Genomic DNA, 57,671 nt, shown 5'->3' with positions numbered 1-57,671 from the left:
GCCAGCGGTTTGGCGCCGACGATCGAGCGGATCGAGCCGATGACCTGGGTCGCGGTGAAGGCCAGGCTGAAGGTTTCGGCCACCTGGCTGCGGTCGCCGCCGTGCACCGCGATCTTGGACAGGTCCAGGAGCTGCTTGATCTCCGAGTCCAGGGTGGTGGCCAGGCGCTGGATCGATCGGGCGCGGTTGACCGTCCCCGCATCGACGGCCTCCACTTCCAGCAGCTGGGCGTCGGCGACGATGCCGGTCAGCGGCGTGCGCAGCTCGTGGCTGACCTTGGCCAGCAGCTGCGACTTCGCGCGGCTGTCGAACTCGGCCGCCTCGCGCGCGGCGTTGATGCGCCGGACCAGGCTGGCCGCGTACAGCGGCACCACCAGCAGCAGCAGCGCGTGCGAAGCCGCGAACAGCAGGTTGCCCTGCCAGGTCGGCGAGGTCATCACCACCACGCCGAAGCCGAACAGCGAGAACGCCTGGCAGATGTGCATGGCCATGGTGCCCACGCGGAAGCCGAAGCCGAGCGTGGTGAACAGGTAGAAGGCCACGAAGACCATCGACGAGCCGCCGGCGAAGTACATCCACGCCGACAGGATCAGAGGGTCGATCACCGCGGTGATCACCACCAGGTCGCGCGAGGCCAGCCACTGCGGGTGCGCCGCCAGCCAGCGCGCGAGCGCGGCATAGGCGATGTAGCCCGAGAGCATGCCCAGCACCAGCCCGTCGCCGGTGGCCGGGCGCGAGGCGCCGAACCAGTGCACGCAGGCGATCGTGACGGCGACCAGCACGCCGAAGCTGAGCCGGAAATTCGCCTGCGCGATGACGCTCCTGTTCGCCTCGTGGCTGCCCGCCGGGTCCATTACAATGCCCTCAACGTCCCATTGCTGTTGTTCGTTCCGGTCGGAAGTCCTGATTTCCGGCACGCAGGAACCGGGCCAGCGAGGACATGACAGGTGTCCCGCATGGAAAACTCCGCCATTCTGCGTCGTCTGACCGAAATGCTTCAAGAACGGGTCGGATCGACCGAAGTTCCCATTAGCGCACAGACGCGGCTCCAGGAACTGGGCATCGATTCCATCATCCAGGTCGACATCATGCTCGACCTCGAAAGCGAGCTGGACTTCACGTTCAAGAACATGTCCCTGCCCAAGGACCCGACGGTCGAGCAGATCGTCGCCCTGATCCAGGACAGCATGGGTCGCGGCCAGCAGACGTAGGCGAACGTCGCGCGGTCCAGGACCGGCGGCGGGGGATGCACGAGGCAGGGGTGAAGGCCTGCCCCGGCGGTCCTGGTCACGGAGGAAACGAACGGGACGCAAACGCCTGGCCCCGGGACGAGGCGACGACGGATTCGTTCGGTGCCGGGAATGGGCCGACCGGCGTTCATTATGAGAGTTTGGTCGCTAGACCACCTCAATTTCCACCAATCTGAAATGGAGCTTGGATGTCTTTGCATGGAAAATGGAAAAAGTCTTTAGAAACAAACATCTTGGATCCTGCAAGCGTCTAACGGAACTTCCGCTCAGGTCTTGGCGGGCATAGCCTTCTGGTGGATTAGGTGGATTGCCGTCGTTAGATAGCTGTCACGAGCATTGCGCGCGGGACGACCCTAGCACTACCCTGCGCTATGCCTGCCGCCGCTATCGCCGCCTCTCCGGTCGACTTGATAGACGGCGCGGAGGTTCCGAGATCGCTGCAGCGTCCTGTTGCGGTGGCGATCAACGACTTATGGGGCCAGCTCACGATTCAGGATCGGGCGCTCCTCGAGCCTCTCAGGCACTTTCTCAGTGTCGAGCGAGGACGACTCGAAGAGATACGGAGGCGCCCAACGGCTGCGCTCGCAAGCCCCCGGGGCTTTGCTACAACGCATCCGATCTGCTCGGCCCTGCTCAAGTTCCACAGCAGCCCGGACCGGTTCGACGGGCTCGGGAGGCTCTTGTGCATAGCTGTGGCGGCGGCCTTGGAACTAAGGGGAGCGGATAGGCGCCACCTCGCGACGCTCGCCCAGAACATCCGCGGAGCCTTGGACAGTCAAACAGCGCCCCTGCGGCTCTTCTTGCAGGACGCCGATTCAGTCGCCTCGATGCTGACGGTGGTGGACGGGGAGGTCGGGGAAGAGAGTGCGCGCAACCTCCAGAAAGGCTTCGTGGACCTCTGGCAAGGCTGGCTACGCCATCTCCTCCTTCGGTGGATCCATCGAAATCCCAACGCTCTGCGTTTGGGGCTCCGGCCCGGGTACATCGTCCCCAGGCTGGAGGGGCCCACCGTCCAGGTTTCGCTCGGGGAAGTGGGAGAGCCGGAGGGGTCGGTTTCCGTCGTTTCGGGCATTGCCCAGCCAGAGGATGGAGTCGAAGGCGCGGGCCCGGTCATCCAAGCGGCCAAAGCCCGCGCTAGCACCCTGGTGAGGGCCAGCGATGGCGACTTGTTCATCTCCACCGATCAGTCGGCTCCCGACGAGGTCGTCCGAGAAGTTGTGAAGATGGCTCTGGCTCGCATGCGGGCTGACAGTGCTCACCAAGTCTCGTGGGACGAACCCACGGTCGCGCTACTCACAGCGCTGGCTACAGGCATCCGGGAGTCCGACCTCACTCTTGTCGTCTGGGATCATATGGCCGGCGCCAACTTGGCCGCCGTCGATCCGGTTGAGCCAGTGCTGCATCGTCGCGTCGTACGGCCCGCCAACGGTATACGGCCGCCAGCCCAGCTGAAAGAGTGGCTGCATCCGAGTGCGGACGAAGTTCAATGGCCACTGCCTGCAGAGGTGCACCGGCTCCTGCTCTCAATGGCCGGCCCTGCTGGCCCGGCTCTGGGCGCGCCAGTGCTTCCCCATCTTGCAGCGAGTGCCGGATCCCTCTACTCGCTCTGGTCAGCATCTAATGACGTAGCACCGCACCTGGCCCTTCCGGCGGGGCAGGCCAGGCTAGCCATGGCTGCAGAACTAGCCCATTCCCACGGGCCTGAGGCCGCCCAGATGCTATTCGGCGATACGTTCTGCTTGTCTGCAGCACCCGCCTACTATGCAGCGGTGCCAGCGCAAGAGATTGCCGACCGCGTCGCACGGATTCACGAGCGGTGGTTCGGGAGCGCATCTCACGTAGCGCAGCAGGCAGCAGTGTTTGGCTCCCGTCTCGTCCTCACCTCCCAAGGAGCCCAGGCTTGGCCGGCCGCCCTCCGCGCAGGTGTCAAGAAGGCCACAACGGCCTCGCATGGAACCCTGACGACTGCGTACTGGAGAGCGCGTAGGGATCACCTGATGGGCGCTTTGGTGGCAGTAACGGGAGCCAGACCGGGGGGGTGGATCGGCGATTTCGACCTTGATCAGGTGATCGCGGATTATGGTCTGGTGCTCATCAAAGACAAGGCGACCGACCCGCTGCGAGAAATTCGGGTCGCGGCAACAGGACGTCGTTGGCTGGCGGGCCTGCGCAAGTACCTGGACATGCTTATTCGCATCGAACGGGGCGCGCTGGGCGAGCAAATGGCTCTGCTGGCTGGAGACATCCTTCGAGCCAAGGCGCCCCTGTTCGCAGTGATGACGGAACAGGGCGATCAAGAGGTGCCGAGCGCCCGCTACTGGCGCTCCCTTCTCCCGGAGGAACTCCAGGTAGTACCGAACTACACACGGCATCGACTCAATCAGCAGCTCACGTGCAGGAGAGTCGATGCGGAACTCAGGCATGCGCAGCTCGGTTGGGTGGTCTCGCCAGCCTTCACGCTGTCTGACCTTTCCCATTGGTCAGCACGCCATATGGCAGAGGCCCTCGCCAGCACGCTGGACGAAATCCTTGTGGAAGATGGCTGGTTTCCCGCATCTCAGCGCACCTCGCCATGGCGCTGGGATGGCGTGCCGAATCGTTCGCTATCCGACTGGAATGCGGTGGACGCAGGGGAGAGGGCGCGTAGCCAAACTGAGTTGCGCCGTGTCAAGGCGGAACTGCGCGCGCGCTGGAAAGAGACCGAGCCTGTCGTCCTTGCTGGTATCGCTGAAGCTTTTCGCAGGTTCATTCCAGCTCTGGCCGTAGACGTGAATGCGCGGAAGATCGTCGCCGGATCCGGACTCGGGGAAGCCCCGGCAGCCGTGTCCCTCACATTTGATCACCACGCGCTTATCTATGACGCCGTTCGGTCAGAGGAAAAGTGGCCAAATGACGCCGCAAGCGAGGTTGCGATGCGGATCTGGTTGTACCGTCTGGTGCGTCGCGCCAATGCGCAGGGGCTGATCGATGGGCCCCTGCCGCGCCGGCCCTTCCTGAGCGCTACAGCACAGTCGTCACCATTCCTCCCAGGACTAGGGTTAGCGGTCCGGCATGCTGAGGCACTAAGAGAGCGACTTGTCAGCCGGGCAGACGAGCAGCGAGCTAATGACGGAAAGGCCATGACGGCATGGCTGGTAGCCGCATTCTCGAGTATACGCACGCCAGAGTTAGTGAGGGGAGTTGTCGCAGCGGCAAGCAAAGCTGTGCGTCCTGCCAAGCGCGGAGATCTGCTGCGTGTCCCGGCAATGATTGATGGCAAGCCCAGGCCGGTCGTGATTGGAGGGCTGGCCGCCGTGGCCTTGGCGCAGCGGGCGAAGGCCGCGCCCACCGGGCCTCCGCCCCCTGAGGCGCGCTTAGGCGCATGGCTCAAATCGCTTGGTCTCGACGGGCTACCTTCTGCGCCGCTGGAGGCATGCAGTCGCATGTTTGCAACACTTAGAGCAGCTGGGTCTGTGGAGCTCTCCGGTCCCGAGCGAATCATGTTGAATGAGCCACAGACGGCCGCGGCCCGGGTTGAACGTAGTCTCGCCCGCGATGACGACTGGCCGGTAAACAACCTCGCCGATGCGCTTGAGGCTGCGATAGCCAAGCCATCGCTATATGAGCGCTGGCCGGGCATCGACAGAGGTTTGCCGGAGGACAGCGGAGACCAGATGGACGGCTACAGGCACCTGGTCGCCTTGCTAAACCCCGAAGGATTCGGGCGATCGCGACGAGGCAGCTCGGACGGCAAGAGGGGCTGGCGGCCTGAGCTGGGCCGGCGTTTGCAGGAGCTGCGTGAACGCTACGGAGATCGAAGTAACGTAGGCCTACTCATGGGCTATGTGGCCCACATGCACCGACATGGCGGCAGGCGGAAGTCGCAACTGGCCCATGCGACGTTAGGGACGCAGCTGACCCGATTCGGGTCCGACCTGCTCCGGATGGCTGGAAGCCAGCTCATTGCCGAATGGGACGTGACAGACTTCGAAACGGGCTACCTGGCCGTCTTGTACTGCAAGTCGGACGAGGCCAGGCGGCAGGCATTCGATGCGCTTATGGACTTCCACGGGTACCTGATCAACCTGCACCAGGTGCCGGAGATCAGCGAGGCGGCCCTGCGGAAACTTGCGGGAGAGCGGATTGTCGCCCCCCGTCCTGGGATGGTCACCCGCATGGAGGTGGAGCAGGTCTTCGACGCATTGCAGGCGGACATCGCTGCCGAGCAGGTCCGGCCCGACGCACTCCCAGAGGCTGTTCGATTGCTTCTGCTTCGGAAATTGATGTTTGCCTTGCTAGAGGCGAGTGGCATTCGACCCTCGTCAGTCTATGGCCTAACGTTGGGTGATCTCTTGCTGGCAGGTCCAGGCCGAGACTTTGTTCGTGTCAGAACCACGGGCGATTACGGGCAGGCAAAAAGCAAGGCGTCCCTTGGCTACGTCGGCCTGGAGGGACCCCTGTGGGCGCGCGCCCGTCAGGAAGTCCTGACGTGGGTGGACCAAGAGATATCCCAAGTTGGTCAGGACCGGTGGTGGAACCTGCCCCTGTTTGCGTCCGCCCCGGGTGCCAGGCGGCGATTCGGTCGGTCTTTGCTCACCGGTCGAATCGACCGGCTCCTGAAATGGGCGGTGGGCGACCCACGGGCAGGTGCCTACTGGCTACGCAAGAATAAAGTAACCGCCCGGCATGAGCGCATCTGCTCCACCTTCCAAACGCAGGCAGTGCCACCGACCGCTCGCGCTACCTACGCGGTGCTCAGGGAGTCTGGCCACACGTCAATGGATGTGCCGCTGTTTCACTACATCTCCGACCCCGCGGTGGCGCAAGCCCGGGAGCTGGCAGATGGTTGCCGGCACCCTCGACGCGCCTTTCTCAGCCTGACGGGAATCAGTGGGCCCGTGATGGACATGGCTTGGCAACGCGCGGGTGGGGCAAAATCACGTGCCAGCGTCGGTGTCGTGCTTGGCCGCGTAGGCATGATGCCGGCGGCGGCCCACGTAGAGAATGTGACGCCTGCGCCGCCGCTCAAACGACAAGGACAGCTCATGCCTCGGCATGTTGCAGCCTATGCAACCGCCATGGCAAAAGAAGACAGTAGGACGGATGCGCTGCTGCGGTGCGGCCTGTCGGAGGGACAGGCATCCAACTTGGATCTTCACGCTCGAGAACTGTGGCGACGCACGGGCTACTTGATGTGGCAGCTGCCGGAGACGCAAGGCTCAAGCGCAGTGACGGCCCTGCCCCGACGGTTGCTCGGAACTGACAGGTTGTACGCCCTGCTCGATCGGCCGGCAACCCCTGAACTCCTGCAGCTAGCGGATGCTTGGAGCACGCAGGGGTTCGTGAAGCGGGTTCAGGAAGGGCCGGTGCTGATGGAAGTCGACGATGGGCTGGCGCCCACAATCTCCACGTGGATATCGGGCCTCGACCTACAGCTTGAGGTGGAGCGCAGAACGACAGCTTGGGTTCTGCGAGGTGCCATGAATGTTCCACCGTCCAGGAGTCATGCCGCCGCCTTTAGGTGGGTCCTCGCGGTAGTGTGGATCTATACGCAGTTCACGGACAGCAGAGACCTGCCCGCCTAACTACACGATGCGGTACACGGACTTGCGAAGTCGAAACCAGATTGCAAGTGCAACGTGGCATCGCGGCCAGGGGACCAGTCGGTTGAGCCGCCTGCCCGGATTATCGTTCCCGAAAAGTGAGTGACAGCCTCCAAGCTCGCCCGCACGCGCGCCCACGACCATTCTGGATTCTCATCAGGAAGCATAACGCGGAAGAAGTCCGGACCAAGAAGAAGCGCAGTGAGGCCGCGGGACCGGTTCCGAATTAAGCCCGTGATAGGCAGATGAACCTTTCTGCTCAAGTCTTCGCGTGGCTTGGGTTCCACGAACACAGATGGCGGGAGTACCGGAACCTCGACTTGGCCATCCGCGGTACGCAGGAGCACTGGTGTACCCGCATCAACCCCGTTGGTCGACAAGACTTTCAGAACCTGACCGATCTTCGGGTTAGTGAGAGCTTCTGCGTGCAGAAGCGGCTCGTCCCTGTCTGCATTCGCAATAAGCTCTGCTGCGGTGCACGCTAGGTCTGCCGCGAGTTGAGAGGCGGTATAGCCGAGCAAAGATTTCTCGTCCTGGATGACGATGTGTACTTCGGTTCCGACCAGGAAAACCTTAGTGCTGTCACTTCCGACCGCCAGCGCTAACGAGCGAAACATCTTACTGACGCGCTCAAGCGCGCCAAGGTCCTCGTTCGTAATGCCAACCGATTCACCTTGCACGGGTCCAGACGCGATTCTGATGCTAAGTCCTTCGAGTTTCTGAGTCATTCGATGCCTGCTGAGCTGGTTGAGCTGGTTGAGCTGTGAGTTGCTCCTCTTGGGGGCGAGGAGCAAGTGGGTGTGTAGCTCAGGCCAGACTATCTCGCTCTTCGGCGGGCATGGCGCCGCAACCCACGCCGGTGCGAGGGGGGTTGCGAGTCCTTCGCCTCCGTAAGCTTTCCCTGATCTGGGGCACCCCAGAAGCGACGTCCCCCCATTCTTGAGTAGCACAGCGATCAGGAGTCCAATTCCCCAGAGCAAGGAGATTGGACGTGAAGAAGCGCTTGTCCGGACACCACCTGTCCATCAGACTGCCTGGGACTGGCGCTCGAAAATTAGAGCCAACCATCCGGAGCCGGCCGAATGCACCAGGTGCGCGTCTTCCTGAGTTCGACCTTCCTCGACTTCCAGTGGGAGCGCGACCACCTCAACACCTGCGTGCTACCGGAGGTCAACGCCGCGCTGTGCGAACGCGGGTTGCGCATCGACCTGATCGATCTGCGCTGGGGCGTGTCCGACGAGGCCGGGCTGGACCATGCTGCGGTCGAGGTTTGCCTCGGCGAGATCGAGCGCTGCTGCGCCGGCGACGCGGCGCCGGCCTTCATTCTGATGCTTGGCGAGCGCGAGGGCTGGCAGCCGCTGCCGACACTGATTGAGGCTGGGCGGTTCGCGCAGTTGCTTGAGGCGCTGCCGGCCGGCACGCCCGGCGGACAGGTGCTGCGCGCCTGGTACCGCCGAGACGACAACCACCTGCCGCCGTCGTGGGCGCTGCGCTCGCGCCGCGGTACGCCGGAGGCCGATCCCGCGCGCTGGTCGGCGATCGAGCACGGCCTGATCGAGGCGGTCGTGGCCCAGGCCGGCACGCTCGCGCCGGAGCTGGTGGCGCTGTTCACCACCCCGGTGACGCGGATGGAAGCCGACCGGGCGCTGGCCTTGGTCGGCCGCCATCCCGGGCGGGTGTCGGCGATGCGCCGGTACGGCGGGGCGGGTGCGAGAGCGGGCCTGCTTCGGCGCCTGTTCGGCAGCCGTGCGCGGCCGGCGGATGACCCGGGCCGGCCGCGGCTCGACGCGTACTGGGACACGCTCTCGCAGCAGTTGGGCGACGCGGCGATGGAGCTGGTGTCGCGGGATGGGAGCGACGAGAACTATCGCGCCTGCTTTGACGCTTGGGCCCGCGACTGCCTGCTGCGCGCGGTGCCGTCCGGCGCCGGGGCCGATCCGTCGCCGGAGGTATCAGTCGTGGCGAGCGCGCCGACGGTGCCGCGCCGGATCGAACGCCGCCTGCTGGACTGGCTTGCGGCGCCCGGTCCCGGGGTGGTGCTGGTTCACGGCCGCAGCGGCAGCGGCAAGAGCGTGCTGGCGCGCCGCTTCCGCCAGCTGGCTAGCGAACGGACGCGGGCGCGTGGGGTGCACCTGGCTGAGGACAGCGTGGCCTACGACACCGCCGGGTTCTTGGAGCGTCTCGGCGCGTGCCTGTCGCTGCCGGTCGTCGCGCAGGAGGAGGCCGGGGCGCGGATCGCCCGGTTGCATGCGGCACTGGGTGCGGCCGGGCAGGGGGTGCTGGTCGTCGACGCCCTCGAGTCGGTGGCCTGGCGCGACGCCTCCGAGGCCTTGGCCTGGCTGCCGGACCAAGTCGGTGCCGGCACCCGGGTGCTACTGACCACCTCGAGCGACGCGATCCGTCAGGCCTTCCTCGGCCTGTACCCTGAGCAGGCCCTGGCCGTACTGGACGAGATGGACGACGAGGAAAGTGCGGCCCAGATTGAGGCCGTGCTCGCCGCCGCTCGGCGCCGCGTGACGCCGGCGCAGGCGACGGCCCTGGTCGAGGGAACCCGCGGCCTGCCCGGCCGCGCGCTGGCCAACCGCATCGCCGCGGTGTTCGCGCGCCGGCTGGCCGCGGACGCGCCGGCGCCCGCACGCCCCGAAGGCCTGCAGGGCTGGGTGCGACTGTGGATGGAAGACCTCGCTGAGGCCCGCGGCCACGGCCGACCGCTGGTAGCGTCGACCCTGGCTCTGGTCTTCGTCGCCCGCCACCGCGTGTCCGAGCTCGACCTGTTCGCCACCCTCGCGCACAGCGGCGAGGTGCGGGCCTGGTTCGTCGCCGCCTTCCCGTTCGCGCCGCCTCCGCCCGAGGGCCTACCGCGCACCACTTTCAGCCGGCTGATGACCGACCTGAGCGACATGTTCGACGAGGACGGCGGCGCCGGCGAACTTTACTACCGCCTCTCTCATGCCCTGCTGCGCGATGCGCTGGCGGCCGAACTGGGGGCAGAGCGGCTGGCCTGGGCCCATCGCGAGTTGGCTGCACGGGGCATGGAGGACACGGCCACCGGAGTCGCCGGCGACGCGCCCTCGCCTTACCGCCTGGGCGAGACCCTGTACCAGCTGGTCCGCTCCGGCCCCGGGGCTCGCGCGACCTTGGAATCGCTGTACGCCGATGTCGGCGTCTTGGCCGCGAAGACGGCGCCGGCGGGCCTGGCCGACACCCTGGAGGAGGTGGACCTGCTGCATGCCGACCGCGGCTGGGACTCGCCGTTGCTGCAAGCGGCCGGCGAACTGCTTCGGCAGCTGGGCGCGCAACTGCGGCGCCTGCCCGAGCACGCCGAACGCGCCGACCTGCTGCGCCAGGCGATCGACGTCGACCTCGCCTCGAACCCGCTGCGCCAGGCGCTGCACGCACGCGACGACGGGCCGCGCATTCGCCAGTGTCTGGTGATGCCGCGGTTGCCGGGCCTGGTGCGGATCGACGCCGACCCCAGCCGCGCGCTCGTGCGCAGCCTCGCCTTCGACGACGAGCTGGCGATGGTGCAGGAGGACGGATCGATCGCGATCGTCGGCGCGCTCCACGGCGAGGTGCGGCGGCAGCTGCCCGGCCATCCCGGCGGCGACGCCGCCGGCTCGGGGATAGAGCTGGTGCCGGTACCCGGGCGCCGGCTGCTGAGCTGCGGCCGAGACGGCGAGGTCGCGCTGTCGAGCGTCCCGGCCGGGCGCGACCTGCTGCGGCTGGCGACCGGCGGCGGGCCGGTGGTGCGCGTCGACCGGCTCACCGACGGCACCCTTATGGCCTTCGGCCGCGGCCGCGACGATCAGGGCGGGATCCTCTACCGCTGGTCCGCCGACGGCACCCCCAGCGGGCGCATCGAGGTGGCCGGCAGCAGCCTGCCCGGCCAGGCGATCGCAGCGGACGGCGCGCACGTGGACACCACCGTGGCCACGGACCTCGCCCTGCCCCGGCTCAACAGCGCCGGCAACCGCCTGTTCGCCGCCTTCCAGTCGCATTTCGCCGCCATCGACCATGACCACGTACTGACCACGGGCATGGGCGCGACCGCGATCTGGTCGTTTCGCAGCGGCGGCGCCGTGCTCTCGCTCTCCAGCCTGTTCCACGGCCACAGTCACGCGCCGAAGCTGGTCCTGCCCTCGCGGGGGAACGCGCTGCTGGCGACGGGCGGCGGTGGCCTGCTGCGGCTCGATCCGCATGAGGGCCGGATCGAGGTGCTACAGCGGGGCACCGAGTCCGGCGGCGCCGACCAGCTGGATGACGCCAGGCTGTTCTCATGGACCACCGACCCGGACGGCCGGCTGTGCATCACGCTGCTCGACATCGCCAGCGGCGAGGTGCTCGCCCGCTTTCGTACCGATCCGCCGGAGGAGCCATCGTCGTCCTATTTCCGCGGCGCCGCCTCCAACGTCTTCCGCGGCGTGCTGCCGATGGACGGCCACTTGCTGGCTTGGTCGGGCTACGGCTGCGAGCGCGTGGATCTAGACGAGGGCCGGTTGCGATCGCTGGCGCGTTGGGGCTTCGACCAATACACCACCCAGGCGCTGGCGATCGATGGGCGTCGCGCGCTGCTGCTGCAGGGCGGGCGTCCAGTGGTCTTCGACTCGGTCCTCGGCGCGGCCATCTACGACCTGTCCGGTCGCACCGGCCAGATCGAGGAACTTGAGGCTCTAGGCGACGGCCGCATGCTCGCCAAGCCATGGCGCGGCCGCCCCTTCTACTGGGACGTGCAGGCCAGCCTGCGCTGGATCGACAGCCGCGATCTGTCCGAGCTGGGGGGGCAGCCGCAGGGCACCCGCGACGCCCTGTTGCTGCCGGGCCGCCACCTGCTGGCGCGACACAGGCCACGGCCAAGCGCGGTCACCCGCTTCGGCCTGTGGCAGGCCGGCGAGCGCCAGCTGGAGCAAGCGGCCGAGATCGTCGGCGTCGAGATCGTCGACGAAAAGGGCGAGGGCGGCAGCTGCGCCAACCGCTTCGGCCCGCTGCTGTTGCTCCACGGCGGCGGTCCGGGCGCGTTCCGGCTGGTGGCGCTCCCCGACCAGGGCGTGTTTGAGTTCCGCGGCCGCACCGCCGCGCCGCTGCGCCACGTCCTGCCGCTGTTCGACGAAGACGGCTCGTCGCGGCTGGCGGTGGCCTGCGTGCTGGTCTCCGACGGCGATGGGCTCGAGGTGGTGGCGATCGAAAACGGGCTGTCGTGGGCACTTCCGCGACCCGACGCACAGCCGGTGCTCGGCTTCGTCCGGCTCGACGAGGGCGTAGTGCTGGTCGCCACCGCGCGTGCGCTGTGGCGGATCGACTTCGCCACGCTGCTGCCGCGCGAGCCCCGCTACATTCGCCTGGCCGGTGTCGACGATGACGACGGCGAGGACGCCGAAGTGCTCGGCCTGGTCCACGGCGAGGCCGATCCGGCGGGTCTGCTGTTGGCCCGGTGCCGGCAGGTGCCCGGCGACAAGGACTCACCCTTCGAGACCCTGGTCCTGGCCTACGACCTCGCCCGCGGCACGCTTGACCGCCAGGTCCTGCCGCACGCATCGCAATGGACCGTGGTCGACGGCGGCCTCGTGCTGCATCCGGTCTCCGGTGCCGCCATCGACCTCCGCTTCGACCCCGCGACCAGGACCATGGCGCCGCAGCCGCATCGGGTTGGCCAAGTCCACGCCTGGCCGCGGCGCCCGCTGCAGCGGATTGTCCGCTCCCTCTTCGAAGGCAGCGGTGTTGAGCGGCGACCGCTGTTCGAGTCGCACCCTGGCCTGGTTCTGGAGTGGCAGGATGACGCCGGCCGCCTCCGCTTCCTCGGCGACCGGATCGAATCCGACACAAGCCGCGGTGTGGTGCGCTGGTTCGCCGACGGAGGCTACGACGTGCTCGACTTCGACCCTGGCGAGCGACGCATCGTCGTGCGCACGCGGCACGACCAGACGATCCAGCTGCTCGATGCCAGCCCCGATCCGGTCGCGCCGGACCCGCGGCAGGCCTCGGTGGTCGAGCGGGCGAAGGCGCAGGTCGACCCGGCGCTGGCGCGCTTGCTCCGGCGCTGCGGACAGCCGGCGCTGGCGGCGGCCATGGCGCGGCACTGGATCGGCGAGGTCGAGCAGGGGGCGTCCGCGGGTAAGGCCGAGCGCCTGGCCTTGGTGCTACTAGAGCTGGCCGAGGCGGCGATCGCCACGGGTGACATCGAGCTCACCAGCCGCGCACTGCAGGAACAGGTCGGGCTGCTGCCTGCGATCCGGGCCGAATCCGGCGCCCATGCAGTCGGCTGGCTGTCGGTGGCGATGGCCGAAACCGCGGCGAAGCACGCGATCATCTCCGGTCGCCCCGAAGACGCCCACGCCTCCCTGCTGCCGCCACTTGGACAGCCGCTCGACCCCGCCCTGCTGCGCTACCGCCTCGCGGTCTACTTGCACGCGGCCCTGCCCCTGCTGCGCCCCGACCCCGTCCGCCACGCCCGGGTCCTGGCTGCGCGCGAGGCCCTGGGCGAGGCGCTGGACGCGCTCGGCGACGAGGCGGCGGCCGCGGGCGCGGGGGTGCTAGGCGACCTCGACTGGCTGCTCGCGCGCTGCGCCCCGCCGCCGACACCGGATCCGGCGGGCGTCGACTGGGCCGTCGCCGCCGGCGACGCACATGCCGCGAGCCTGCAGCGTGCCCTGGCCGGCGACGGCGACGCCTGCAATACCCTGGGCGCCGCCTTTGGCCGCGGCCAATCGGTCGAGCGCAACCCGGCGTTCGCCGCCTACTGGTACCAGCGCGGCGTCCACGCCGGCCACAGCCCGAGCGCCTTCAACCTCTCGCAGATGTACCGCCACGGCGAGGGTGTGGCCAAGGACTTGGTGCGCAGCTTCGAACTGCTCCGGCGCGCCGCCGAGGGCGGGATAACGATGGCCAAATCCAACCTCGGCAACCAGCTGATCCGCGGCGAAGGCTGCGCGCCCGATCCCGTCGAGGCGCGGCTCTGGCTGCAGCAGGCCTGCGCCGAGGGCGACACCCTCGCCCCGGTCTCGCTCGCCCTGCTGCTGGCTACTGGCGAGGGAGGCCCCCGCGATCTTGCCGGCGCGCGCGAGCTGCTGCAGCCGTTGGCACGGCTGGGCAATCCCAACGCGATCACGCTGCTAGCGCGGCTGGAGGGCGCCGCGCCCTGACCGCGTCAGTGGCGCTCGGTGGCGTATGGCCGGGTCGGTGGCTGTCGGCAGCTGCTCTTTGGTAATGCGCGACACACCTACAATCCGGGAATGACTTCCTACATCAAGAAGCCCATACCCGTGCAGGTCGAGTTCGCGACATCCGCCGGGAACCTGCCCACCCCGGAAGGCCGCGTGGCCTATGAGTCCGGGGATGCTCTGGTCACCGGTGTGGCGGGAGAGCGGTGGCCCATCCGCCGCGAGCGGTTCGAACGCACATACCGTGCTTGCGATGCCGATGGCGCAATGGGACGGAATGGGCGCTTCATGAGACAACCTGCCCTTGTTCATGCACGGCAAACAGTAAACTCGATCCGCATTCCACTGGAAAGGAACCTTGGCATCCTTTTAGCGAAAGTGGGGGACTGGATCGTGACCGGCCCGGATGGGGAAATCTGGCCCGTTGCCAATGGCATCTTCCAGGAAAGCTACGAACCTGCAGGTGCACCGGAGTATTCGGAATAACACGCCAGTTGCACGGGGACATGCGCATGAAGGGGCTGCCACAACGTTTCTGGGTACTAATACTGCTGGCGACCGGCACCGTGGTGCTGGGCACCCTAGGTCTGCTGGGGCGCGGCCTTTCCGGCAGCAGCCCGGATCCGGGACCCGGCCACTTCTTCGATGCCGTTCTGGAAGCCATTTCCTACCTGACCCTCAACGGCTTCAATCCCATTGATCCCGACACGGACGGCTGGGGCAACCTGGCCACATGGAGCATCCGTGCTGCCCGCGTGCTGGCGCTGGTTTTCGTGATCACCGGTATTAGCGTGCTCGTCGACGCCCTGCTGGGCGAATTCGGCAGCTGGCGTTTCCGCTGGCGTGCGCAGGGTCCTTTCAGCCCGCGCCGCCTAGATCTGGTCTGCGGGCTGGCTGGCCCCGGATTGTCATTCATTCACAACACCTGTCTTGGAGACCAAGGCGACAACAAACACACGTTGGCCATCGATGCGGGACCTTCCACGAAGGCCATCGACATATGCCAGCGCATGGGGGTTCCCTTGATGGTGGGGGATGCCGGCGATGCGTCGGTGTTGGCACGCCTTAAGCTGGAACGCATTGCGAGGGTCTTCGTCAGCACGGGATCGGATGACGCCAATCTGCGGATCGTCTTCCTGCTGGCCGAACATACCCGCAGCCGGAACGTCAGTAGCACGCAGTCCCGCATGCTTTGCGTCGTCCACCTGGACGATACAGTCCACCACGCCCCGCTGCTCAAGGCGCTTCCGCCCGACCACAACTTGGACCTGCGGATATTCAATACCGAATCAGTAACCGTACGCGAACTCTACCGCTTGCATCCGCTCGACCGGTTTCATGATCAATCTGCGCCACATCCCGGAAGCGGAGTGCCGCCAACGGGCATTCATCTGGTGGTGGTTGGTGATGGCGCGATGGCAGACGAACTGCTGTTGCAGGCGCAGCAACTGAACGTCTACGAGCCCTCCCTGTCGTTGCGAGTGGATGTGCTGTGCCGCCATCCCGGACAAGCAGCGGACCACTGGCAATCCCGGCATGTCTGTCATCCCCATCGAACGTACTTGGAGAGCGGCGGCATCCTGCTTTCACCCGAGGCGGTATGGAAGAGCGAGAATGTCCTTCCAAGCATCGGCTTCCATCCCTTGCCAGGCGCGGCACGCGCACAGATCGCGTGGTGCGAGACACACTGCGGCCAGCCAGGCTGGACCACCACATTCGTCATCGCATTGCAGGATCCGAACGCAGCCGCCGCCTCTGCGCTTGGTCTGGTCGAAACCCTGCGCACCATGCGCGGGCAAGGAGTGGAGCTCTGGATCTATCTGCGTAATGGCAATCTGGAGAATGTCCGCCGGCTGTTCGACGCCGCCGATATCGCCAACGGGGGAGAGGGCTGGATCCGGCTCTTTGGCGATTATCTTGGTGAGTGTAGCCGCGACCTGGCCGTTGCCTCTCAGATCGAGGCCGCCGCGCAGCGGGTCAACCTGATCTACAACCTTCCCCCGGAAGCAAGGGGCGCGGAATTCTTGGCCGATCAAGCCGCCGCCACGGACTTTTGGCACGCATGCGACGAAGCCCACCGCGACTCCAGCCGGCAGGCCGCCGCACATGCATGGATCAAGCAACGCATCGCAGCCCGGTTGGACCTGCAAAGGGAGCTGGACCATGCAGTGCCATCGTTGCGCGAGTACGTGGGCAACGATCCGGTGAAGCTCCTGGCCACCGTCGAGCACCGGCGCTGGTGCGCCCAGCAACTACTGGCTGGAATGACACCGCTGCTCACCCATCCCACAGCCGCCACGACCGGGCAATGGAATGCCGATGACCTGGATATCGCCAGGGCGTGGTTCGGCTCAAGCGAAGTAAAAAAATCATGGCAACGACGCAACAGGCATGCCGACCTGATGCCCTTTGCCTCACTGGCCCACTTCAATGCACTGGATATCCACGAAGCCATGGGCGCCACCATGAGCCTCGGTGACAGGGAGCAAGCGAAAGACGTTGACCTGGCCCGATTGACGCATTACATAACAGGTGGCCGGGCTGCCGCCGCCGAGTGATCGCCAATAAGGAACGCAACTGCGATCGACCAAACCGGCCGTCGGCGGATATGCCCGGCCGGCCAACCCTAGGCCGCGCCTTCACCCGCAACCAGCAGCTCCGCCAACAGCGTGTCATCGGCCGGTGCCGCCCAAGCCGCCACACCAGACAGGATGGACACGGGCAACAGTTCCGGTGCCGGTTGCGGACGCTCGTACAACCGTTGCGGGGTACCGGAACCGGGGAGGATGGAACGATTGCGCTCATGCAGCGGATTCGAATCGAACTGCTCAGCGAAAGCAGCATCACGTAAATAGTTGGGGACGCGCGCAACCACTGCCTGGTCACCGGCAATCTGCAACACCATCTCGTCGCGGTCCAGGTCCAGCACGCCAATGCCATCGCCAAAGCCGGTCAGTTCGGACATCGCCCTGGCCGCGATCTGGTTCAATGCACCGAAGCACTGCAGCACTCTGCAATTGTTGACCATGGTTTGCCAGTCACGTGGATACAGCAGCTGCAGCTGGCTTACGTCTTGCCAGAAACTCCACGTCTGCATGCCATAGCCACGCAGTAGCGTGATGGCCTGCCGCAGCTGCGGCAGCTCGCCCAACTGGGCCGCCTCGTCTAGGATGAACAGTGTCGGCAACTCCGGCCGTGCACGGCGGCGGGTGATGAGGGACATCAACGTGCCTATCCACAACCGCAGCAATCGGCTGTGCGACTCAAGCATGTGTGGGGGCAACACCAGGTAGATGGACAGCGGCCCGCCACTGGTCACGTCGTCCAGGTCGAAGGACGTGCTGGCGACGTTCTCCTGGATGCGCGTTCCACGCAGGAAATCCAGCATGTCCTGGGCGAAAGAGAGAAAACCACCGATGGTCTCGGATGCGGCGATCTCCAGGATACGGGCGATCCGCCGCGCCTCCGGGTGCGGGGATTCGGCCATCATACGTGCCAGTTCGGCCGGGTTGCCCGCCGCCGCATTCACCAAGTCACGGGCATGCAGCAGGTTGGCGCTGCCTGGCGGCTCGGTGCACAGAACATGCAGCAACACGCCGATCACCAGATGCACGGCGCGATTGCTCCAGAATGCGTTCCGCGGATCCTGTGACTCCAGGCCCAGGGCCTCCGCCAGCACCGCCAGTTCGTCCACCGCCCCGGCCTGCATGATGTCGATGGCATCCAGTGGGTTGAGCGTGCCGCTGGGGAAGTCGGTAATACCCATCGGGTCGATGATGACCACACGCTGACCCATCTCGCGCCGCCGGCGGGCGGTAATGGCCACGTTCTCGCCCTTCGGATCGACCACGATCACCGGACCCTGGTGGCGCAGCAGGGCAGGAATGACACAACCGGTGCCCTTGCCTGCCCCGGTCGGGGCGATAGTCATAAGGTGCCCTTCGCCATTGAGTATGACCGGATCAAGGTATCCGGTCGCAGTGGTCTTGAGCGATTGCCCAAACGAGAACCCGAACGGCTGCCGTGCACGCTGCGCTTCGAGCGACCAGCCGACAAGGAGACCTTCGCCTTGGATGCTTTCGGGAAGCCTGAGTGGATGTGCGTTGATGAAAGGCATTGCTCAGGTCTCCGGATTTGCAATCGGGAAGGCATGCAGGTCGCGCACCGGTGACCGGTGGCGGCGGAGTGCTACCGCATCGGATGCGATCAGCTCGTCCTCCTCCATCTCAACCAGGCCTTGGACCACGCGAAAGCGGGCGGAAAACAGGTCCTGGCCGTAACTGACGGTGGTCCGGACAACCAGGTCCTCACCGTCGCGAACCGCGGTTAACGGCTGCAAGCGGCTATACCATCCCGGGTCCCGCGCATAGCCCCACAGCAAAGGGTGATGATCGTGCTCGATGATCGTAAAGGGACCTTCGCTACCCCATACCGCGCCACAGAACAAGCGCAGGTACTCAGGGCCGGTAACGATCTCGTCCAGAGCCGCCAGGGCAGGTGCAAGTGGCTGGGCTCCCGGCGCAGCGCGCCACCCACCCTGATTGAGCGAATGCAGGAGTTCGGAGCTGCCGTTGACGAGAACTAGCACGTTTGGACCGTAGAGCACGTCGATCGTGCCCACTTCACCCGGTGCCGTGATTACCTGTGCTTCAACCAGGACCCATCCCGGGTAGCAGCGCAACGGGAGATAGCCCGGCTCCCCCCACAAACCCTCCGCCAACCCTTGGGCTCCCTGCACTCCCTCATGTGATGCAGCCTCAAGACGCTGGCGGAAAAGTAAGGCTTGGGCAGGCGACATGCGCTTCCAGCCCCCAATCATCAACGGGACATGCGGCATGGCCTCGACCTCATGTTCGGGAAGTGTCGAGCCTATCGTTCATCCCCTCGCCACGTCCATCTGCCGACTTGCCCCCGGTAGCCGTACCACTCGTTACTGGGAGAGCCTGTGGTTGAAGGGTGCTGCGGTGGGGTGGCTTGGGTTCGGTGGCTGGCAGCAAGCTTGGCTGGAGGGATGCGCCCCTAGCTGCTGTGCGGTCGCACCCGATTGTAGTCACGGCGCCACTCGGCGATGACGTCGCGGGCTTGGACCAGCGACGCGACCCAGTGCTCGTTGAGGAACTTGTTCCGGAACTTGCCGTTGAAGCTCTCCATTTAGCCGTTTTGCATGGGCCAGCCGGGATCGACCAGCAGGTGTTGGATGCTGTTCTGCTGCGTCCAAGCGTGGTACGGCTCAGTGGGGGCAGGTCAATGGTAGGCCACGGAACGCTCCCATTGGGCAACCGCTGCGCTACGAACGGTCGACCGCGCGAAGCTTATCCAACCGGGCCACTTTGTTGGTCGCGCTCACCGAATTCCGTACGGCCGATGGGAGTAATCGACTTCCTCCGCCCTTCCGACGAATGGTCGTCCGGGTTCTTCAGGGCACCGCGTTGGCTCGCAGAGACGAGCGGGGATTCGCTCGTCCGGCCGGCACATCGTGTCCGTTCCCGACAACTGCCGCATCTGGATCTGCCCCCCCCCCCACCCCACCCCCGGAAACAGGGGCGTATCGAGCCAATGGGAATCAAAAGGAGTTGGCATCATGGGAATCAACCAAGGCAAGCCGCTACAGCAATCTCTCTCCGACTATCCGCGGCGCATCATCGTCCGGCTCAGCGAAGCCGCCGCATCGGCCCAACAGGCGAGAACGCTGGGCACCGCCTTCAAGGATTTGGACGGCATGCGGCTTCGACCCTACGTGCCGAGCGCCCATGCGCCGCCGCCGCCCTCACGTAAGCCGGGCGTCGGTGGCGGCGAAGCCCGCCGGCGGCTCCAGCGCTACCACGTCATTGACCTCGCGTCGTCTGACGACGCGGAGCGCGTCCTGAAAGAGCTGCTCGCGACGCCGGGCATTGAAACGGCCTATCTCGAACCCGAACCGCTACCGCCGCCGGTGGACCCGGACGACGACCCACGCAGCGCGAACCAACTCTATCTCGACGCGGCGCCGCGCGGCATCGATGCGCGCTGGGCTTGGAGCCGCAGCGACGGCGACGGAGTGACCGTCATCGACATGGAGCAGGGCTGGACACTCAACCACGAGGATCTCCAAGCGGCGGCGATTGACCTCATCTCGGGGCAGAACCGCGCCTGGCACGGGCATGGCACAGCCGTCCTCGGCGAACTGGCCGGCGTCGACAACACCATCGGCGTCGTCGGCATCGCCCCCGGCGCGCGGACACGCGTGGTCTCGGAATGGCGCACCATGACCGACTACAACAGCGCCGACGCGATCGTATCCGCGGCGTCGGTGATGGAGCCTGGCGACGTCCTGCTGCTCGAAGCACAGACCCGCTACGGTACCGTCCAGAACGTCCCGATTGAAGTTCACGACGCGATCTTCGACGCCATCCGCGATGCGGTCGACAACGGCATCGTCGTGGTCGAGGCCGCGGGAAACGGCAGCGTCGACCTCGACACCTTCCAGACCGCGGACGGACGGCGCATCCTCAATCGCGCCAGTTCAGATTTCCGCGACTCGGGGGCAATTCTCGTCGGTGCAGCGCGCTCGCCCGTGCCCCATATGCGCAGCGGTTTCTCAAACTTTGGCAGCCGCATTGACTGCTACGGCTGGGGCGACAGCATCGACACCTGCGGGGACGGCCAGACCGGCAGCCTGACCAACAGCTACACCACCGGCTTCGGCGGAACCTCAGGCGCGTCGCCGATGGTGACAGGCGCTGCCGCGCTGCTGCAGTCCTGGCACAAGCGCGTCTTTCGCAGGATCCTCACCCCCGACGAGATGCGGGAGCTGCTCAGCGATCCCGCACGTAACACCGCCAGCCAAGCCCCCGCGACCGACCGGATCGGAGTCATGCCGGACCTGCGGCGGCTCATCGAGTCGTTGGAAGTTCGCTACCCGATGCCGGAGCTCAACCGCTGGTCGATCGTCGTGCGCATCCTGTTTGGCGTCATCGACGACGCTGGCGGCGTCGTCATCGTTCCCGGTAAGGGTCCGGTGCCGATCGACCCATGGGTCGGGCGCCTGAGGCAGCCGTCCACGGAACTCGGCGACGTGCTCGCGTCGCTGGCGATGTACGAGCTGGCGTCGCTCATCAAGAACGACGCGCATCGCGAAAAGCTGAAAGCGGGCGCCGTGGAGGGGATTGCCGCAGCCGTCGGCAAGATGCAGTAGGCAATGATCGCTTCATCAACAAAGGAAGGGGAAATCGCCATGAAGACCATGTTGCTCGCGGCGAGCACCGCCGCGCTCGTCTGCTACGCCGGCGCCGGTCATGCGAACGACACGACGCTGAAACCATACACCGAGATTCGCGTTGCCCAGTTCCAGCCAGGGGATCATCTGATGGAGAAGGAACAGGCTACATGGATGGACAACACAATCGCGGCAGCCTGCACGCCCCAGGCTGCGGCGCCGCCGGCGGCGCCGCTGGTCGGGGCCATCGGCGGCATCATCATCGACTGGTTGTTCGAGCGCGGGTCGAAAGCAGTCAGTAAGCGGCTTCAAGAGAAGATTGACAAGTACACCACTACCTCAGCCAACAAGCAGGTCTACCGTGACATGTTCGATCCCGGACTGTGGGATGCTGACGAATCTTGCGTCCTCGTGCAGCGCGTCCATTGCAGCGCTCCGACCAGCGACATTGAATCCGGACGCGCGCACTGCAAGGCAGACGACAAAGCTGGGATGACCGTGGGGCTCCGGTTGAAGCGGGAAGCGGACCTCCTTCGTGTTCTGCCGTATGCCCAGGAAGTGACAAGTATCGATCCGAAGAAGCCAAGCCACGACGGCGGTGATGTGTCGATCGCAATCACTTTCAGGATCGACGCGTTCGGTCGGAACACCGACGGCTCTGGCTATCCGTGGAAGTCTCAGGACGTGCTAGTCGCATCAATGGACTGCGCCGTTAGAAAGGACAAGAAGGCGCGTGAAGGCCGTGATTCTGCCGGGCAGCTAGTCGAGGCTCGGAACGTGACCGGCACATGCAAAAAGAACCATTTTACAGGGCCGGACTGGACGGACGCATGGCAGTACGCCCATGTGTTGCCCAAGCCGCCGCCGAGCAAGCAAGCGTTCGTCTTCACCATGGCGGACGTCGGGAAACCGTCGCGCAGCCTCGAGATCTTTAAGGAGTTCTTCGACGCGACCGGCTCTGATCTGTCCGGAGCGTTGAGCGAAGCTCTGCAGAACAAGATCAAGCTGAAAGACGACTGATCGCTTCAGCTGTCGAAGCGTCGCTCTGCGCTGTCGCAGGGCCGTGTGGCCGGGTGCTACTCCGACTACCCGCGAGTTGCTCGTCAGTGGGCCGCTGCTGAACGTCTGGGGTTGAATGCGTCTTGGGGGTACTCGGAGCGGTGCAGCTAGAGGGCAAATGCAATACCGGTCAGGAGTTGGTACGGCGCATCGCTGTTCGCGCAACTGCGTCGATAGGAAAGCGGCAGCGAGACTGAGTCCTCCTCGTGAGGTCGTGGTTGCCGCGCCTATTGCGGTGGGGATGGTGGCAGTTGTAGTGATGCAACCGGCCATGAAGCGCGGCCCGACGCTGTGCTGAGGCTTCGGAGCTACTGGCGTAGGCACACTCGCGCTACTGCCAGTCGAATGTCGCCTGTCCGCGAGGAAGTGTCGCGTCCCGAGCGAGGAAGCCCACGTTGGAGGGTGGCGCGATAGGTCGCGACAAGGCATTAGAAGCCGACATCGTTGCCTTCTTCGATGTACTCCACTCGAGCGGCTTCAATCACCGCATCGGGATCCTGGTGGAGTACCTCAAAGGGCGCCTGGCCATCCAGCAGCACGTGCCCTGAGAGGAACCATTCCACCTCGCCCCAGCCGCTCGTTAGCCCTCGTTCGTCAAGATAGGGGCCATGCCCGCGCAGAACTTGCAGCACATCAGCGAAGCGCACGATCGGCTGATGCCTGTCGTCGAACTGCCATATCGGGAAGCGCCAATGATGCTCGGGGTCCACCATATAAACACCAAGCAGCCTTCCTTCGCGACGGTACTTGGTTACAGTCCGAGACGCGTCCTCCAGATCGAGTCCCATGGCTAGGCCGACTTGCTTAGCCGTGGGCCATTCCGCCGCGAGTTCTGCACGCCTGGCAGCTGACTGCTCCTCGAGGATGGACAGGAGGGGATCGGTGTTTGAAGTCATACGCATATACCATGAGGCTTCTGAGTAACCATGCCACGACGGTTCTATCTCTGTCCCCCGGCTCGGCCAAAGAGCCTTCCACACAGGGTAACGATTGCCGTGGTCAGGACCATCCAGGGTTCGCACAGATCCTGAAGGGCGTCGTGCCAGGTTTGTCGCTTGTCACCGACCATATCGGCATCCTCAGCTTTCCGGTGCCTGAGTTGACCCAGCCATGGCGCTGGGCTGATGAGCCGCGAATCTGTCTACTTCTCCGGCCATTCGAGCCGTGTAGAGCTGGTCAGGGGACCGTGCTGGAAGTCGGATGTCCAATCGTCACCCTCTTTGGGGCGAGCCAGATCTAGAGCTGTTTCATACCCGTGCTCGGTGAGCGACGCGGATAGGGCGACCTCACCGCAGGTGGGAAAGTGCCTGGCGATCCAGACCGCGCGTTGTCTGATGTGAAGTGGCAGGGATTGGTCGCGGGCGAGTTCAATCAGGAAGCCGCCGGCCCAGACTACGGCTCGGGCGCGTTCGTATGCGGTTGTCATGTGGGGTCTCCTTAGGAGCATCAAGGTTGCCTGTCCCGATATCAGGGAGTGCGACTGGATGGAAAAGGCGCTGGAGGCCCTTCCAGCGAACGCGAGGTAGGTGATTGCACGGTCCATCCCGGACGGCAGGATTGAATGCCGGAGCGGAACTGAACGCGAGAGGGGCGGCACAGTCGATCAACTCTGCATGTCGTCCCAGTTCTGCCGCGGGCGCTGGTGGCCCGCAAGTCAGCTTCACCATGAGGCGTGATCGACGATCAGCGGCCCGTCGTGCTCCGGCACTTCGCTGGCATAGCGCAACAGGATCTGCGCACGGCGATCTGTGATAGGGCGCGCCGGTGCCAGCAGAAGCTCGCGCAGGATCGGAGCGTACTCCGGGCAAGTCGACTTGAAGTGGGCGAGGGGTCCTTTCAGTTTCTGAAGCATCCCGGACAGAGCCTTCCTGCGGGTGTTGGGGGAGTCATCGCTGGTCTGATACCAGACATTGCCGATGTCACGCAGGACAGCGTAGGCGATGCCGAGGTCAAGGAGATCACGGGTCAGGAATGTCCTGTTGCGAAGGTGCTCGCCGAAGACAACGGCGTTCCGTACAAGGCTGCCAGCCTCGGCCAGCGGCCGGTGGGTTGCTGTCCAGTAGTTGAAGAAGACGTCCGGCTCAGTGAACACGTCGCTGAGCAACTGGCGGATTGCCGGGTGCTTCACCCAATCCATGAGTTCTCGCCCGCGGTATACATCTTCCGCATCAGTGCCGAAAGTGTCGGGGACGAGGTTAAAGGCCTCCATGTCTTCGAACCAGTCGAAACGGGTGACTACGTGATGGGTGCGGTTTTCGTCCCTGTCGTCCACTGGCACGAGGTAGGCCACCGCTTTGCGGAGGCGGCCGGGGAGTGCGGCAGGCAGGTCACCCCAGTACCAGGCGTCGACAACCCTCCGTTCGCTGTAGAGCTTCACTTGATGGGAGTGCTCGGGAAGCAGTTGTCCGGGCTGGACGACGACGTTGAGCGTGCGGGGGCGGAGGATTTGGGGATGCGGATTCATTGTTCTGGGTTCCTCTAGGCGTGTTGGGGCGTACTGCAGCGGGCGCAGGTGGAGGGCCGTTGATTGGCTTGGGTGAGGCAGGGCGGGCGGGAACGCCGGCTCTCCTCGTCACGGTGCAGCTACGGATCAGCTGCTGCTGGCGGCCGCTAGCTGGTCTTCAGCGTTTGCGAGACTGTCGGGAAGCTGTTCGACCGGAGAGATGGTGCTCTTGAAAGGATTCATTTCACTCATCGGAGTCCTGCGTTCCGGCGTCAGGACCGGGCGCGGCGCCCGGGCTCTTTGTTGGAGGCAATCTGGCGCTTAAGAAGCTCCCGCAGGTCTTCGGGATCGAGCTCGTCGATATCCTTGGCCGTGAGGCGCGGTTCGGACGGCGTAGCGGACTGTCGGCTGAGCAGGCCGGCAAACGCCAGTCCATCCTGCCGGGTCAGGTTGGGCACGAAGCGCGAGTACACGGTGAACAGCATCTGCGTATTGGTGTGCCCCATGAGCCGTGCAATCCACTCCGGGTTCTCGCCCGACGCCAGCATCAGCGTCGCGGTGGTGTGTCGGGTCTGGTAGGGCCGGCGCTTCTCCAGTTCGAGGTAGCGCAGCAGCGGGTACCAGATGCGGTTGGCGAAGTTGTGGGCGTCGATCGGGTTGCCTGCCCGGCTGCAGAACACGTATTCGACATCCGGATCTCGCTCTTCCCATTGCTGCCGTAGCGCCTCCTTGACCATGGGTAGCATCGGGATATCGCGGATGGAACTTTCCGTCTTGGCGTTCTCCTCCGCCTCGCCTGCCGAGAACACCTCGCGGACCTTGATCACTTCATGTTCGAAGTCCACGTACTTCCACTTCAGGCCGTTGATCTCCCCGGTGCGCATTCCGGTGAAGAACCGACAGGTGACGTAGTTCCGGTAATCCGGCCGAATGGTGGTCCGGACCTTCTCTACCTCTTCGAGCGAGAACGGCTTGACGTCGGGGCGCCGCCCCTTGAGCCGCCTTACGCCCTTGAAGGGGTCCGGAGTGCCGAAGCGTTCGCTGGCCTCGGTCAGGCACTGGCGCAGGAGCCCCATCGTGCGGTTGACGGTGGTCGGGGACAGCTTCTGGCTGGAGCGACCAGGCAGTTCCGCCAGCCTGGCGCGAAAGGTCAGCACGTCCGCCTTGGTGATCGAGCCGACCGGCCGGTCCCCGAACTCCGCTAGCAGGTGGGCATCGAACGTCGCGTCCACGCTGTCGCGGTGCTGGCGCCGCCACTGGGGGGCCATTTCCTTACGCCAGGTCACGGAGAAGTCCGAGAAGCTCGGCGTGTCGGGAATCGCCGGGGCCGCGGGTAGGAAATTGCCGCGTGCGGTGGTCAGGGCAACGTTGCCGACGGCCGCAGGTAGCCCGGCGAACTGGGCTGCCTTGGTGCTTCCCGGAAACGTCGCCGAGTAGTCGAACAGGCCCTGCTTGATCTCCTTGGAGATCCGGTTCATCAGGGTCTGCACCCGGCGGCGGTTCTCCGCGGTGTCGGGCAGGGTCGTCTGCTCCCGGCAGCGCACGCCGCGGTAGAAGAAGTCCAGGTACAGCATCCCGGACTCGGGGCGGGCGCGGACCTTAGCCATGGACGACGCCACCGCTGGCCATCGGGATGCCGCCGCCAATCGCGGCGTTGCCCATCGGTGCCCGGCCGGCGGAGAACTTGCCAATGTCCCGCTGGATCGCCTCCCAGATGAAGAGGAGCTTCCGCCCGCCGAAGGGGCGAATGTAGTGAACGCCCTCCAGCAGCACGGCGTCCTTCAGGCGGGTGCGAATGGTCCTTGCGTCGTAGTGGATGCGGGTGGCGAGTTCATCGGTGGTGATGTAAGTTTCCATCTGGCTGGTCCTGTCGAGTTTCGTCAACGGCTGTCGCGCATAGGCGACGCTTGTTGACGATCATAGACGACGAGCGGCGACTGTCAACGACGCATGTCGCCCATAGGCGACGATATTTATGAGTTATTCATGATTAGATTCCGTCTCGCCGAGCTGATCGCGGACAAGGCCTTCAAGGAGCGGCGTGTCGTGCCCCTGACAGAAGTGGCAGATGCGACGGGCATTCATCGGGCAACGCTGTCGAAGATGGCCAATCATCCCGGCGCGAACATCGGCACGGACATCATCGATAGGCTCTGCAAGTACTTCGGCTGTCAGCCAGGCGAGCTGCTGACATACGTTGATGAGGACATTGGGAGTCTGACCAGCGGGTGATGAGCTGAACTAGATCTCAAGTTGCGCCTGCCTCGAGCGCAGAGGTAAAGCCTCGGATCCTGCCGCTAAAGCCAGACAGATCGTGAGCGGAAGGAAGCACCATTCCGAGCTTCTAGAGGAGTTGCGGATGAGCTGGACCACCTATGCCGTCCGTTTAGCCATCGCGCAGACAATCAACACCCCGAACTCGTCTTCTAATTGCATCGTCTCGCGGCCGGAGGTGCGGTTCTCCGGGACGCGCTGCTCGCGCCAATAGGCGGTGAGGTAGACGTCCAACAACGGAGCGGCCGGCACGACTGCTGGCCCGCGGCCCATGCGGCGTCTGGCCTCGGTGAAGTTGTTGTACCCACAGCGCACCGCGGCCCGCTCGAGGGCCTGCAGGTGGGTGAGGGTGGAGTCGGCGCGCTCGATGCCCTTGGCGAGGCGCTTTAAGCCGTCCAGCGTGGACGGCAGCACAGAGTTGCTGGTCATGGCGTTTGCTGGTCATGGCGTTTCTCTCGGCCTTGTCCGCAGCGTCACCCGTTGCCGCCTAGGCCTAAAGAGAAGGCCATGGAATCAGGGACTACTGCCGCAGTACCGTTTCCAGCTTTGCCAAAACGGGTGCCATGCGCCAGCGAGCGCAAGGTCTGCGCTACGCCGACGGGGGCGGGTTGTCCATCCCGGTCCGGCTTCAGGTGCGAGTGCCGCTGGACTGGGTTCCCGCCAGCCTGTTGCTTCTTCACCAAGGCGGAGAGGAGTTGCGCCAGCGCACGGTGCGTCTGCTCGAAACCAACAGCACGTCACAGGGCTGGCCCCCGGGGTTATCCGCAAAGCGGAGTGAAACCGCCATCCGTCTTGACCGCCGCAATGCTTCCCCTCGGCCGGGACCGTCCACTGGTGATGCCTAACGAGCATCTTGCCCATCCCCAGATGGAACCTTGTGGCGGGATCAAGGCGCGTCGGAGTCTCCCTACAGCCCAGATCGATCTGACCCAACTGCCCCCGGGGCGGCGGTGGCGAGATGATCTTGGCCCGGCAGCACGGCCTTGCACCAGGAATGGACGCCGCTCTGTAACAAAATTGCCGGTCCCTCGGGCAAGGACTAAAGCTGTGCCGGGGCGCTCCTACTGCCGACAGCTGTCCCTTCGAGACCCCTCCCACCGGTTGCCTTGGGGATTCGCCCGTTGGCATGTCGTATGCTTCGCATCGGGGACGTGTGCCCTGCCGGGCGCGGGCCGCAAGAGCGGCCGGAGGTGGCGGAAATGGCGAAGCGGTCTGCCGGTGCCGGTTCTTGGCTCATCGTGGGCGTGATAGCGCTCATACTCGTGGTGCCCAAGGAAGTGTGGATCGGTCTTGGGATCCTGCTGGTTGTTGCGGGGGCGGGTTACGTCGCCGTCAAGCTTCTTGGGGCCAAGACCTCGCCGGGCACCTCGGAGGTCCCGCGGACCCCTGAGCCGTCAGCCTACGAGCCGACCTTGGCCGAGCTCATGGCGAACGCCAAACTCGATAAGCAAAGTTACCGCCCTGGTTCCGCCACGGCGAGACCTACAGCACCACGTGCGCCAGGTTCGGCCGGGTTGAGCGCTGCTCGGAGCGTGCCAGCTCAGGGCGTCCAGATAGATCCCGGCAACATTCACGACAAACTGCCCTCCATCAACCACGCTGCGCACGCCGGCGCGGCCGCAGTCGCTGGGCCTAGACCAGAAGCGTCACCCTGTGATGTTGATAATCAGTCTGTGCTCCATAGAGCGCCTTACCTAGTAGAGGATGCCAAGCACGAGAGATTCGAAGCTCAACCGACGTCGTGGACGACGGGACGAGACGCTCTCGCGAAGACGAATCGCGAGCGCGCCAGGTATCTGCGCGAAAAGCTTCCGCGCACGGATCAAGTCGCACTGCCTACTAACGATGCATCAGTTGCGAATGTTGGTGGCAGCATGCAGGTCGAAGCGGAAACGGAAACCGCATTGGGACGCGAGTCCGGGGTACTCGCAGTTGAAAGGGCGACTGCAGATGCTCAGCCAAACTCTTGGAAGTCGGAACGGGAGACGGTGGCCAAGAAGAATCGCGAGCGTGCGGACCATTTGCGCCAGAAGTATCCGGTGACGTCAAGGGCTGACATCGCACCGAAGTCAGCGTCCCAGAATTCACACCGCGAGAATGATCTTCACTCAGTATTGGCGGCTAAGTCTGCGGAGAGTTTCGATGCAGAGCGGTCTGCAGTCGCGCCTCAGCCCACGCCCGCAGCACCGAGTTCAAGTTGCGATCCACCTGCCGAGCCATCTTTCGCAGAGCGCACCCTCGGCGATTTTATGCGCTTGCTCCGAAGCGACCCGGAGAAAGAGGAGCGGTTCTTTGCCGCCAATCTGCTCGAGGCTCAGCACGACTGCTCAACGCATGTGCTGCCTCCGCCACCGCCCGGGCTCACGGCAACGCGCTGGGTCAGAGCAAGCGAAACAGTTCAAATTGGGGGCCTGACCATACCAGGCGGCATGCTCTATGTCGGCCCCCATCTGGCTGCGCTCAATGGCGATGATGAGCCGGCGCTGATCAATCCGCGCTTGCGAGTCGCAGCCCACGGTGATTATCGCGTGCAGCACACCAACTACTGGCCCAGCTACGGCGACATTACCCCTCACGCACGACGCGCATACCTTCAATGGCTGGCGGAGGGAAGATCGCACCCGGACTGCGACATCGGCCTCGTGTTCCTGTTCTTCTACGGCCTGGAGCGCCGGATCTTCGTCGACAGCAAGAACGAAGAAGAGGCACGCGGGGAATGGCCAGGCATCCTGGCGGAGATCCGCAGGCTCCTGAGGATCTATGGGGAGCGATCAGGATCCTTCAAGCGATATGCGGGCGAGTTGCTCAGCTGGATGGAGCTCGACGGTGGGTCGAGCAAGCTCTACGAGAAGCCGGTCCCTGACTTCCCGCGCACTTATGAGCTGCCGCCCTACCTGCGCCTCGCGCTTGGCCAAACCTCTGTCGACCGCCATCCTCTGCCGGCTGCTCTGGCTCTGGCCTGGGTCCGGCTGAGCCCGGAGATACGGTTGCGGAGTGCCGCGACCCGCTGTCCCGAGGAGTTCGGCCGACTCTTCATCCAGCGCTATCAAGAGGCGTTCGGGGCCGGGCTGGTGCTGCCCAAGAACAGGACCAAGTTGAAGTTCGTCTATCAAGCCGCTTCGTCCGGGCTGAGAGGCGCCAAGATCACGATGAGCTTCGGCGACGTGCCCGATGTCACGGCACTCACCGCCCCGATCAAGAAGCTGGGCGAGATTGCCCTGCAGTGCAATGCCGAGCTCGGTGCCTACAGCCGCATGGTGGGTAAGGATCCGACAGCGAGCGGCGGGCTGGAAGCAGCCTTGCTGCTGCCTGCCTCGCTGTGGCCGGAAGGCATGCGCGCCAGGCTTCAGGCCCTTACCATCCGCATGCGCGAAGGTAGGCTGTCCCTACCCCTAGGGGAGCTACTCTCCGCACTTGGAGGGCTGAAGCCTCCAATCAATCGGGAGCGAGTCCGCTCACTGGCGCGTGCCTTGGAGGGTGCCAGCATCGGGCTGGAGCCTCACGTGATGGCCGGCGCTCGCGCGCCAGGCGAACGGGACACTGTGGTGCTCTTTGCTCAGCCATTCATGGACTCCCAGGTCGGGTCGGGCGCGGAATACCAGACAGCCGCCCTAACGCTCCAGCTAGCGTCTGCCATGGCCAACTCTGACGGTGACTTCAATGACCAGGAAGTGGCGCACTTGCGAGCGGAGATCGAAGGCTGGGCGCATCTGACCCCGGCCGAGCGTCGCAGGCTACAAGCGCATCTCCAGTGGCTCACCACCTCCCCGCCGACGTTGGCCGGGATGAAGAAGAAGCTTGAGCCGCTACCCGCGGCTGCCAGGGAGACGCTGGCCGCCTTCATGGCCACGTTGGCGCAATCGGACGGGCTGGTGTCTCCGGACGAAGTGAAGTTCCTGGAGAAGGTCTACAAGGCTCTCGGAGTGGAGACCAAGCGCGTTTTCAGCGATGTCCATGCCCTCGGTGCTGGCGGCACGCCCGTCTCTGTGCGCAGAGCCGAGAAGGAAGGCTTCCGTCTGGATGCCGACCGTCTTGCGGCTCTACAGGCGGACACCGCCAAGGTTTCGGCCCTGCTGTCCTCCATCTTTACCGACGAAGCCCCAGCACCGCCCGAACCGCCTCAGCCTGTCGTGGTGGAGGCCGATGCCGAGGCTGACACGTCTTCACCGCTGAATCTGGACGAGGCCCATGCGGCCTTAGTCCGGCTGCTGCTGTCTCGGGCAGAGTGGTCGCGCACGGAGTTGGAGGATGCGGCGGCTGATTTGGACCTCATGCTCGACGGGGCGCTGGAGCAGATCAACGAAGCTTCCTTCGACGCGTTTGACGAGCCGCTTTGCGAGGGTGACGATCCGCTTACAGTCAACATCGATCTGTTGGAGAAGCTGGAAGCATGACCACTGCCATTCGTCCCAAGGACCGCGACGCCGTCATCCAATCCCTTCGCGCGGGTGTCGTTCCCCGGATGGGGCAGCATTTGATCCAAGTGGCGCGCGCGCGCGAGATCGAGGCGCTGGTCGCGGACATCGACCGCATCGCTGATGGCGGATCCTCATTCCGGTTCGTCATCGGCGAGTACGGCGCAGGCAAGACCTTCTTCCTGAACCTGATCCGCGCCATCGCCATGGAACGGAAGCTAGTGGTGGCCAATGCCGACCTCAATCCGGATCGTCGTCTCCACGCCTCTGGCGGCCAAGCGCGCTCCCTGTATGCCGAGCTCATGCGCAACTTGGCCACGCGCACCAAGCCCGAAGGCGGGGCGCTTGCGGGCGTGGTCGAGAAGTTCATCTCGACTGCGAAGACAGAGGCGAAGGCCCAGGGCGCCGCAACAGAGCAGGTGATCCGGTCAAAGCTTGAGCAGCTGACCGAACTGGTGAACGGCTACGACTTTGCCGATGTGATCGCAGCGTATTGCCGGGGGGCTGAGGACGGCAACGAACAGCTCAAATCCGATGCGATTCGCTGGCTACGCGGCGAGTTCGCGACGAGGACCGATGCCCGCAACGCATTGGGTGTGCGCACGATCGTCGATGACGCTTCTGTCTACGACCAGCTCAAGCTGGTCGCCCGGTTCGTGCGTCTGGCCGGGTATTCCGGGCTGTTCGTGTGCCTGGATGAGTTGGTCAACCTCTACAAGCTCGCCAATGCCCAAGCCCGCAGCTCGAACTACGAGCAGATCCTGCGCATGCTCAACGACTCGCTCCAAGGCACAGCGGTTGGCCTCGGCTTCGTTCTGGGCGGGACGCCAGAGTTCCTCATGGATCCCCGTCGCGGCGTTTACAGCTATTCCGCCCTCCAAAGCCGCCTGGCCCAGAACACATTTGCCGCAGGCGATCTGGTCGATTTCAGCGGCCCTGTGCTGCGGCTCTCCAGTCTCACCCTCGAAGATTTCTACCTGCTCCTGGGCAAGATCCGCCACGTCTATGCCGGCGGCCAGACCGACCGCTATCTCTTCCCTGACCCGGCAATCGCTACCTTCATGGAGCATTGCGCCAATCGCATTGGCGACAGCTTCTTCCGCACACCACGCACGACGATCATCTCCTTCATCAACCTGCTCGCCATCTTGGAACAGAACCCAGGCACGGACTGGAAGAGCCTGATCGGCGAAGTCAAGGTAGAGGTCGATCATGGAGGCGATACGGACCTAACCGTGGAGGAAGACGACGAGCTCGCTGCCTTCAAGCTCTGACACCCGATGTCAGTTTCCCAGGCCTTCCTTCAGCTCGATCCACGGATCCAGCACTATCTGTGGGCGGAGGGCTGGGGCGCCCTGCGCGAAGTCCAGGAGCGCGCCATCCCGGTGATCCTGCCGGGGGACCAGGACGTCATCGTGGCCGCCAGCACGGCCTCCGGTAAGACCGAAGCGGCATTTCTTCCGGCCCTGACGCACCTTCTCCAACAACCCGCCCGCGGCTTGATCGTCTACATCAGCCCGCTCAAGGCCCTAATCAACGACCAGTTCGAGCGGCTGGGCCGGCTGTGCGAGAACCTCGATGTGCCAGTGTGGCCATGGCACGGGGACGTCACCGCTACTAGCAAGCGCAAGTTCCTCACCAAGCCCCACGGGGTCCTTCTCATCACCCCGGAGTCCCTGGAAGCCACGCTGTGCAACCGCGGCACAAGTGTGGCCGGACTGTTCACCCGCAGCACCTTCTTCGTGGTCGACGAGCTGCATGCCTTCATCGGTTCAGAACGCGGAAAGCAGCTCCAGTCGCTCATGCATCGCATCGAAGTGGCTATTGATCGGAGAGTTGCGCGGGTCGGTTTGTCTGCGACGTTGGGCGACATGACCCTTGCCGCGCGGTTCCTGCGGTCCGATGGCAAAGCGGCTATCGTTGATACCCCGTCGGCTGGCGGCCAGCTGCTGATCAAGGTAAAGGGCTACGAGGAACCACCGAAGCAAGATGGCTCAGACGGCGACGGCAGCGAGGATCACACCGACCGGGCAACGCGGGAAGTCGCCCGGCACATGTTCGGGGTTCTACGTGGCTCCAACAATCTGATCTTCCCCAACAGCCGACAGGAAGTCGAGCGATACACCCACCTCCTAAACGAACTGTGCGAGCGGGAGATGCTCCCGCGCGAGTTCTGGCCTCACCACGGCAACCTCTCCAAGGAGATACGCTACGAGACCGAAGCTGCCTTGAAGCAGCGTGAACGCCCAGCCACGGCTGTATGCACCAGCACCCTGGAGCTCGGCATCGATATTGGCGCGGTCAAGAGCGTGGCACAGATCGGCACCCCACCATCGGTTGCCAGCCTCCGGCAGCGTCTGGGACGATCAGGCCGGAGAGAAGGTGAGCCCGCGATCCTGCGTGGCTACGTCATAGAAGATGCGATCGACGACAAAGCAAGCCTCCAGACCCGGCTGCGGCTGGGCACGGTCCAGACAGCGGCAACAATCTCGTTGCTGCTGGAGCAATGGTTCGAGCCTCCAACGGTGGGCGGAGCGCACTACTCCACTCTTGTCCAGCAGTTGCTCTCCGCAATCGCGCAGTATGGCGGCCTGCGTGCCGGCCAGGCCTACGCGTTGCTGTGCGCTCATTCAGGCCCGTTCGCAGAGGTCTCGAAAGATGGATTCGCGGAGTTGCTGCGAGCTCTTGGCCGGCAGGAGATTCTAGTCCAGGACCACTCCGGACTACTGCTTCACGGCCGGATAGGCGACAAGATCGTCAACCACTATTCGTTCTACGCGGCATTCAGCAGCGACGAGGAGTTCCGCATCGTTTCCGGCGGCAAGACGCTTGGGACACTGCCGGTGTCTCAGATGCTTATGCCCGGTCAGCGCATCTTGTTCGGCGGCCGCACCTGGGAAGTCCAAGAGATCGATGACACCCTCAAGACTATCCATGTGCTGCCTGCGAAAGCAGGCGCCCCACCCCTGTTTAATGGCGGCGGTGGACGCGTCCATACGCGCGTTCGCCAGCGAATGCGCGAAATCTACCTCCAGTCTTCCTCGTTGGGCTACCTGGACCAGGAGGCACAGCGCTTCGTCGATCAGGGTCGCGCTACCTTCCGCGACTTGAGAATGCAAGATTGCTTGCTCCTCAATCAAGGCAGCCAGGCAATTCTGCTGACGTGGCTAGGCGACGCTGCCAACGAAGCAATTGCGTGCCTTGTGATGATGCGCGGCATCAACGCGGCGATCGGTCAGCTTGGCGTAGAGATCCAAAAAGGCGGCAAGCAACTGGAGGAGATCGAAGACTTGCTCGCGGACATCGCCATTGATGACGCGCCAGTCGTCGGCGAAGTCTTGAGAAACGCGCGGAACCTGGAGCGCCAGAAGTGGGACCGTTTGCTCTCGCCCACATTGTTGCGCGAGACGTATGCAACCTCAAATCTGGACCTGGACGAGGCGATCAGTTGGCTACGGGCCTTTCTAGGGTCCGACAATTGCCTATGAAACTGCAGCCAGCCTAGACGAGCCAACTTGATGAGCCAAGGCGTGCCAGCAGACAAATGGTCGCTCCAAGATACTGCTGGCCTTCTCACCGATGGCCTACGCAACACCGCGGCCGACGATCCCGCTAACCCCAAGCTGCAGCAGTACATGCGCGACGCACTGCCAGTGCTGTCTACCGCCACCCAGATCAGCGGCGAGCGCACGCGCGCACTCTATTGGTATCGCAACACCCCCATCCCCGAGTTCGAGCACCGCACCGCCGAACAACTGGTGTCCGAGGGCAAGGCCGACGCGGTGCTTTCGTAACCAGCTATCCGTCGGCTGCGGCGCCAGCGGATGATCCTGGGCCGGCCCGACTGCCGTTTCGCCTGATGGCGTTCCCTGCAGGACAGCCCAGAAGCCCAAAGAGGATGACTGGGAGCGACGCGCCGAGCCGCTCCCGGAGACCAGCAAGGAGATACCTGACCCTACCGCACCTCGAACTCCCGCGTATCGACGACATTGCCGTCCTGCGAAGTCTCCACGCGGTAGCGTCCCGTCGGCCAGCCGTCGGACTTGCTGTGGAAACGATGGTCTGCTCGGCGGAGATGCGGTTGTTGGCATCGATCCCATGCCCAGAGTCTCCGTCGCCGACGGCGTCGCCGCCGGCACGCCGGTCCGTAGATGTGTTCCTAGAAGCGAGACGGCTCTCCGTCGTCGGGTACACGCGTGCGATTCGCATCGAGCTGCTGCTTGGCGATGAACTCGCGCAGTTCCTGGCGCGTCTGGCCGGCGTGGTTCACCGACTCCATGTGCACGCCTATCACGACGGCTTCCGGCGCGAGGCGCCGCGCGCGTGAGAGGTCTTCCTTACCCATGATGATCGAGCTGTCGAGGCTCGGGATGCGGGCGTAACCCGTGTTGATCACGATCAAGTCGGGGTCGTGCTGCCGGATTGCCGCTTCGACCTCCGGGCGCCAGACGGTGTCGCCGGCGACGTACACGCGCTTGTGGCCCGGACGCTCGAAGACCACGCCCGAGACCGTTTCGAGGATGGTACCGAGCGCGCCTATATGTGCGTCGGTGCCGCTGGCCACCGGTACGGACCAGCCGCGTGCCATTGAAATCGGTATCGCTGCCGACCACGCGCACGTCGGTGAAGCCGTCCCTACGGACCGACGCGGCATCCTGCTCGTTCTGCACGAAGATCGGCCTGGTCGGAGTCGGACGCCGCTGCTTCCCCCGCAGTGGTCGATGCACTACTCACGGCGCATCGCCGCGGGGCGCAGATCGTGGCCTGTGCCTAGGCGCATTCGTGCTGGGTGACGCTGGTTTGCTCGACGGGCGCTAGGCGACGACCCACTGGGCTGCGCGCGACGTCTTCGCTCACCGGTTTCCCGACGCTGACTTCCGACCCGAAGTGCTGTATGTCGCCGACGACAACGTCGTGACGTCGGCAGGCACGGCTGCAGCAATCGACTGCTGCCTCAACTTGGTCCGCCAACGGGACGGTGCGGATGTGGCGAACCGCGTAGCTCGGATGCTCGTCACGCCTCCCCATCGGCAAGGCGGGCAAGCCCATTTCATCGAGCAGCTGGTGCCTGAACTGGCGAGTGAGCACCGACTGCCTGGCGTGCTCGAGTGGGCAATGGAACACCTGGCCGAACCACTCTCGGTCGGTGCCCTGGCCGGCGCCGCACATATGAGCCGACGTACTTTTAGCCGGCGCTTCCGTGAAGCGACGGGGACGACAGTTTCGAAATGGGTCGCGAACGCTCGACTGGCGCGCGCCCAACAGCTGCTGGAGACGACGGAGCTTCCCGTCGAGCGGATCGCGACCGAGGTCGGCTTCCGGACGGCGCTGAGCCTCCGCCAGAACTTCAGCGAGCAGTTCGGGACGACCCCGACGGAATACCGGCGCAACTTCTCAGCCGGCCTTCGCGTCTCCCTGAGTTGGGCTGACCAGGAAGACCCGAATGTCCGTTACGGGTCGCAAGCAGCCGACGTCCCCCCGGTTTTGAGTAGCACGGCGATCTGGAGTCCAATTCCCCAGAGCAAGGAGATTGGACGTGAAGAAGCGCTTTTCTGAAGAACAGATCATCGGCTTCCTGCGTGAGGCCGAGGCGGGGCTGCCGGTCAAGGAGCTGTGCCGCAAGCACGGCTTCAGCGAGGCGTCGTACTACCTGTGGCGGAGCAAGTTTGGGGGCATGAGCGTGCCCGACGCCAAGCGCCTGAAGGAGCTGGAAGCCGAGAACGGCCGGTTGAAGAAGCTGCTGGCCGAGCAGGTGCTTGAGAACGAGGTCATCAAGGACGTCCTGCGAAAAAAGTGGTGAGCGCACCGGCTCGACGCGAGCAGGTGCGCTACATGATCGGCAGAGGGTTGAGCGAACGGCGGGCGCTGGCGGTGGTGCGCATGAGCGCCAGCGCGTACCGCTACCAGCCTGCGCCTGACCGGAACGCCGATCTTCGGGAGCGCATCCTGGCGCTGGCCCAACGGTATAAGCGATACGGCGTCGGGATGATCCACCTCAAGCTCAGGCAGGCAGGAGTGGCCGTGAACTACAAGCGCGTGGAGCGGCTGTACCAGGAGGCGAAGCTGCAGGTTCGCCGGCGGAAGCGGAAGAAGGTGCCGGTAGGCGAACGGCAGCCGCTGCTGCGGCCAGATCGGGCCAACCAGGTCTGGTCAATGGACTTCGTCTTCGACCGAACGGCCGATGGGCGGGTGCTCAAGGCCCTGACCATCGTGGACGACGCCACGCACGAATCGGTGGCGATCGAGGTAGAGCGGGCGATCTCGGGCCATGGCGTGGTGCGCATCCTGGAGCGCCTCGCACTCCAGCGCGGCCTGCCGGAGGTGATCCGCACCGACAACGGCAAGGAGTTCTGCGGCAAGGCCATGCTCGAGTGGGCGCATGCCCGTGGTGTCGCCCTGCGTCTGATCGAGCCGGGCAAGCCCAACCAGAACGCCTACGTCGAGAGCTTCAACGGCCGCTTGCGCGACGAGTGCCTCAACGAGCACTGGTTCACCAGCCTGTTGCACGCCCGCACGGTCATCGAAACCTGGCGCCGCGAATACAACGAGGAGCGGCCCAAGAAGGCACTCGGCGGGCTCACCCCGGAAGCCTATGCCAAAACCTTGGCCGCCTCGGATACCCTAACCGCGGACTCCAAAGCCGACCGCTACTGAAAGCGGGGGGACGTCGCAGCCGCACAGTGAACTGACGAATGGCCAATTCGTTGACTTGGCCGCCATCGATCAAGGGCTGGTGACGGCAGTTGGCGCCATTGGCGACCACGGTCTACAGCTTGGCCACCGACAGCGCGGTGTTGAGTCGTGGGACGGCTTCGCGAGCCCAGGGATCAGTGCTACCTCAGACCAGCCTCAGGTGCTACCAGTTCGTCGCCGGACGCACCCCTCTCGTCCTCCACGACCATGCGGCCAATGGTGGCCAGGCAGTCTCCAATCGATGGCATTCGGGGGCCTTCATTCTTGCGCGGCCCGGGATCCCGCTGGGCCGGGAGCGCGTCAGCGTTGGGGCACCGCACAGGGCTTCGCGAGACTCTTCCAGCCCAGAAGTCCGGTTCGAGTGTCGGGGTCGTTTTCGTAGACTTGCTCGCGCCTGTGACACCCTGACCTGTCACAGAACCTGTCACAGGCCATTTCGTTGATATCAGGGGAGGGGTGACGAGGGTCTTTCAGAAGCGACCCCCAATCTGCTTGTGACAGTCGTTCTGTCACAGAAAAGCCCGCATCGATGGCGGGCTTTTGAGGTGTAAGACGTTGTTCTTACCGCAAAATCTGGTGGCTATGGGTGGAATCGAACCACCGACCTCGGGATTATGAGTCTCGCGCTCTAACCGTCTGAGCTACATAGCCAAGTTTTCAGATTTCGTCTCTATGACCCTGACATTATGAGTGACGTGCTCTAACCGGCTGAGCTACATAGCCAGAATTTCAAACTGTACCGCCATGACCCTCACATTATGAGTGCTGTGCTCTAACCGGCTGAGCTACATAGCCAACGGCCCGCCGCAGGGCGGCGAGCCGCGTATTGTCCGGGGATGGAGGCGCGGCGTCAACGCCGGTCCCCCGGGCTGTCACTTTCGTGACAGTCGTGGCAGAGTCGGGGGCAGTAGATCTTTGGAGTCCGCATCGTGATCGATCCGGACGGGTATCGCCCCAATGTCGGCATCGTGCTGATGCATCCGGACGGCCGCGTCTTCTGGGCGCGGCGGGTGCGGCGCGATGGCTGGCAGTTCCCGCAGGGCGGGATGAACAGCGACGAGACGCCCATCGAGGCGATGTATCGCGAGCTGCGGGAGGAAACCGGCCTGCTGCCCGACCACGTGGCGGTGCTCGGCGTGACCCCCGGCTGGCTGCGCTACCGGCTGCCCCGCAACGCCATCCGCCGCAACGACCGGGTCGTGTGCATCGGCCAGAAGCAGGTCTGGTTCCTGCTCCAGTTCACCGGGGCCGAGAGCGACCTGCGCCTGGACCTGACCGCCAAGCCCGAATTCGACCACTGGCGCTGGGTGGACTTCTGGTATCCGGTCGAGCACGTGGTGATGTTCAAGCGTGGTGTCTACGCTAGCGCGCTGCGCCACCTGGCGCCGTTCGCGCGGCAGATCGCCGGGCCGACGGCGATCCCGCCGGTCGTTCTGGAGCAAAGGGCCTACGAAGGTCGCCGCCGGCCGCCGCGCGGCGCGATGCGGCAGCCGGCCCGGCGCGACTAGCGCGGTGGCCGCTGAATACGAGCGCTGGCAGTATTGACAATCATTCTCATGTCTGGCGCAATGGTGGCCTGTCCGACCCCATGGTTCGCGCCGTGTACGTCTGCATCTGCAATGGCATTACCGACCACGACATCCGCCGCGCCGCCGAAGCCGGTTGCGGCACGCTGTCGGAACTGACGATGCGCACCGGCGTCGGCGCCTGCTGCGGCAGCTGCGTCGAGACCGCCACGGCCCTGCTCGAGGAAGCCCGCCCGGCAGCGCCGGGTCTGCTGGTCTCGCTGCCCCTGGTCGCACGCGCGGCCTGAGAGGCACGCCGCGGCCTGCGGGCCGCGATGGGTGCGCGAGGTCCGACCCCGCACCGACTGCAGCGTCCTGCAATCGCCTGCACCTCGCTGCGATGAAGGCTCGCTGTCGCGTCCCCTGCGGTCGTGAAAGCGGCCAACGTGCGACCTGCAGGGCGCGCGACGCGGATGCACTCCATTCCCGTTCCGGCAAAACCGGCCGCACGGCGCTAGAGTGCCCGTCTCAGGCCGCAGGGAGCACCCGATGAAAGGCGACGCACAGGTCATCCGCTATCTCAACCAGGCGCTCTACAACGAGCTGACCGCGATCAACCAGTACTTCCTGCACGCCAAGATGCTGAAGAACTGGGGCCTGGAGGAACTGGCCAAGCACGAGTACGAGGAATCGATCGACGAGATGAAGCACGCGGACGTGCTGTCCGAGCGCATCCTGTTCCTCGAGGGGCTGCCCAACTTCCAGGCGCTGGGCAAGCTGAAGATCGGGGAGAATCCGATCGAGATCCTGCGCTGCGACCTGGCGCTCGAACTCGAAGGCATCCCGGTGCTGCGCGAGGCGATCGCGTACTGCGAGACCGCCGGCGACTACGTCAGCCGCAAGCTGTTCGCCGACATCCTCGCGAACGAGGAAGAGCACGTGGACTGGCTGGAAACCCAGCTCGACCTGGTCGAACGCATCGGCGAGCAGAACTACCTGCAGAGCAAGATCGAGGACTGAGCGCGCGCCGGGCCTCCGGCACGCGCGTGTCTCAGGCCTGCTGGGTCGCCGCGCGCCGCGCGAGCAACTGCTGGCGGGCGCGGGCGAACTCGTTGGCGATCAGGGCCACCGCCACGGCGGGACGCTCGAGCGAGCGTTCGCGCGCGGCCAGTTCGACCCGCTTGGCCGCCGCCGACAGCGACATCGCGCCGAGGTTGGCGCTGGACGACTTCAGCGAATGCGCCGCCTCGCGCAGGGCGTCGTAGTCGGGACCGGCAGCAGCACTCTCAAGCGCCCTGACCAGCCGCGGCGTGTCTTCCAGGAACACGTCGACCAGGCGCTCGACCTCGTCGCCGAGCATGGCCTGCAGGTCTTCCAGGATCGTGGGATCGAGGACCGGCGCCAGCACCCGCTGCGGTGCGGGCGGTGCCGGTGCCGGTGCCGCGGCGACGCCGGGCGCGGGCGCGGTCGGCGTGCCCTGCGTGGCGGGTGCCGCGGAAGGGGCCGGTTCGGTGCGACGGGGCGGGGCGGGTACGACGGTCGCAGGTTCGGCGACCGGCGCGGCGGGGGCCACGGCCGGCGCGGGCTGCGGCACGGCTTGCGGCGCGGGGACGGCGGTCGCGGCCACCGGCAGCGGCTGCGGAATGGCCAGGTCCGGCAACTCCACCGCAACCGAAAGCGCCTGGGCGGGCAGCGCGCCGCCCGCGACCGCTTCGGCCACGGCCATCTCCGGTAGCCCGGCTGCCGCCGTCGGGGCCGGCGGATCGCCGGTCGGCAGTCCGAGCAGCTGGGCGTCGAGGGTCGTCGGCACCGGCCCGGCTCCCGCGTCCTGCTCGTCCAGGCCGGCGAATCCGGAGGGCAACACCACCTGCTCCGGGTCCCACCAGCGGTGCAGGCAGCGTTCCAGCTCGCTGCGGGTCACCGGCTTGGGCAGGTAGTCGTCCATGCCGGCGTCCAGGCACTTCTGGCGATCGCCGGCCATGGCGTTGGCGGTCATCGCGATGATCGGCAGGCGCCGCCCGTCGCCGGCGGCCTCCTCGTCCTCGCGCCAGCGCCGGGTGGCGGTGTAGCCGTCCATCACCGGCATCTGGCAGTCCATCAACACGATGTCGTAGCGCGAGGCGGACATGCGCAGCAGCGCGGCCTCGCCGTTGCTGGCGGTGTCGCAGGTGATGCCCAGTACCCCGAGCAGGCGCTGGCCGACCATCAGGTTGACCGGGTTGTCCTCCACCAGCAGCACCCGCGGCTTGCGCAGGGAGAGCCGGTCCGGGTCCGGGGCCATCGATGCGGCGGCAGCCGCCGGCGGCGGCGCGGCGCCCGTGGTGTCCGCAGCGGCGGTCGCGGGCGCCGATGCCGTTCCCGAGGGCGCTTCGAACAGAGCCGCGCGCAGGTTGGCGTCCGGGCTCTGCCGGCTGAGCAGGGTGACGCTGCGCTGCAGTTCGTCGGGCACCGGATCGTCGCCGTACATGCACACCAGCCGCAGCTCGCCGTACACGCTCTGCCGGCCGAGGTTGCGGTGCAGCGCCAGGGCGGTGTTGCGCATGCCCGACAGGTCGGCCAGCACGATCGAGTAGGCCCACGGCGGACCCTGGTTGGCGGCGTTGCGCAGCCGTTCCAGCGCCTCGTGCGTGGTCTCGACCGAGGTCACGCGCAGGCCCCAGTTGGGCAGCAGCATGCTCAGGCGCAGGCGCAGGCGCGGGTCGGCGCTGAGCAGCAGCAGGCGGCCGCCCTGCGGGTTGGTCTCTTCGGCTTGCATGTCGCCCTGTACCTTGAGCAGCGGGATCTCGAACCAGAACGTGGCGCCCAGGCCCGGTTCGGACTCGACGCCGATGCGTCCGCCCATCAGGTCCACGATGCGCTTGGAAATCGCCAGGCCCAGGCCGGTGCCCCCGTACAGGCGCGTGGTCGAGGCATCGGCCTGGCTGAAGGCCTGGAACAGCCGACCCTGCGCCGCCTGCGAAATGCCCACGCCGGTGTCGCGCACCTCGAACCGCAGCTGGTGCTGGGTCGGCGTTTCGCCGAGCTTGCGCAGCGACATGGTGACCGAGCCGCGATCGGTGAACTTGACCGCGTTGCTGACCAGGTTGCCCAGCACCTGGCGCAGCCGCACCGGGTCGCCCCGCACCGGCAGGCGCACGCCCGGGTCGATCTGCATGTGCATGCGCAGGCCCTTGCTCTGCGCCGGCCGCTCCATCAGCTGCAGCACGCCCTCGACCACTTCGCGCAGGTTGAAGCCGGTGGTCTCGAGTTCGAGCTTGTCGGCCTCGAGCTTGGAGTAGTCGAGGATGTCGTCGACGATGCGCAGCATCTGCTGCGAGGACAGGTAGGCGGTGCGCACCAGTTCGGCGTGGTCGGCCGCCAGCCGCGCATGCATCAGCAGGTCGAGCATCGGCACGATGCCATTGAGCGGCGTGCGGATCTCGTGGCTCATCGTGGCCAGGAATTCGCCCTTGGCCATCACCGCCGACTCGGCCGCCTGCTTGGCCAGGCGCAGCTCCTGTTCGAGCTGGGCGTGGCGTTCGAGTTCGCGATGCAGTTCGGCCAGCACCGCTTCGTCGCGGTCGGCCCGCTCGCGGGCTTCGCGCAGCTCGGTGTCGCGAGTGCGCAGGTTGTAGAACACCGCGATCGAGGCGAACACCGCCAGCAGCGCCAGCACCAGGGCGAAGCCCTGCCACGGCCCTTCCATGCCCAGCACGTGCAGCACCAGGCTGAGCGCAGCGCCACCGGCGGCGCCCAGGGTGAACCATCGCAACATCACGCTGGAGGGACGGGCGTTGCTGATCAGCGCCATACCCGGTTCTCCTCAGAGCACGGAGGTGTGGAAATCGAACTGGAGGTCGCCGGCCGGGCGCTGCACCAGGTTGCCCTGGATGAAGTCCACGCCGGTCATCCACAGCGTCGCGGCCGACTGCGCGTCCTCGACCTGCTGGCCGATCACCTGCAGGCCCATGCGGTGCGCGAAATCGATCGCGCTGCGCATCTCGTCGCGCGCCGGGGTATTGTCCAGGTTGTGCGAGTAGCGTGGATCCAGGCGCACGTAGCCCAGCGGCAGCTGGCCGAGCAGGGCGTTGGCCTCGGGGCCGTGGCGGTACTGGCTCAGGCACAGCTGCACGCCGGCCGAGACCATCGCGCCGCAGAATTCCTGCAGCGACAGCGCATGCACCAGTGCATCGTCCTGGCGCACGTCGATCACCAGCGAGGCACCATCCACCCCGGCCTCGGCCAGCGACTGCAGCAGCCATTGCGCATGGCCGTCGTGGGCGAGTGTGGACGGGGACTGGGTCACGAACAGGCGCAGCGTGCGCTGCTCCTCGCGCTGGCGGCGCAGCGCGCCGATCGCGATCTCAGCCATGCGCCGGTCCACCTGCAGGGTGGCGCCGATGCGGCTGGCCGCCTGCAGCACGCGCCCGGCCGGATGCAGTTCGTCGCCGCGGCCGCGCAGCCGCAGCAGGACCTGGTACTGGGCCTCGTCACCACCGGCGACCGCCACGATCGGCTGGAAGGCCGCCAGCAGGCTGCCGGAGGCGAGCGCCTCGCGCAGCGACTGTTCGACCGCCGCCAGTTCGCGATCGTCGGCCGAGACCGGCCGCGCCCACGCCGCCACGCCGTGCGGGTGGCCGCGGGCGGCGCGCAGCGCCTCCTCCGCCGCGGACAGGGCGGCGCCGGCATCGTCGAAGCCCAGGGCCAGGTCCGCGTAACCGACCACCGCGCGCAGGCGCACCTGCTCGTCGCCGACGCTGAAGCCGTGTTCGCCGAGGCCATCGCGCAGCTGGCGCGCCAGCGGCGGCAGCGCGGCGGCGTCGAGACCGGTGGCGAACACCAGGAAGGTGTTGTCGTTCAGGCGCGAGGCGGCGTGGCCGTCGCAGATCTCGCCCAGGCGGCGCCCGGCGTCGGTCAGCAGCGTTTCCAGCGCGGCATAACCGAAGCGGTCGCGCAACGCGGCGGTGCCGGCGATCTCGACGAACAGCGCCGCGCCCGACTGCGCGCCCGGCACGCCGGCCGACAGCAGTTGCAGCATCTGCGGGCGGGTATGCAGTCCGGTCGCGGGATGGCGGGCGCCGTTGCCGGCGGCCTGCAGCATGCGCGCGCGCAGGATGCGGCTCTGCACCGCCGACACCAGGTGGCGGGGACGCACCGGCTTGCGCAGGAAATCGTCCGCGCCCACGTCGAGCACTTCGAAGCGGCGCTCGGGATCCTCGTCGCCGGTGAGGAACACCACCGGGGTCGTCGCGAAATCGGGATGACCGCGGATCAGCCCGGTCAGCTCCACGCCGTCGAGCCCCGGCATGTGCAGGTCCATCAGCACCAGGTCGGGCCGCAGCTGCCGCATCGCGTCCATCACCTCGCTGGTGATCGAGACCACGCGCGCCTCCATGCCCGCGCCATTGAGCACGCTCTCGGCGAACAGCGCCTGGCTGGGATCGTCTTCGACCACCAGCACGCGGTAGGCGGTGGACTCGCGCCCGGGCTCGGCCGGGGCCTGGGCGGGCGCAGGCATGATTTCGCCCGTGGCCGGCGCGTCCACGCGCGGCAGCACCGCCGGCGCCGCATCGGCGCACCAGCGGCGCCAGAACCCGGTGGGCGGAACTTCCGCGCGTTGGCGATTGTTGGCGTCAGACACCACGGGAACCTTGCCGCAAAGCCCCTGCAGGGGCAACCGCGCGCGCGGCTGCGGCGCGCGGGCGCGCCGATGGCAGGCAAAGCAGCGACGGGCCGGCCTGAGCCGCCACGTGGTCCATTCCAGATCCCCCTGTTGCCGGCATTATCGCGAACGCGCGGGCCGGGGACTATCGCACGTCGCCCGCGGATCCGCGCGCAGGCGTGGCGCACGGGCCGCACGCGTGCGGCCCAAACCGTGATCGCAGGCTCAGCCCGGCGCGGGCCGGGGCGCGCGCCGGAACAACCGTCGCCAGACCCACCACAACAGCAGCGCCAGGCCCAGGCCCAGGCCTACCACCACGGCCAGCACCAGCCACGGATACGACCAGGCCAGGGCCAGCGCGCCCACCACGACCACGTCCTCGGTCGCAGAGGCGGTCCAGTTGCTCACCGGCTCGGGCGAGGTGTTGAGCAGGGCGCGCGACCCGGCCTTCACCGCGTGGCTGGTCAGGGCGACCCCGGCGCCGGCGGCCATCATGCCGGCGCCCAGCTCGCCGTCGGGCGAGAGCGCGGCCGCGGCGAGGAAGGCCCCGGCCGGCACCCGCGCCAGGGTCTGGACCAGGTCCCAGGCCGAGTCGATGCCGGGGATCTTGTCGGCCAGGAATTCGGTCAGCGCCAGCGCACCCGACACCCCGAGCACCCAGGGCGAAGTGGTGGCCTGCAGCGCCGGCGGCAGGTCGAGCCAGCCCAGCGCCCCGGCGATGCCGACGCCGAACACGGTGAGGTAGGCGCGGATCCCGGCCAGCCAGGCCAGCAGCACGCCGACGGCGAACAGGTGGGCTTCGGTCATGGCGGACTCCTCGCGACAAAGCCGGCGACCGGCTGAACGTGGCTGCCGTGACGGCGCCTGTCCGCCTGAGTATAGGGGCGGGCCGCCTTGACGCGGCGGCGACCGTCTCGATATACCGGTGGCGATGAGCGATTCCCCCTCCACCGCGCCAAAGGCCGAAGCGTCCGCCGGCGCGACCGTGCCCGCGCACGTCCAGGGCGCCTCCTATGCCGTGCTGGCCGTGTTCGTGGCCGCGCTCGCGTTCGGTGTGTGGGGCGTGTGGCAGGTGGTCGTGGGGCCGGCCGCGGACGCCGGCGGCGACCAGGCGCAGGTCGAGGCGCTGGCGCAGCAGGTCGCCACGCTGTCGCGATCGGACCAGATCAGCCGCGAGGCCAACCGCGACCTGCAGGGCACGCTGGCCGAGCGCGACGAGGAGATCTCGGCGTTGCGCGCCGACGTCGCCTTCTATGAACGCTTCGTCGGATCCACCGCGCAGCGGCGCGGGCTGACCGTGCACGAACTGGCGCTCAGCCCGCGCAGCGGACAGGCCTGGCATTACACCGCCACCCTGACCCAGAACCTCAACCGCGGCGCAGTCAGCAGCGGCCGGCTCAGCCTGGCGCTGGAAGGCACCCGCGATGGGCGACTGGAACAGCTGGACTGGGCGGCGCTGCGGCAGGACCCGGACGCGGCCGGCGTGGAGTACTCGTTCAAGTATTTCCAGCAGGTCGAGGGCGAGATCATGCTTCCGCCGGACTTCGCCCCGCTGCGCATCCGCGTGCGCCTGGCGCCCGCCTCCGGTCCGGCCGTCGAGCAGACCCTGCCCTGGGACGAGGTGGCCGGCGCCGCCGCGGGCTGAACGCTGCATCCGCGCCGCGCGGCTTGAAGTCGGCCCCGTGCCGCCCCATCCTGACCGCATGGAACAGGCCGCCCCCGACTACCTCTCGCTGCAACGCCCGCTCGACTTCACCCCGGCCGCGGCCGGCAAGGTGCGCCAGCTGATCGCCGAGGAGGGCAATCCGGCGCTGAAACTGCGCGTCTATATCCAGGGCGGCGGCTGTTCGGGCTTCCAGTACGGCTTCGAGTTCGACGAGCAGCAGGCCGAGGACGACCTGGCCGTGGTCACCGAAGGCGTGACCCTGGTGGTCGACCCGCTCAGCCTGCAGTACCTGATGGGCGCGGCGGTGGACTACACCGAGAGCCTGCACGGCGCGCAGTTCACCATCCGCAACCCGAACGCGAAGTCGACCTGCGGTTGCGGGTCCTCGTTCACCGTCTGAGCCATGGCCGACGCGCCCTCGCCGTTCGCCTTCGTCGACGGCGGCCTGGACCGCGCCGAACACCTGCGCAACGATTCCGCCCGCCTGGCCGCGCTGTGGCCGCAGGCGCGGCTGCTGCTGCTCGATGGCGAAGGCCGCGCGCTCGGCGATGCCGAAGGCGGGCCGCTGCCGCTCACCGGCGCGCAGCGACCGCAGCTCGCCGATGCCGCGCTGCTGCTCGGCCTGCACGGCGAGCAGGCCTGGTTCGCCGCGGTCGACGAGGGCGAGGCCGGGCCGCGCATCGACCTGCGCACCGCGGCCGCCGCCTGGCCGGCCGGCGCAGCCACCGCCTTCGCCCAGGCGCGGGCGGTGCTGCACTGGCGCGCGCGGCACCGCCACTGCGGTGCCTGCGGCGGCGTGTTGCGCTTCGGTCGCGCCGGCTGGCTGGGCCACTGCGCGGGTTGCGGACTGGAGCACTATCCGCGCACCGATCCGGCGGTGATCGTGGCCGTCAGCGACGGCCAGCGACTGCTGCTGGGCCGGCAGGCGAACTGGCCACCTCGGCGCTATTCGACCCTGGCGGGCTTCGTCGAGCCAGGCGAGACGCTGGAGCAGACGGTGGTGCGCGAGGTGTTCGAGGAGTCGGCGGTGCGCGTGCGCAGCTGCCGCTACCTGGCCTCGCAGCCCTGGCCGTTCCCGTCCTCGCTGATGCTCGGCTTCTACGCCGAGGCCGAACCCGACACGCCGGTCGCGGCCGATGAGGAACTCGAGGACGCGCGCTGGTTCACCCGCGAGGAAGTCGGTGCGGCGCTGCGCGGGGAAACCGGCGAGCAGGGCCTGCTGCTGTCGCCGCGGCTGTCGATCTCGCGCTGGCTGATCGAATACTGGTACGACCCGGCGGGCGCGTCGTCGTCCTGAGTGCGATGGACGGGCGCGGCGGCTGGCGCGCCATTCCCGACATGGGGCAGGCCCTGGCCTTGCGCAGCCGTCCGGCGACGCCCGCGCCGCGAGGCGCCTTCGCCCGGCAGGCCGCCCGCCTCGCCGGGTCCCTCGCGGGTCGCAGCGACCCGGCCTAGAATCCCGCCATGTTCGCCACCCTGCTCGCGGTCGTCGTCGCCCTGGTGCTGGGCCATCTCGTGCGCGACGCGGCAGGGTCGCTGCGCAACCACGCATGGTTCCGGCGCTGGCTGCACTGGCTCGACGCTCGCTGCGGCGCGTCGGAACTGTGGCGGGGGCCGTTCGGGATCGCGCTGGCGCTGTTGCCGGTGCTGGCCGTGGTCGGCCTGCTGCAGCTGCTGCTGGCGGGGCACTGGCTCGGCCTGCCGTCGCTGCTGCTGGGCATCGTCGTGCTGTTCCACGCCTGGGGTCCGCGCAACCTCGACGACGACGTGGAGGCGGTGCTGGACGCTTCCACCGGCGACGAGCGCCATGCCGCCGCGGCCTGGCTGTGGCCGCCTCTGCAGCGCGAGCAGGCACGGGCGGACGCGCCGGCGCTGGTCGGCGCGGTGTTCGGCGGCGCGCTGCGGCGCTGGTTCGCGGTGCTGCTGTGGTTCCTGCTGCTGGGGCCGGTCGGCGCGCTGGGCTACCGCCTGCTCGCGATCCTGGCCGAGGACACGGTTGCGGCCGGCCTGCCGCCGCGGCTGGTGGCTGCGGCGCGTACGCTGCTGGCGGTGCTCGACTGGCCGGTGGCGCAGCTGATGACGCTGTCGCTGGCGCTGGTGGGCAATTTCGAGGACGTGGCCTATGCCTGGAAACAGGCCGGCGGCGCCTCGCTGCGGCTGGACGCGGATTTCCTCGGCGCCGTCGGCCGCGCCAGCGTGCGCGGCGGCGTCGCCGACGAAGCCGAGGACTATGCCGGTGCCGGGATGGCCAGCGGCAGTGCGCTGGTGCGCGAGCTTGGCCCGATGCCGGAACTGCGCGAGGCGATGGGCCTGGTCTGGCGCGCGCTGGTGCTGTGGCTGGCGCTGCTGGCGCTCTTCGTCATCGCCGGCTGGGTGAGCTGAGGCGACAGTTCCGGTGGTTGATGCACGCGTCGGCGCGACCGCGCAGACCTGCGCCGCTCAGGCGGCGCTGCCGCGCAACGCGCGCACCCTGGCTTCGAGCTGCCCGGCGTCGACGGCCGGATCCTGCAGCGGCGCTTCGGCCGCCACCCCGACCCGTGCGCGGAAGCGCCGCGGCACGCGCATGCGGCCCAGCCGCGAGTCGCGACGGCTCCACATGCTGCTCCACATCCCGCGCAACGCCATCGGCACCACCGGCACCACCTGCCCGCGGGCGGCGGCGCGTTCGAGGATCTTCTCCACGCCCGACTTGAACGCGGCGATCTCGCCATCCTTCGTCAGCGCGCCCTCCGGGAAGATGCCGACCAGTTCCCCTTCCGCCAGCGCCGCGTCGATCGCGTCGAACGCCTGCTGCATCAAGGCCGGGTTCTCGCGCGCGCCGGCGATCGGGATCGCGCGCGCGGTGCGGAACATCCAGCGCAGCCCCGGGATGTTGAAGATCTTCCAGTACATGACGAAGCGCACCGGCCGCGGGATCGTGGCTGCCAGGATCAGCGCGTCCATGTAGCTGACGTGGTTGCATACGATCAGCGCCGCGCCTTCGTCTGGCACGTGCTTCTCGATGCCGTGCAGCTCCAGCCGGTACAGGCTGCGCACCATCAGCCAGCTGGCGAAACGCATGAAGAATTCCGGCACGATGCTGAAGATCCACACCGCCACCAGCGCATTGGCGATCGCCAGCGCCAGGAACAGCTGCGGGATGCTCCAGCCCAGCAGCCGCTGCAGGACGATGCCGGCGACGGCGGCGGCGACAATGAACAGCGCGTTCTGGATGTTCATGCCTGCGATCACCCGCGCCAGCTCGGCGCGCGGCGTGCGGCTCTGGATCAGCGCGAACAGCGGCACCACGAAGAAGCCGGTGAACAGGCCGATGCCGGTCAGGTCGACGATCACGCGCCAGCTGCCCGCCGCATCGATGAACTCCCCGACCGACATGCCGGTGGCAAGCGCGCCGGACGGCCGCGCGAAGTACAGGTCGAGCATGAACGCGCTCACGCCGAACGCGCCCAGCGGCACGAGCCCTATTTCGACGGTCCGCCCCGACAGCCTCTCGCAAAGCAGCGAACCCACGCCCACGCCGATCGAGAACAGCGCCAGCGCGAAGATGTACAGCGATGCGGTGCCGCCCAGGTTCACTTCCGCATACACCGGCAACTGCGCGGTGAGGACGGTGCCGATGAACCAGAACCAGGACACGCCCAGCACCGCGTTGCGTACCGCCAGCTGGCGCCGGGTGAGCTGCCAGATGCGCCACGACTGCCTGACGATGTTGAAGTCCACCCGCAGCCCGGGTTCGCCCGCGTCCACGCGCGGGATGCGCCGCGCCACCACGTTGCCGGCGACGGCGAGCAGCACGATCGAAAGCGCCGCCACGTAGGGTCCGGCCGCCCCGGCCAGCAGGAAGATCGAGCCGCCGAAGACCATGCCCAGCAGGATCGAGATCGACGTGCCCATCTCGACCAGGCCGTTGCCGCCGGTGAGTTCCTCGGGCTTGAGCACCGACGGCAGGATCGAATACTTCACCGGTCCGAACAGGGTCGACTGCAGGCCGGTGCAGAACAGTGCGACCAGCAGCAGCGGCATGTTCTGCAGCAGGAAGCCGATCGCCGCCAGCGACATGATCGTGATCTCCATCGCAGTGGTGATCACGATCAGGCGCTGCTTCTCGAGCTTCTCGGCGACCTGCCCGGCGGTGGCGGAAAAGAGGAAATACGGAACGATGAAGATCGCAGGCGCCAGCTGGGTGTAGAGCGCGCGCGTGTCGGGCGCCATCGCGCCGGCGAGCACCATCGCCCCGAGCAAGCCGATGATCGCCTGCCGGTAGACGTTGTCGTTGAACGCGCCCAGCGCCTGTACCGTGAAGTAGGGCAGGAAGCGGCGCTGGCGCAGCAGGTCGAACTGCGAGTGGCGGTTGCGGGGCTCGTGCTCGGGGTCGTGCGCCATGCGGCCTCCAGTGGCTGGCGGCGAGTGTAGCGGGCGCGCCGCGGCGGCTGTCACCCTGGTCGCGCCGTCGCGCCCCGTTGCCGGCCCGAAGCCGGATCGCGCCATCGACTGCCGCCGACGTCGTCCGGTCCCGAGGCAGGCGCGCCATCGTCCTGTCCGGCCCGGGCAACGTGGCGGCCGCCTGCCGGACGCTGCGTTCCGGCGGCCACCACGCCGGCGCAACGCGCCATTGCTAGAGTGCGGCAGGTCCTGCGCTGGAGTCGCCATGTCCCCGTCGCCGATGCCCGCCGCCTTCCTCGGTCACGGCAGTCCGATGAACGCGCTCGAGCGCAACCGCTATACCGAAGCCTGGCGCGCGTTCGGTGCGTCGGTGCCGCGTCCGCGCGCGATCCTGGCGATTTCGGCGCACTGGTACGTGCCGATGCTGGCGGTCACCGCGATGCCGCGGCCGCGCACCATCCACGACTTCTTCGGATTCCCGCAGGCGCTGTTCGACGTGCAGTACCCGGCGCCCGGACTGCCGGAACTCGTGGAGGAAGTCGCCGACCTGGCCCACCCCGACCGGGTCGGTGGCGACGCCGACAGCTGGGGCCTGGACCACGGCACCTGGTCGGTGCTGGTGCATGCGTTTCCCGATGCCGACATCCCGGTGGTGCAGCTGTCGCTGGACACGCGCAAGCCGCTGGACTGGCACCTGGCGCTGGGCGCGAAGCTGGCGACGCTGCGCGAGCGCGGCATCCTGGTGATCGGGAGCGGCAACGTGGTGCATAACCTGCGCGCGATCGACTGGCACCAGCCCGATGGCGCGTTCGACTGGTCGCGCCGGTTCGACGAGCAGGTACGCGAACTGATGGCCGAGGCCCCGCACGGGATTCCGGGCCTGGCCTCGCATCCGGACTACCGCATGGCGGTGCCGATCACCGACCACTTCCTGCCGCTGCTGTACATCGCCGGGCTGGCCGCGGACACGGGACGGCCGGCAGCCACGCTGGTTGACGGTTATGCCTACGGTTCACTGTCGATGACGTCGTATGGCCTGGACGCGACCCCCGCGCCTCCGTCGCCGGCGGGCGGCGGCGCAGCGCCGATCGACACCAGCCTGCCGCCTGAGCAGGCCAACGTTTAGTCCTGCGCGGCGCGCCCGGCGCTGTCACCGTACTGTCACGCGCGCATCAAGCGGCGGCAACGCGTCACGGCCAAGCTGCCGCGCCCTGGCCACGGGCCTGCGCAACGTGCGGTCCGCGAGGGCCCGCTCGCGTACAGGTCGCTGGAACACAATCCGGCCGGCGTGCGCCCGAGGTCGCCGCCGATCGAACGAGGAACCGCATGCCGTCCGTTGTCCCGCTCCGTTTCCGCCAGCTGCTGTGCGCGTGCCTGATGGTGCCGCTGGCTTCGGCGTCCTGCCTGGTGCTTGCATCGCCGCCGCGGCTGGCCCCCGGGGTCCATGAGGCAGTGCGAGCCTCGCCGCGCGGCCCGGCGCTAATCGCGCATCGCGGCGCCAGCGCACTGCTGCCCGAACACACGCTGGAGGCGTACGCGCGGGCGATCGCCGACGGCGCCGACTTCATCGAACCCGACTTGGTGATGACCCGCGACGGCGTGCTGGTGGCGCGCCACGAGAACGAGCTGGGGTCGACGACCGACGTGGCCAGCCGGCCCGAGTTCGCGCAGCGGCGCACGCGCCGGCTCGTGGACGGGCTGCAGGTCGAAGGCTGGTTCGTCGAGGACTTCGGCATCGACGAACTGCTGGAGCTGCGCGTGCGCGAGCGGCTGCCCGAGCTGCGCGGCACGCAGCACGATGGCCGCTACCGCATCCCGATGTTCGACGAGATCGTCGCATTGGTGGCCGACGCCGCGCGCCGCGAAGGCCGCAACATCGGGCTGGTGCCCGAGATCAAGTCGTCCAGCCATCTGCACGCCAGGGGCCTGGACCCGGAGCAGGCGCTGGTGACGTCGCTGCGGCTGAATCCCTACACACGCGCGGCGCCGGTGGGCGTGCAGTCGTTCGAGGTGGCCAACCTGCGGCGGCTGCGCGACCTGCTCGACGCCGCCGGCCTGCGCAACGTGTTCCTGGTGCAGCTGATCGGCGCGCTCGACACTTCGCCCTGGGACGTGCTGCTCGAAGGGCGGGTGCAGACCTATCGGCAGATGCTCGATCCGCAGGGGCTGCAGGCGATGGCCGGCTACGCCGACGTGGTCGCGCCCCCGCTGCGCGCGGTGCTGCCGCTCGACGCCCGCGGCGCGCTGGCCGCGCCGACGCCGCTGGTGGCGTCGGCGCATGCGGCCGGCCTGGCGGTGCACGTGTGGACGCTGCGTCCGGAAAACCGCTTCCTGCCGCCGGCCCTGCGCTGTCCGGGTAGCGAGGCGCTGCGCTGCGAAGCAGGCGCGGCCGTCGAAGCCGCCGCACTGGCCGCCGCGGGCGTGGACGCGGTGTTCGCGGACGACCCGGGGCTGGTGCGGCGGTCGCTGCAGGCGTCTGCGTCGGCGGTCCGGGCCGTTCCCGACAAGGGATCCTGAGGCTCGACCGGGGGCGCACCCGCCCTTTCCGCCGACGCGGCTGCCGTCAGGCGCGCTCGCGGGCGATCGCGCGCCAGCCGATGTCGCTGCGGTGGAAGGCGCTGGCCCAGTGGATGACCGCCACGCCGGCATAGGCGCGGCGCTGCGCATCGGCAACCGAGTCGCCCAGCGCCGCGACGCACAGCACGCGGCCGCCGGCGCTCACCACGCGGCCCTCGGCGTCCAGCGCGGTGCCGGCGTGGAAGACCGTGGCGTCGGCGGGGACCGCGTCGAGCCCGGAGATCGACTCGCCCGTGACTGGCGAGTCCGGATACGGCTTCGAGGCCATCACCACGCCCAGCGACGGACGCGGGTCCCACACCGCCTCCGCGCTGTCGAGCCGGCCGTCCAGCGCGGCCTCGACCAGGTCGACGAGGTCGGACTGCAGCCGCAGCAGCACCGGCTGGGTTTCCGGGTCGCCGAAGCGCACGTTGAACTCGATCACCTTCGGCGCGCCCGCCGCATCGATCATCAGCCCGGCGTAGAGGAAGCCGGTGAACGGCGCGCCGTCGGCGGCCATGCCGCGCACGGTGGGTTCGACGATCTCGCGCATGACGCGCGCGTGCACCTCGGCCGTCACCACCGGTGCGGGCGAGTACGCGCCCATGCCGCCGGTATTGGGTCCGGTGTCGCCGTCGCCGACGCGCTTGTGGTCCTGGCTGGTGGCCATCGGCAGCGCGCTGCGGCCGTCGACCATCGAGATGAAGCTGGCCTCCTCGCCGTCCAGGAACTCCTCGATCACCACACGTGCGCCGGCGTCGCCGAAGGCGTTGCCGCCGAGCATGTCGCGGACCGCGGCCTCGGCTTCCTCCAGCGTCATCGCCACGATCACGCCCTTGCCGGCAGCCAGGCCGTCGGCCTTGACCACGATCGGCGCGCCCTTCTCGCGGATGTAGTCCAAGGCCGCGTCGACCTGCGTGTGCACGGCGTAGAACGCGGTGGGAATGCCGTGGCGGGCGAGGAAGTCCTTGGCGAAGGCCTTGCTGCCCTCGAGCTGCGCGGCGGCGGCGGTAGGGCCGAAGATGCGCAGCCCGGCGGCGCGGAAGCGGTCGACCACGCCGGCCACCAGCGGCACCTCGGGGCCAACCACGGTCAGCGCCACGTCCTCGTCCTGCGCCAGCTGCAGCAGTGCCTCGAGATCGGTGGCCTTGACCGCGGCGTTGCGGCAGCGCGGTTCGGTTGCGGTGCCCGCGTTGCCGGGGGCGACGATCACTTCGCTCACGCGCGGCGACTGCGCCAGCTTCCACGCCAGCGCGTGCTCGCGTCCGCCGGAACCGATGACCAGGATTTTCACGATACGGACCTCATGGCGTGGGCGCGCAGTCGCGCGCGGGCAGGGTGGTTTCGAAGAAGACCTTGTCATGGCGGTCGACGAAGCGCCGCACCAGCACCGCATCGCTGTCGGCCAGCGCCTGCACCGGCGGCAGCGCGCAAAGCTGCCGCATCTCTTCCTGTTCGCTCTGGCGCAACTGCTGGAACTGCGGGTGTTCGCGGGTCCGGACGGCATCGCCCTCGGGGCTGCGCACCAGCAGCACGAGGCGCCGGCCCTCGATGCTGGCCGACTCGGTCACCAGGTCCTCGAAATAGGGCTGCGGCAGGTCGGAGCCCAGTGCATCGCGCGCCGCTGCCAGCGCATCGGGGCGGTCGCCGCAGGCAGCCAGCACGCAGGCGGCCGCCATCGCCATCGCCGCTCGCGACCTCATGGCGCACCCGTCCCGCGCGCCTGGCGGCGCGACTTCAGGCTGTCGAGCATGACCGCCGCCACCGTGAGCGCGGTCAGCGGCATCACCACGTAGACCATCACCTCGCGGAAATCGCCCAGCGCCTCATGGCGCGCCGCCGCCATGACCAGGTAGGCGACATAGGCGACGTAGTAGCCCACGAACACCGCGCCTTCCCAGCGGTGGATGCAGTGGCCGGTGAAGAAGATCGGCAGGCAGGCCACGGCCACCGCGGTCATCACCGGCAGGTCGAAGCGCAGCGCGGCCGGATTCACCGGCACGCCCTCGGCCGCCACCAGCGCGGTCGCGCCCAGCACCAGCAGCAGGTTGAAGATGCAGCTGCCCACGATGTTGCCGACCGCCAGGTCGCGTTCGCCGCGCACTGCAGCCAGGATCGACGTGGCGATTTCCGGCAGCGAGGTGCCCACGGCGACCACGGTCAGGCCGATGACCAGTTCGCTCAGGCCGAACGCGGTCGCGGTCTCGGTGGCGGCGCGCACCAGCAGCCGGGCGCCGATCACCAGCATCGCAAGTCCAGCCGCGATCAGCAGCAGCTGGCGTGCAAGACCGACCGGCTTGCCGTCCGCCACGCCCGGCTGTTCGGGCACCTGCTCGGGCTTGCGTCGTGCCAGCCGAACCAGGAACACGGTGTAGGCCACCGCGCAGGCGACGAGCAGTGCGCCTTCCCAGCGCGCGATGCGGCCGTCGAGCGCCATGGCGAAGCAGGCGCCGGACGCGGCGATCATGATCGGCACGTCCAGCCACACCAGCTGGCGCTGCACCACCAGCGGGGTGACCAGCGCCACCACGCCCAGCACCAGCAGGACGTTGGCGATATTGCTGCCCACCACGTTGCCCAGGGCCAGATCCGGCGCACCCGACAGCGCGCCGCCGACGCTGATCGCCAGTTCCGGCGCGCTGGTGCCGATCGACACTACCGTCAGTCCGATCACGATCGGGGTGAGGCCCAGCGCGAGCGCCAGGCGCGAAGCGCCGCGCACGAGCAGTTCCGCTCCCATCAGCAGCAAGCCGAGGCCGGCGACGAACAGCAGGGCGAGCATCACCGCGGCAGGCCGGTGTCAGTGGCGGAAGTGGCGCACGCCGGTGAACACCATGGCGATGCCATGCTCGTCGGCCGCGGCGATCACCTCGGCATCGCGCATCGACCCCCCGGGCTGGATCACCGCCCTGATCCCGGCCTCGGCGGCGGCATCGATGCCGTCGCGGAACGGGAAGAAGGCATCGGACGCCATCACCGAGCCGGGCACCTGCAGGCCCGCGTCCACCGCCTTGATGCCGGCGATGCGCGCCGAGTACACGCGGCTCATCTGGCCGGCGCCCACGCCGACGGTGCGGTGGTCCTTCGCGTACACGATGGCGTTGGACTTCACGAACTTGGCCACCTTCCACGCGAACAGCAGGTCGTCGAACTGCGCCTCGTCCGGCGCGAGCTTCGTCACCACCTTCAGCTCGTCGCGCGCGACCACGCGGTCGTCGGCGGTCTGCATCAGCAGGCCCGAACCCACGCGCTTGGTGTCGATGAACCCGCTCGACGCCGGCGCCAGCGCGATGCGCAGCACGCGCACGTTGGCCTTCTTCCTCGCGTACGCGAGCGCGCCCTCGTCGTAGTCGGGCGCCAGCAGCACCTCGACGAACTGGCGGTCGAGGATGTGCTTCGCCGTGGCCGCGTCGAGCGGGCGGTTGAAGGCGATGATGCCGCCGAAGGCACTGGTCGGGTCGGTGGCGTAGGCCCGCTCGTAGGCCTCGCCGCAGCCGCTGCCCACCGCCACGCCGCAGGGATTGGCGTGCTTGACGATCACGCAGGCGGGCGCGTCGAACTGGCGCACGCATTCCCAGGCCGCATCGGAGTCGGCGATGTTGTTGTAGCTCAGCTCCTTGCCCTGCAGCTGGGTGAACGTAGCGAGCGAACCGGGCGCCGGATGCAGGTCGCGGTAGAACGCGGCCTGCTGGTGCGGGTTCTCGCCGTAACGCAGGTCCATCACCTTGACGAAGCTGCCGTTGGCCTGGGCGGCGAACGGCGCGCGCACCGGTACCTCGCCCGAGCCGTCGGTGATGGCGGACAGATAGTTGCTGATCGCCGCGTCGTACTGCGCCACGCGGTTGAACGCGGCCA

The 57,671-nt window shown here is 67.0% G+C and carries 40 protein-coding genes, 1 tRNA gene and 2 pseudogenes (2 of these 43 only partly in view); 23 read left to right on the top strand and 20 right to left on the bottom strand.

Annotated elements, in window-relative coordinates; all coding sequences use genetic code 11:
• Nucleotides 1-854 carry the 5' end (the start) of an ATP-binding protein gene (locus tag Q0863_RS08605; protein WP_298577260.1) on the bottom strand. It extends 1,252 nt beyond the left edge of the window, so 854 of the gene's 2,106 nt are visible here — the first part of the coding sequence; it begins with the start codon at nucleotides 852-854; its stop codon lies off the left edge, out of view.
• 102 nt (nucleotides 855-956) lie between these two features.
• Here Q0863_RS08605 and Q0863_RS08600 point away from each other — a divergent pair, with 102 nt between their 5' ends.
• From Q0863_RS08600 to Q0863_RS08580, 5 genes are all read left to right on the top strand, one after another.
• Entirely contained in the window at nucleotides 957-1,211 is a 255-nt protein-coding gene (locus tag Q0863_RS08600; RefSeq protein WP_298577258.1) for an acyl carrier protein, read from the top strand.
• A gap of 2,036 nt (nucleotides 1,212-3,247) precedes the next feature.
• Nucleotides 3,248-6,814 carry a hypothetical protein gene (locus Q0863_RS08595; RefSeq protein ID WP_298577256.1) on the top strand — a complete coding sequence of 1,189 codons (3,567 nt, stop codon included), beginning with the start codon at nucleotides 3,248-3,250 and terminating at the stop codon, nucleotides 6,812-6,814.
• A 1,100-nt stretch (nucleotides 6,815-7,914) separates the two neighbouring features.
• Nucleotides 7,915-13,968 carry an AAA family ATPase gene (locus Q0863_RS08590; RefSeq protein WP_298577254.1) on the top strand — a complete coding sequence of 2,018 codons (6,054 nt, stop codon included), beginning with the start codon at nucleotides 7,915-7,917 and terminating at the stop codon, nucleotides 13,966-13,968.
• 90 nt (nucleotides 13,969-14,058) lie between these two features.
• Nucleotides 14,059-14,472 (top strand): PGDYG domain-containing protein, encoded by a 414-nt coding sequence (locus tag Q0863_RS08585; protein WP_298577253.1) that lies wholly within the window; start codon nucleotides 14,059-14,061, stop codon nucleotides 14,470-14,472.
• 26 nt (nucleotides 14,473-14,498) lie between these two features.
• Nucleotides 14,499-16,544, top strand: a complete 2,046-nt coding sequence (locus Q0863_RS08580) for an NAD-binding protein (RefSeq protein WP_298577252.1) — start codon at nucleotides 14,499-14,501, stop codon at nucleotides 16,542-16,544.
• A gap of 68 nt (nucleotides 16,545-16,612) precedes the next feature.
• Here Q0863_RS08580 and Q0863_RS08575 read toward each other — a convergent pair whose 3' ends face one another.
• The 3 genes and pseudogenes from Q0863_RS08575 to Q0863_RS08565 all read right to left on the bottom strand — a co-directional run.
• The gene (locus tag Q0863_RS08575; protein WP_298577250.1) at nucleotides 16,613-18,103 is read right to left on the bottom strand and encodes a type IV secretory system conjugative DNA transfer family protein; all 1,491 of its coding nucleotides are present in this window, start codon (nucleotides 18,101-18,103) and stop codon (nucleotides 16,613-16,615) included.
• Between the two features lie 3 nt (nucleotides 18,104-18,106).
• A complete protein-coding gene (locus Q0863_RS08570) occupies nucleotides 18,107-18,607 on the bottom strand; it encodes a hypothetical protein (RefSeq protein WP_298577248.1) in 501 nt (166 codons plus the stop codon).
• A gap of 401 nt (nucleotides 18,608-19,008) precedes the next feature.
• Nucleotides 19,009-19,185, bottom strand: a pseudogene (locus tag Q0863_RS08565) (transposase); the annotation flags it as partial.
• A gap of 382 nt (nucleotides 19,186-19,567) precedes the next feature.
• Here Q0863_RS08565 and Q0863_RS08560 point away from each other — a divergent pair.
• Both Q0863_RS08560 and Q0863_RS08555 read left to right on the top strand, forming a co-directional pair.
• Nucleotides 19,568-21,160: a S8 family peptidase gene (locus tag Q0863_RS08560; RefSeq protein ID WP_298577247.1), complete on the top strand. Its 1,593-nt coding sequence runs from the start codon at nucleotides 19,568-19,570 to the stop codon at nucleotides 21,158-21,160.
• Nucleotides 21,161-21,199: 39 nt separating this feature from the next.
• The gene (locus Q0863_RS08555) at nucleotides 21,200-22,201 is read left to right on the top strand and encodes a hypothetical protein (protein ID WP_298577245.1); all 1,002 of its coding nucleotides are present in this window, start codon (nucleotides 21,200-21,202) and stop codon (nucleotides 22,199-22,201) included.
• Nucleotides 22,202-22,668: 467 nt separating this feature from the next.
• Here the strand turns inward: Q0863_RS08555 and Q0863_RS08550 are convergent, their stop codons facing one another.
• The 5 genes from Q0863_RS08550 to Q0863_RS08530 form a co-directional block, all read right to left on the bottom strand.
• A complete protein-coding gene (locus Q0863_RS08550; protein WP_298577243.1) occupies nucleotides 22,669-23,142 on the bottom strand; it encodes a hypothetical protein in 474 nt (157 codons plus the stop codon).
• A gap of 239 nt (nucleotides 23,143-23,381) precedes the next feature.
• Nucleotides 23,382-23,666, bottom strand: coding sequence for a BPSL0761 family protein (locus Q0863_RS08545; protein ID WP_298577240.1), 285 nt, complete (start codon nucleotides 23,664-23,666; stop codon nucleotides 23,382-23,384).
• Between the two features lie 234 nt (nucleotides 23,667-23,900).
• Nucleotides 23,901-24,704, bottom strand: a complete 804-nt coding sequence (locus Q0863_RS08540; RefSeq protein ID WP_298577239.1) for a hypothetical protein — start codon at nucleotides 24,702-24,704, stop codon at nucleotides 23,901-23,903.
• 251 nt (nucleotides 24,705-24,955) lie between these two features.
• A complete protein-coding gene (locus tag Q0863_RS08535; protein ID WP_298577237.1) occupies nucleotides 24,956-26,257 on the bottom strand; it encodes a site-specific integrase in 1,302 nt (433 codons plus the stop codon).
• A gap of 25 nt (nucleotides 26,258-26,282) precedes the next feature.
• On the bottom strand, nucleotides 26,283-26,540 hold the full coding sequence (locus tag Q0863_RS08530) for a hypothetical protein (RefSeq protein WP_298577235.1): 258 nt from the start codon (nucleotides 26,538-26,540) through the stop codon (nucleotides 26,283-26,285).
• Between the two features lie 129 nt (nucleotides 26,541-26,669).
• On the opposite strand from Q0863_RS08530, the gene Q0863_RS08525 reads away from it, so the two are divergent.
• Entirely contained in the window at nucleotides 26,670-26,915 is a 246-nt protein-coding gene (locus Q0863_RS08525) for a helix-turn-helix transcriptional regulator (RefSeq protein ID WP_298577233.1), read from the top strand.
• A 141-nt stretch (nucleotides 26,916-27,056) separates the two neighbouring features.
• Here the strand turns inward: Q0863_RS08525 and Q0863_RS08520 are convergent, their stop codons facing one another.
• The gene (locus Q0863_RS08520) at nucleotides 27,057-27,386 is read right to left on the bottom strand and encodes a hypothetical protein (protein ID WP_298577232.1); all 330 of its coding nucleotides are present in this window, start codon (nucleotides 27,384-27,386) and stop codon (nucleotides 27,057-27,059) included.
• 1,559 nt (nucleotides 27,387-28,945) lie between these two features.
• On the opposite strand from Q0863_RS08520, the gene Q0863_RS08515 reads away from it, so the two are divergent.
• The 4 genes from Q0863_RS08515 to Q0863_RS08500 are packed head-to-tail and all read left to right on the top strand — an operon-like array spanning nucleotide 28,946 to nucleotide 35,166.
• Complete coding sequence (locus tag Q0863_RS08515; RefSeq protein WP_298577230.1) at nucleotides 28,946-31,351, top strand: TerB N-terminal domain-containing protein; 2,406 nt, start codon at nucleotides 28,946-28,948, stop codon at nucleotides 31,349-31,351.
• Entirely contained in the window at nucleotides 31,348-32,646 is a 1,299-nt protein-coding gene (locus Q0863_RS08510) for an ATP-binding protein (protein WP_298577228.1), read from the top strand. The genes Q0863_RS08515 and Q0863_RS08510 overlap by 4 nt, the downstream gene beginning before the upstream one ends.
• 6 nt (nucleotides 32,647-32,652) lie before the next feature.
• On the top strand, nucleotides 32,653-34,860 hold the full coding sequence (locus tag Q0863_RS08505) for a DEAD/DEAH box helicase (RefSeq protein ID WP_298577227.1): 2,208 nt from the start codon (nucleotides 32,653-32,655) through the stop codon (nucleotides 34,858-34,860).
• 30 nt (nucleotides 34,861-34,890) lie between these two features.
• Complete coding sequence (locus tag Q0863_RS08500; RefSeq protein WP_298577225.1) at nucleotides 34,891-35,166, top strand: hypothetical protein; 276 nt, start codon at nucleotides 34,891-34,893, stop codon at nucleotides 35,164-35,166.
• 365 nt (nucleotides 35,167-35,531) lie between these two features.
• On the opposite strand, the gene Q0863_RS08495 is transcribed toward Q0863_RS08500, so the two are convergent.
• Nucleotides 35,532-35,960, bottom strand: a complete 429-nt coding sequence (locus Q0863_RS08495) for a hypothetical protein (RefSeq protein WP_298577223.1) — start codon at nucleotides 35,958-35,960, stop codon at nucleotides 35,532-35,534.
• A gap of 299 nt (nucleotides 35,961-36,259) precedes the next feature.
• Between Q0863_RS08495 and Q0863_RS08490 the strand changes: the two genes are divergently transcribed.
• A complete protein-coding gene (locus Q0863_RS08490; protein ID WP_298577222.1) occupies nucleotides 36,260-36,928 on the top strand; it encodes a helix-turn-helix domain-containing protein in 669 nt (222 codons plus the stop codon).
• A protein-coding gene (locus tag Q0863_RS08485; protein WP_298577221.1) for an IS3 family transposase occupies nucleotides 36,909-38,026 on the top strand; the annotation gives its coding sequence in 2 pieces (ribosomal slippage) (nucleotides 36,909-37,167 and nucleotides 37,167-38,026; 1,119 coding nt in all). The genes Q0863_RS08490 and Q0863_RS08485 overlap by 20 nt, the downstream gene beginning before the upstream one ends.
• Before the next feature lie 613 nt (nucleotides 38,027-38,639).
• On the opposite strand, the gene Q0863_RS08480 is transcribed toward Q0863_RS08485, so the two are convergent.
• Nucleotides 38,640-38,716 (bottom strand) — tRNA-Met (locus Q0863_RS08480).
• Nucleotides 38,717-38,994: 278 nt separating this feature from the next.
• On the opposite strand from Q0863_RS08480, the pseudogene Q0863_RS08475 reads away from it, so the two are divergent.
• The 3 genes and pseudogenes from Q0863_RS08475 to bfr form a co-directional block, all read left to right on the top strand.
• Nucleotides 38,995-39,486: pseudogene (locus Q0863_RS08475) on the top strand (RNA pyrophosphohydrolase); the annotation flags it as partial.
• 179 nt (nucleotides 39,487-39,665) lie between these two features.
• Nucleotides 39,666-39,878 carry a bacterioferritin-associated ferredoxin gene (locus Q0863_RS08470; protein ID WP_298577220.1) on the top strand — a complete coding sequence of 71 codons (213 nt, stop codon included), beginning with the start codon at nucleotides 39,666-39,668 and terminating at the stop codon, nucleotides 39,876-39,878.
• A 241-nt stretch (nucleotides 39,879-40,119) separates the two neighbouring features.
• Nucleotides 40,120-40,590: a bacterioferritin gene (bfr, locus tag Q0863_RS08465; protein WP_298577219.1), complete on the top strand. Its 471-nt coding sequence runs from the start codon at nucleotides 40,120-40,122 to the stop codon at nucleotides 40,588-40,590.
• Between the two features lie 31 nt (nucleotides 40,591-40,621).
• On the opposite strand, the gene Q0863_RS08460 is transcribed toward bfr, so the two are convergent.
• The 3 genes from Q0863_RS08460 to Q0863_RS08450 form a co-directional block, all read right to left on the bottom strand.
• The gene (locus Q0863_RS08460) at nucleotides 40,622-43,360 is read right to left on the bottom strand and encodes a hybrid sensor histidine kinase/response regulator (protein ID WP_298577218.1); all 2,739 of its coding nucleotides are present in this window, start codon (nucleotides 43,358-43,360) and stop codon (nucleotides 40,622-40,624) included.
• Nucleotides 43,361-43,372: 12 nt separating this feature from the next.
• The gene (locus Q0863_RS08455) at nucleotides 43,373-45,190 is read right to left on the bottom strand and encodes an EAL domain-containing protein (protein ID WP_298577217.1); all 1,818 of its coding nucleotides are present in this window, start codon (nucleotides 45,188-45,190) and stop codon (nucleotides 43,373-43,375) included.
• Between the two features lie 246 nt (nucleotides 45,191-45,436).
• Complete coding sequence (locus Q0863_RS08450; RefSeq protein ID WP_298577216.1) at nucleotides 45,437-46,018, bottom strand: DUF4126 domain-containing protein; 582 nt, start codon at nucleotides 46,016-46,018, stop codon at nucleotides 45,437-45,439.
• A gap of 124 nt (nucleotides 46,019-46,142) precedes the next feature.
• Between Q0863_RS08450 and Q0863_RS08445 the strand changes: the two genes are divergently transcribed.
• From Q0863_RS08445 to Q0863_RS08430, 4 genes are all read left to right on the top strand, one after another.
• On the top strand, nucleotides 46,143-46,856 hold the full coding sequence (locus tag Q0863_RS08445; RefSeq protein WP_298577215.1) for a DUF6776 family protein: 714 nt from the start codon (nucleotides 46,143-46,145) through the stop codon (nucleotides 46,854-46,856).
• Nucleotides 46,857-46,914: 58 nt separating this feature from the next.
• Nucleotides 46,915-47,277, top strand: coding sequence for an iron-sulfur cluster insertion protein ErpA (gene erpA, locus Q0863_RS08440; RefSeq protein WP_298577794.1), 363 nt, complete (start codon nucleotides 46,915-46,917; stop codon nucleotides 47,275-47,277).
• A 3-nt stretch (nucleotides 47,278-47,280) separates the two neighbouring features.
• Entirely contained in the window at nucleotides 47,281-48,174 is an 894-nt protein-coding gene (gene nudC / locus Q0863_RS08435; protein ID WP_298577214.1) for an NAD(+) diphosphatase, read from the top strand.
• Nucleotides 48,175-48,341: 167 nt separating this feature from the next.
• Nucleotides 48,342-49,259: a cobalamin biosynthesis protein gene (locus tag Q0863_RS08430; RefSeq protein WP_298577212.1), complete on the top strand. Its 918-nt coding sequence runs from the start codon at nucleotides 48,342-48,344 to the stop codon at nucleotides 49,257-49,259.
• A 57-nt stretch (nucleotides 49,260-49,316) separates the two neighbouring features.
• On the opposite strand, the gene Q0863_RS08425 is transcribed toward Q0863_RS08430, so the two are convergent.
• Complete coding sequence (locus Q0863_RS08425; RefSeq protein WP_298577211.1) at nucleotides 49,317-51,260, bottom strand: MFS transporter; 1,944 nt, start codon at nucleotides 51,258-51,260, stop codon at nucleotides 49,317-49,319.
• A 265-nt stretch (nucleotides 51,261-51,525) separates the two neighbouring features.
• On the opposite strand from Q0863_RS08425, the gene ygiD reads away from it, so the two are divergent.
• Complete coding sequence (gene ygiD / locus Q0863_RS08420; protein WP_298577209.1) at nucleotides 51,526-52,386, top strand: 4,5-DOPA dioxygenase extradiol; 861 nt, start codon at nucleotides 51,526-51,528, stop codon at nucleotides 52,384-52,386.
• A 200-nt stretch (nucleotides 52,387-52,586) separates the two neighbouring features.
• Nucleotides 52,587-53,777, top strand: a complete 1,191-nt coding sequence (locus Q0863_RS08415) for a glycerophosphodiester phosphodiesterase family protein (protein WP_298577208.1) — start codon at nucleotides 52,587-52,589, stop codon at nucleotides 53,775-53,777.
• A 46-nt stretch (nucleotides 53,778-53,823) separates the two neighbouring features.
• On the opposite strand, the gene purD is transcribed toward Q0863_RS08415, so the two are convergent.
• The 4 genes in view from purD to purH are tightly spaced (at most 18 nt apart) and all read right to left on the bottom strand, a layout consistent with a single transcriptional unit that may run on beyond the window.
• Complete coding sequence (purD, locus tag Q0863_RS08410; protein ID WP_298577206.1) at nucleotides 53,824-55,110, bottom strand: phosphoribosylamine--glycine ligase; 1,287 nt, start codon at nucleotides 55,108-55,110, stop codon at nucleotides 53,824-53,826.
• A gap of 10 nt (nucleotides 55,111-55,120) precedes the next feature.
• Nucleotides 55,121-55,519 (bottom strand): hypothetical protein, encoded by a 399-nt coding sequence (locus Q0863_RS08405; protein ID WP_298577204.1) that lies wholly within the window; start codon nucleotides 55,517-55,519, stop codon nucleotides 55,121-55,123.
• Entirely contained in the window at nucleotides 55,516-56,598 is a 1,083-nt protein-coding gene (locus tag Q0863_RS08400; protein WP_298577202.1) for a calcium/sodium antiporter, read from the bottom strand. Before Q0863_RS08400 ends, Q0863_RS08405 begins: the two co-directional genes overlap by 4 nt.
• 18 nt (nucleotides 56,599-56,616) lie before the next feature.
• Nucleotides 56,617-57,671, bottom strand: the 3' portion of a protein-coding gene (gene purH / locus Q0863_RS08395; RefSeq protein ID WP_298577201.1) for a bifunctional phosphoribosylaminoimidazolecarboxamide formyltransferase/IMP cyclohydrolase. Its footprint extends 532 nt past the window's final position; the window shows 1,055 of its 1,587 coding nt (coding positions 533-1,587); the start codon falls outside the window, past its right edge; it ends in the stop codon at nucleotides 56,617-56,619.

The sequence above is a fragment of the uncultured Luteimonas sp. genome (assembly GCF_947492465.1).
Lineage (GTDB): Bacteria > Pseudomonadota > Gammaproteobacteria > Xanthomonadales > Xanthomonadaceae > Luteimonas.
The sequence above is the reverse complement of the archived record's forward strand: the minus strand, read 5'-3'. Positions and strand labels throughout refer to the sequence as shown.

Bases quoted from the DNA above. Each gene is read 5' to 3' on its own strand.
- Q0863_RS08600 (WP_298577258.1), top strand. From the start codon at position 957: ATGGAAAACTCCGCCATTCTGCGTCGTCTGACCGAAATGCTTCAAGAA.
- Q0863_RS08595 (WP_298577256.1), top strand. From the start codon at position 3,248: ATGGGCGCTTTGGTGGCAGTAACGGGAGCCAGACCGGGGGGGTGGATC.
- Q0863_RS08590 (WP_298577254.1), top strand. From the start codon at position 7,915: ATGCACCAGGTGCGCGTCTTCCTGAGTTCGACCTTCCTCGACTTCCAG.
- Q0863_RS08585 (WP_298577253.1), top strand. From the start codon at position 14,059: ATGACTTCCTACATCAAGAAGCCCATACCCGTGCAGGTCGAGTTCGCG.
- Q0863_RS08580 (WP_298577252.1), top strand. From the start codon at position 14,499: ATGAAGGGGCTGCCACAACGTTTCTGGGTACTAATACTGCTGGCGACC.
- Q0863_RS08575 (WP_298577250.1), bottom strand. From the start codon at position 18,103: ATGCCTTTCATCAACGCACATCCACTCAGGCTTCCCGAAAGCATCCAA.
- Q0863_RS08560 (WP_298577247.1), top strand. From the start codon at position 19,568: ATGGGAATCAACCAAGGCAAGCCGCTACAGCAATCTCTCTCCGACTAT.
- Q0863_RS08555 (WP_298577245.1), top strand. From the start codon at position 21,200: ATGAAGACCATGTTGCTCGCGGCGAGCACCGCCGCGCTCGTCTGCTAC.
- Q0863_RS08550 (WP_298577243.1), bottom strand. From the start codon at position 23,142: ATGCGTATGACTTCAAACACCGATCCCCTCCTGTCCATCCTCGAGGAG.
- Q0863_RS08545 (WP_298577240.1), bottom strand. From the start codon at position 23,666: ATGACAACCGCATACGAACGCGCCCGAGCCGTAGTCTGGGCCGGCGGC.
- Q0863_RS08540 (WP_298577239.1), bottom strand. From the start codon at position 24,704: ATGAATCCGCATCCCCAAATCCTCCGCCCCCGCACGCTCAACGTCGTC.
- Q0863_RS08535 (WP_298577237.1), bottom strand. From the start codon at position 26,257: ATGCTGTACCTGGACTTCTTCTACCGCGGCGTGCGCTGCCGGGAGCAG.
- Q0863_RS08530 (WP_298577235.1), bottom strand. From the start codon at position 26,540: ATGGAAACTTACATCACCACCGATGAACTCGCCACCCGCATCCACTAC.
- Q0863_RS08525 (WP_298577233.1), top strand. From the start codon at position 26,670: ATGATTAGATTCCGTCTCGCCGAGCTGATCGCGGACAAGGCCTTCAAG.
- Q0863_RS08520 (WP_298577232.1), bottom strand. From the start codon at position 27,386: ATGACCAGCAACTCTGTGCTGCCGTCCACGCTGGACGGCTTAAAGCGC.
- Q0863_RS08510 (WP_298577228.1), top strand. From the start codon at position 31,348: ATGACCACTGCCATTCGTCCCAAGGACCGCGACGCCGTCATCCAATCC.
- Q0863_RS08505 (WP_298577227.1), top strand. From the start codon at position 32,653: ATGTCAGTTTCCCAGGCCTTCCTTCAGCTCGATCCACGGATCCAGCAC.
- Q0863_RS08500 (WP_298577225.1), top strand. From the start codon at position 34,891: ATGAGCCAAGGCGTGCCAGCAGACAAATGGTCGCTCCAAGATACTGCT.
- Q0863_RS08495 (WP_298577223.1), bottom strand. From the start codon at position 35,960: ATGGCACGCGGCTGGTCCGTACCGGTGGCCAGCGGCACCGACGCACAT.
- bfr (WP_298577219.1), top strand. From the start codon at position 40,120: ATGAAAGGCGACGCACAGGTCATCCGCTATCTCAACCAGGCGCTCTAC.
- Q0863_RS08460 (WP_298577218.1), bottom strand. From the start codon at position 43,360: ATGGCGCTGATCAGCAACGCCCGTCCCTCCAGCGTGATGTTGCGATGG.
- Q0863_RS08450 (WP_298577216.1), bottom strand. From the start codon at position 46,018: ATGACCGAAGCCCACCTGTTCGCCGTCGGCGTGCTGCTGGCCTGGCTG.
- Q0863_RS08445 (WP_298577215.1), top strand. From the start codon at position 46,143: ATGAGCGATTCCCCCTCCACCGCGCCAAAGGCCGAAGCGTCCGCCGGC.
- erpA (WP_298577794.1), top strand. From the start codon at position 46,915: ATGGAACAGGCCGCCCCCGACTACCTCTCGCTGCAACGCCCGCTCGAC.
- nudC (WP_298577214.1), top strand. From the start codon at position 47,281: ATGGCCGACGCGCCCTCGCCGTTCGCCTTCGTCGACGGCGGCCTGGAC.
- Q0863_RS08430 (WP_298577212.1), top strand. From the start codon at position 48,342: ATGTTCGCCACCCTGCTCGCGGTCGTCGTCGCCCTGGTGCTGGGCCAT.
- Q0863_RS08425 (WP_298577211.1), bottom strand. From the start codon at position 51,260: ATGGCGCACGACCCCGAGCACGAGCCCCGCAACCGCCACTCGCAGTTC.
- ygiD (WP_298577209.1), top strand. From the start codon at position 51,526: ATGTCCCCGTCGCCGATGCCCGCCGCCTTCCTCGGTCACGGCAGTCCG.
- Q0863_RS08415 (WP_298577208.1), top strand. From the start codon at position 52,587: ATGCCGTCCGTTGTCCCGCTCCGTTTCCGCCAGCTGCTGTGCGCGTGC.
- Q0863_RS08405 (WP_298577204.1), bottom strand. From the start codon at position 55,519: ATGAGGTCGCGAGCGGCGATGGCGATGGCGGCCGCCTGCGTGCTGGCT.
- Q0863_RS08400 (WP_298577202.1), bottom strand. From the start codon at position 56,598: ATGCTCGCCCTGCTGTTCGTCGCCGGCCTCGGCTTGCTGCTGATGGGA.